Source organism: Halomonas ventosae (assembly GCF_004363555.1).
In the GTDB taxonomy this organism is placed as follows: domain Bacteria; phylum Pseudomonadota; class Gammaproteobacteria; order Pseudomonadales; family Halomonadaceae; genus Halomonas; species Halomonas ventosae.
In genome coordinates this window covers 54354-105989 of the sequence record NZ_SNZJ01000015.1, presented here as the reverse complement: position 1 = coordinate 105989, position 51636 = coordinate 54354, and the positions used below count along the sequence as shown (strand labels likewise).

Annotated in this window: 55 protein-coding genes and 1 pseudogene (1 of these 56 cut by a window edge); 35 read left to right on the top strand and 21 right to left on the bottom strand. The window is 69.3% G+C overall.

Annotation, left to right across the window (positions count from 1 at the left end):
• Positions 1 to 621, top strand: a pseudogene (pgi, locus tag DFP85_RS13245) (glucose-6-phosphate isomerase); the annotation flags it as partial.
• A 6-nt stretch (positions 622 to 627) separates the two neighbouring features.
• Here the strand turns inward: pgi and DFP85_RS13240 are convergent.
• Positions 628 to 1020, bottom strand: coding sequence for a fluoride efflux transporter FluC (locus tag DFP85_RS13240; protein ID WP_133636810.1), 393 nt, complete (start codon positions 1018 to 1020; stop codon positions 628 to 630).
• Entirely contained in the window at positions 1017 to 1406 is a 390-nt protein-coding gene (locus tag DFP85_RS13235; RefSeq protein WP_133636808.1) for a fluoride efflux transporter FluC, read from the bottom strand. Before DFP85_RS13235 ends, DFP85_RS13240 begins: the two co-directional genes overlap by 4 nt.
• A gap of 296 nt (positions 1407 to 1702) precedes the next feature.
• Between DFP85_RS13235 and ybiO the strand changes: the two genes are divergently transcribed.
• A complete protein-coding gene (gene ybiO, locus DFP85_RS13230; protein WP_133636806.1) occupies positions 1703 to 4027 on the top strand; it encodes a mechanosensitive channel protein in 2325 nt (774 codons plus the stop codon).
• A gap of 86 nt (positions 4028 to 4113) precedes the next feature.
• On the opposite strand, the gene DFP85_RS13225 is transcribed toward ybiO, so the two are convergent.
• From DFP85_RS13225 to hemC, 5 genes are all read right to left on the bottom strand, one after another.
• Positions 4114 to 5469: an NCS2 family permease gene (locus DFP85_RS13225; RefSeq protein ID WP_133636804.1), complete on the bottom strand. Its 1356-nt coding sequence runs from the start codon at positions 5467 to 5469 to the stop codon at positions 4114 to 4116.
• 208 nt (positions 5470 to 5677) lie between these two features.
• Complete coding sequence (locus tag DFP85_RS13220; protein ID WP_133636802.1) at positions 5678 to 6925, bottom strand: heme biosynthesis HemY N-terminal domain-containing protein; 1248 nt, start codon at positions 6923 to 6925, stop codon at positions 5678 to 5680.
• The gene (locus tag DFP85_RS13215; RefSeq protein ID WP_133636800.1) at positions 6922 to 8505 is read right to left on the bottom strand and encodes a uroporphyrinogen-III C-methyltransferase; all 1584 of its coding nucleotides are present in this window, start codon (positions 8503 to 8505) and stop codon (positions 6922 to 6924) included. The genes DFP85_RS13220 and DFP85_RS13215 overlap by 4 nt, the downstream gene beginning before the upstream one ends.
• A 6-nt stretch (positions 8506 to 8511) precedes the next feature.
• Positions 8512 to 9306, bottom strand: a complete 795-nt coding sequence (locus tag DFP85_RS13210) for a uroporphyrinogen-III synthase (RefSeq protein WP_133636799.1) — start codon at positions 9304 to 9306, stop codon at positions 8512 to 8514.
• Positions 9306 to 10247 carry a hydroxymethylbilane synthase gene (gene hemC / locus DFP85_RS13205; protein ID WP_133636798.1) on the bottom strand — a complete coding sequence of 314 codons (942 nt, stop codon included), beginning with the start codon at positions 10245 to 10247 and terminating at the stop codon, positions 9306 to 9308. Before hemC ends, DFP85_RS13210 begins: the two co-directional genes overlap by 1 nt.
• A 262-nt stretch (positions 10248 to 10509) precedes the next feature.
• On the opposite strand from hemC, the gene argH reads away from it, so the two are divergent.
• From argH to DFP85_RS13170, 7 genes are all read left to right on the top strand, one after another.
• Positions 10510 to 11928, top strand: coding sequence for an argininosuccinate lyase (gene argH, locus DFP85_RS13200; RefSeq protein ID WP_133636796.1), 1419 nt, complete (start codon positions 10510 to 10512; stop codon positions 11926 to 11928).
• Positions 11925 to 12122 (top strand): LPS translocon maturation chaperone LptM, encoded by a 198-nt coding sequence (lptM, locus tag DFP85_RS13195; RefSeq protein WP_133636794.1) that lies wholly within the window; start codon positions 11925 to 11927, stop codon positions 12120 to 12122. The genes argH and lptM overlap by 4 nt, the downstream gene beginning before the upstream one ends.
• 148 nt (positions 12123 to 12270) lie before the next feature.
• Positions 12271 to 13551 (top strand): diaminopimelate decarboxylase, encoded by a 1281-nt coding sequence (gene lysA, locus DFP85_RS13190; RefSeq protein ID WP_133636792.1) that lies wholly within the window; start codon positions 12271 to 12273, stop codon positions 13549 to 13551.
• On the top strand, positions 13551 to 14384 hold the full coding sequence (gene dapF, locus DFP85_RS13185) for a diaminopimelate epimerase (RefSeq protein WP_133636790.1): 834 nt from the start codon (positions 13551 to 13553) through the stop codon (positions 14382 to 14384). The genes lysA and dapF overlap by 1 nt, the downstream gene beginning before the upstream one ends.
• A 28-nt stretch (positions 14385 to 14412) precedes the next feature.
• Entirely contained in the window at positions 14413 to 15129 is a 717-nt protein-coding gene (locus DFP85_RS13180; protein WP_133636788.1) for a DUF484 family protein, read from the top strand.
• Complete coding sequence (locus tag DFP85_RS13175; protein WP_243737301.1) at positions 15126 to 16043, top strand: tyrosine recombinase XerC; 918 nt, start codon at positions 15126 to 15128, stop codon at positions 16041 to 16043. Before DFP85_RS13180 ends, DFP85_RS13175 begins: the two co-directional genes overlap by 4 nt.
• Positions 16040 to 16783, top strand: a complete 744-nt coding sequence (locus DFP85_RS13170; RefSeq protein ID WP_133636787.1) for an HAD family hydrolase — start codon at positions 16040 to 16042, stop codon at positions 16781 to 16783. Before DFP85_RS13175 ends, DFP85_RS13170 begins: the two co-directional genes overlap by 4 nt.
• 128 nt (positions 16784 to 16911) lie before the next feature.
• Here the strand turns inward: DFP85_RS13170 and yihA are convergent, their stop codons facing one another.
• Positions 16912 to 17529 (bottom strand): ribosome biogenesis GTP-binding protein YihA/YsxC, encoded by a 618-nt coding sequence (gene yihA / locus DFP85_RS13165; protein WP_133636785.1) that lies wholly within the window; start codon positions 17527 to 17529, stop codon positions 16912 to 16914.
• Positions 17530 to 17772: 243 nt separating this feature from the next.
• On the opposite strand from yihA, the gene DFP85_RS13160 reads away from it, so the two are divergent.
• The 6 genes from DFP85_RS13160 to DFP85_RS13135 all read left to right on the top strand — a co-directional run bounded on the left by DFP85_RS13160 (position 17773) and on the right by DFP85_RS13135 (position 23374).
• Entirely contained in the window at positions 17773 to 18393 is a 621-nt protein-coding gene (locus DFP85_RS13160) for a c-type cytochrome (protein WP_133636783.1), read from the top strand.
• A gap of 151 nt (positions 18394 to 18544) precedes the next feature.
• Entirely contained in the window at positions 18545 to 19177 is a 633-nt protein-coding gene (locus tag DFP85_RS13155; RefSeq protein ID WP_133636781.1) for a thiol:disulfide interchange protein DsbA/DsbL, read from the top strand.
• Position 19178: 1 nt separating this feature from the next.
• The gene (locus DFP85_RS13150; protein ID WP_133636779.1) at positions 19179 to 20015 is read left to right on the top strand and encodes an endonuclease/exonuclease/phosphatase family protein; all 837 of its coding nucleotides are present in this window, start codon (positions 19179 to 19181) and stop codon (positions 20013 to 20015) included.
• Positions 20016 to 20133: 118 nt separating this feature from the next.
• The gene (locus DFP85_RS13145) at positions 20134 to 20694 is read left to right on the top strand and encodes a TRAP transporter small permease subunit (RefSeq protein ID WP_133636777.1); all 561 of its coding nucleotides are present in this window, start codon (positions 20134 to 20136) and stop codon (positions 20692 to 20694) included.
• A complete protein-coding gene (locus DFP85_RS13140) occupies positions 20694 to 22097 on the top strand; it encodes a TRAP transporter large permease (protein ID WP_133636775.1) in 1404 nt (467 codons plus the stop codon). The genes DFP85_RS13145 and DFP85_RS13140 overlap by 1 nt, the downstream gene beginning before the upstream one ends.
• A 170-nt stretch (positions 22098 to 22267) precedes the next feature.
• A complete protein-coding gene (locus DFP85_RS13135) occupies positions 22268 to 23374 on the top strand; it encodes a TRAP transporter substrate-binding protein (protein ID WP_133636773.1) in 1107 nt (368 codons plus the stop codon).
• Between the two features lie 83 nt (positions 23375 to 23457).
• On the opposite strand, the gene DFP85_RS13130 is transcribed toward DFP85_RS13135, so the two are convergent.
• Positions 23458 to 23889, bottom strand: a complete 432-nt coding sequence (locus DFP85_RS13130; RefSeq protein ID WP_133636771.1) for a YqaA family protein — start codon at positions 23887 to 23889, stop codon at positions 23458 to 23460.
• Positions 23890 to 23952: 63 nt separating this feature from the next.
• Here DFP85_RS13130 and thiD point away from each other — a divergent pair, with 63 nt between their 5' ends.
• The 4 genes from thiD (at position 23953) to dtd (ending at position 26833) form a co-directional block, all read left to right on the top strand.
• Positions 23953 to 24765, top strand: a complete 813-nt coding sequence (thiD, locus tag DFP85_RS13125; RefSeq protein ID WP_133636769.1) for a bifunctional hydroxymethylpyrimidine kinase/phosphomethylpyrimidine kinase — start codon at positions 23953 to 23955, stop codon at positions 24763 to 24765.
• A gap of 83 nt (positions 24766 to 24848) precedes the next feature.
• Positions 24849 to 25694, top strand: a complete 846-nt coding sequence (locus DFP85_RS13120; RefSeq protein ID WP_133636767.1) for a universal stress protein — start codon at positions 24849 to 24851, stop codon at positions 25692 to 25694.
• Between the two features lie 81 nt (positions 25695 to 25775).
• On the top strand, positions 25776 to 26339 hold the full coding sequence (locus DFP85_RS13115; protein WP_133636765.1) for a chalcone isomerase family protein: 564 nt from the start codon (positions 25776 to 25778) through the stop codon (positions 26337 to 26339).
• A 56-nt stretch (positions 26340 to 26395) separates the two neighbouring features.
• On the top strand, positions 26396 to 26833 hold the full coding sequence (dtd, locus tag DFP85_RS13110; protein ID WP_133636763.1) for a D-aminoacyl-tRNA deacylase: 438 nt from the start codon (positions 26396 to 26398) through the stop codon (positions 26831 to 26833).
• Here the strand turns inward: dtd and DFP85_RS13105 are convergent.
• Entirely contained in the window at positions 26830 to 28773 is a 1944-nt protein-coding gene (locus DFP85_RS13105; RefSeq protein ID WP_133636760.1) for an ATP-binding cassette domain-containing protein, read from the bottom strand. The two genes, dtd and DFP85_RS13105, sit on opposite strands and share 4 nt — an antisense overlap.
• Before the next feature lie 56 nt (positions 28774 to 28829).
• On the opposite strand from DFP85_RS13105, the gene DFP85_RS13100 reads away from it, so the two are divergent.
• From DFP85_RS13100 to DFP85_RS13070, 7 genes are all read left to right on the top strand, one after another.
• Entirely contained in the window at positions 28830 to 29345 is a 516-nt protein-coding gene (locus DFP85_RS13100; RefSeq protein ID WP_133636758.1) for a TIGR02444 family protein, read from the top strand.
• Positions 29346 to 29449: 104 nt separating this feature from the next.
• Complete coding sequence (locus DFP85_RS13095; RefSeq protein ID WP_133636756.1) at positions 29450 to 30472, top strand: TRAP transporter substrate-binding protein; 1023 nt, start codon at positions 29450 to 29452, stop codon at positions 30470 to 30472.
• A 225-nt stretch (positions 30473 to 30697) separates the two neighbouring features.
• Entirely contained in the window at positions 30698 to 31276 is a 579-nt protein-coding gene (locus tag DFP85_RS13090; protein WP_133636754.1) for a TRAP transporter small permease, read from the top strand.
• A 30-nt stretch (positions 31277 to 31306) separates the two neighbouring features.
• Positions 31307 to 32590 (top strand): TRAP transporter large permease, encoded by a 1284-nt coding sequence (locus DFP85_RS13085; RefSeq protein ID WP_133636752.1) that lies wholly within the window; start codon positions 31307 to 31309, stop codon positions 32588 to 32590.
• A gap of 17 nt (positions 32591 to 32607) precedes the next feature.
• The gene (locus DFP85_RS13080) at positions 32608 to 33051 is read left to right on the top strand and encodes a universal stress protein (RefSeq protein ID WP_133636749.1); all 444 of its coding nucleotides are present in this window, start codon (positions 32608 to 32610) and stop codon (positions 33049 to 33051) included.
• Positions 33052 to 33196: 145 nt separating this feature from the next.
• Positions 33197 to 33886: a BamJ family beta-barrel-assembly machinery protein gene (bamJ, locus tag DFP85_RS13075; RefSeq protein ID WP_133636747.1), complete on the top strand. Its 690-nt coding sequence runs from the start codon at positions 33197 to 33199 to the stop codon at positions 33884 to 33886.
• Positions 33887 to 33896: 10 nt separating this feature from the next.
• Complete coding sequence (locus tag DFP85_RS13070; RefSeq protein ID WP_133636745.1) at positions 33897 to 34946, top strand: prolyl oligopeptidase family serine peptidase; 1050 nt, start codon at positions 33897 to 33899, stop codon at positions 34944 to 34946.
• 12 nt (positions 34947 to 34958) lie between these two features.
• On the opposite strand, the gene DFP85_RS13065 is transcribed toward DFP85_RS13070, so the two are convergent.
• Together DFP85_RS13065 and DFP85_RS13060 are read right to left on the bottom strand one after the other, a co-directional pair.
• A complete protein-coding gene (locus DFP85_RS13065; RefSeq protein WP_133636743.1) occupies positions 34959 to 35555 on the bottom strand; it encodes an SCO family protein in 597 nt (198 codons plus the stop codon).
• Positions 35556 to 35557: 2 nt separating this feature from the next.
• Positions 35558 to 36067 carry a hypothetical protein gene (locus DFP85_RS13060; RefSeq protein ID WP_133636741.1) on the bottom strand — a complete coding sequence of 170 codons (510 nt, stop codon included), beginning with the start codon at positions 36065 to 36067 and terminating at the stop codon, positions 35558 to 35560.
• Positions 36068 to 36177: 110 nt separating this feature from the next.
• On the opposite strand from DFP85_RS13060, the gene DFP85_RS13055 reads away from it, so the two are divergent.
• A complete protein-coding gene (locus DFP85_RS13055) occupies positions 36178 to 37092 on the top strand; it encodes an AEC family transporter (protein ID WP_133636739.1) in 915 nt (304 codons plus the stop codon).
• 288 nt (positions 37093 to 37380) lie between these two features.
• Here DFP85_RS13055 and trmB read toward each other — a convergent pair whose 3' ends face one another.
• Complete coding sequence (gene trmB, locus DFP85_RS13050) at positions 37381 to 38121, bottom strand: tRNA (guanosine(46)-N7)-methyltransferase TrmB (RefSeq protein ID WP_133636737.1); 741 nt, start codon at positions 38119 to 38121, stop codon at positions 37381 to 37383.
• A gap of 111 nt (positions 38122 to 38232) precedes the next feature.
• Between trmB and DFP85_RS13045 the strand changes: the two genes are divergently transcribed.
• The gene (locus DFP85_RS13045) at positions 38233 to 38637 is read left to right on the top strand and encodes a DUF423 domain-containing protein (RefSeq protein ID WP_133636736.1); all 405 of its coding nucleotides are present in this window, start codon (positions 38233 to 38235) and stop codon (positions 38635 to 38637) included.
• Here the strand turns inward: DFP85_RS13045 and DFP85_RS13040 are convergent.
• Together DFP85_RS13040 and DFP85_RS13035 are read right to left on the bottom strand one after the other, a co-directional pair.
• Positions 38613 to 39026, bottom strand: a complete 414-nt coding sequence (locus DFP85_RS13040) for a PaaI family thioesterase (RefSeq protein ID WP_040183775.1) — start codon at positions 39024 to 39026, stop codon at positions 38613 to 38615. The two genes, DFP85_RS13045 and DFP85_RS13040, sit on opposite strands and share 25 nt — an antisense overlap.
• Positions 39027 to 39214: 188 nt before the next feature.
• Entirely contained in the window at positions 39215 to 41389 is a 2175-nt protein-coding gene (locus DFP85_RS13035) for a malate synthase G (protein WP_133636735.1), read from the bottom strand.
• A 232-nt stretch (positions 41390 to 41621) separates the two neighbouring features.
• Here DFP85_RS13035 and DFP85_RS13030 point away from each other — a divergent pair, with 232 nt between their 5' ends.
• A complete protein-coding gene (locus DFP85_RS13030) occupies positions 41622 to 42596 on the top strand; it encodes an alpha/beta hydrolase (RefSeq protein WP_133636733.1) in 975 nt (324 codons plus the stop codon).
• Complete coding sequence (locus DFP85_RS13025) at positions 42593 to 43075, top strand: hypothetical protein (protein ID WP_133636731.1); 483 nt, start codon at positions 42593 to 42595, stop codon at positions 43073 to 43075. The genes DFP85_RS13030 and DFP85_RS13025 overlap by 4 nt, the downstream gene beginning before the upstream one ends.
• 12 nt (positions 43076 to 43087) lie before the next feature.
• Here the strand turns inward: DFP85_RS13025 and DFP85_RS13020 are convergent, their stop codons facing one another.
• Together DFP85_RS13020 and DFP85_RS13015 are read right to left on the bottom strand one after the other, a co-directional pair.
• Positions 43088 to 44590: a YifB family Mg chelatase-like AAA ATPase gene (locus tag DFP85_RS13020; protein ID WP_133636729.1), complete on the bottom strand. Its 1503-nt coding sequence runs from the start codon at positions 44588 to 44590 to the stop codon at positions 43088 to 43090.
• A 74-nt stretch (positions 44591 to 44664) separates the two neighbouring features.
• Complete coding sequence (locus DFP85_RS13015; RefSeq protein ID WP_133636727.1) at positions 44665 to 45006, bottom strand: accessory factor UbiK family protein; 342 nt, start codon at positions 45004 to 45006, stop codon at positions 44665 to 44667.
• 291 nt (positions 45007 to 45297) lie between these two features.
• Here DFP85_RS13015 and DFP85_RS13010 point away from each other — a divergent pair, with 291 nt between their 5' ends.
• From DFP85_RS13010 to glnK, 3 genes are all read left to right on the top strand, one after another.
• A complete protein-coding gene (locus DFP85_RS13010; protein WP_106231078.1) occupies positions 45298 to 45636 on the top strand; it encodes a P-II family nitrogen regulator in 339 nt (112 codons plus the stop codon).
• A gap of 40 nt (positions 45637 to 45676) precedes the next feature.
• Positions 45677 to 46927: an ammonium transporter gene (locus tag DFP85_RS13005; RefSeq protein WP_133636725.1), complete on the top strand. Its 1251-nt coding sequence runs from the start codon at positions 45677 to 45679 to the stop codon at positions 46925 to 46927.
• A gap of 152 nt (positions 46928 to 47079) precedes the next feature.
• Positions 47080 to 47418: a P-II family nitrogen regulator gene (glnK, locus tag DFP85_RS13000; protein WP_106231080.1), complete on the top strand. Its 339-nt coding sequence runs from the start codon at positions 47080 to 47082 to the stop codon at positions 47416 to 47418.
• Between the two features lie 181 nt (positions 47419 to 47599).
• Here glnK and DFP85_RS12995 read toward each other — a convergent pair whose 3' ends face one another.
• On the bottom strand, positions 47600 to 48376 hold the full coding sequence (locus DFP85_RS12995; protein WP_133636723.1) for a ferredoxin--NADP reductase: 777 nt from the start codon (positions 48374 to 48376) through the stop codon (positions 47600 to 47602).
• 157 nt (positions 48377 to 48533) lie between these two features.
• Between DFP85_RS12995 and DFP85_RS12990 the strand changes: the two genes are divergently transcribed.
• Positions 48534 to 49460 (top strand): LysR family transcriptional regulator, encoded by a 927-nt coding sequence (locus DFP85_RS12990; RefSeq protein ID WP_106231082.1) that lies wholly within the window; start codon positions 48534 to 48536, stop codon positions 49458 to 49460.
• A gap of 53 nt (positions 49461 to 49513) precedes the next feature.
• Here the strand turns inward: DFP85_RS12990 and DFP85_RS12985 are convergent, their stop codons facing one another.
• Complete coding sequence (locus DFP85_RS12985) at positions 49514 to 50107, bottom strand: host attachment protein (protein WP_166644643.1); 594 nt, start codon at positions 50105 to 50107, stop codon at positions 49514 to 49516.
• A gap of 51 nt (positions 50108 to 50158) precedes the next feature.
• Between DFP85_RS12985 and DFP85_RS12980 the strand changes: the two genes are divergently transcribed.
• On the top strand, positions 50159 to 50662 hold the full coding sequence (locus DFP85_RS12980; protein WP_133636719.1) for a hypothetical protein: 504 nt from the start codon (positions 50159 to 50161) through the stop codon (positions 50660 to 50662).
• On the opposite strand, the gene DFP85_RS12975 is transcribed toward DFP85_RS12980, so the two are convergent.
• On the bottom strand, positions 50659 to 51066 hold the full coding sequence (locus tag DFP85_RS12975; RefSeq protein WP_133636717.1) for a VanZ family protein: 408 nt from the start codon (positions 51064 to 51066) through the stop codon (positions 50659 to 50661). The two genes, DFP85_RS12980 and DFP85_RS12975, sit on opposite strands and share 4 nt — an antisense overlap.
• On the bottom strand, positions 51059 to 51636 hold the 3' portion of the coding sequence (gene hemE, locus DFP85_RS12970) for a uroporphyrinogen decarboxylase (protein ID WP_133636715.1). 499 nt of this gene lie beyond the right edge of the window; 578 of the gene's 1077 nt are visible here — the last part of the coding sequence; the start codon falls outside the window, past its right edge; it ends in the stop codon at positions 51059 to 51061. The genes DFP85_RS12975 and hemE overlap by 8 nt, the downstream gene beginning before the upstream one ends.

Here is a 51636-nt window from a genome sequence, read left to right as displayed (position 1 = left end):
CATCAGCTGCCGGCCTTCCTGCAGCAGCTCGACATGGAGTCCAACGGCAAGTCGGTGGACATCTTCGGCCACCCGGTGGACTACAAGACCGGGCCGATCGTCTGGGGCCAGACCGGCTCCAACGGCCAGCACGCCTTCTTCCAGCTGTTGCACCAGGGCACCCGCTACGTGCCCATCGACTTCATCGCCTCGCTCAAGCCCGAGCCGGGCATGGAAGAGCACCACTTCGCGCTGCTCACCAACATGCTGGCCCAGGCCAACGCCTTCATGGAGGGTAGTCAGACCGGCAGCCGGCTCGACCCCTATAGCTGCCCGGGCAACCGCCCTTCCAGCGTGCTGCTGCTCGACGAGCTGACGCCCCGCAACCTCGGCGCGCTGATCGCGCTCTACGAGCACAAGGTGTTCGTCCAGGGAGTGATCTGGAACATCAACTCCTTCGACCAGTGGGGGGTACAGCTGGGCAAGCGCATCGCCGGCGAGATCAGCGAGCGCATCGACGCCCACAGCCAGGACTTCGATGCCTCCACCCAGGGCCTGCTGGCGCTGGTGCGCGGGCACTTCCCCCGCGGCGGCGGCGAACCGGCGCCCAAGGGCGGCAGGAAGGGCAAGGCAAGGGGCTGAGGGGCCTCACCTCCGGGCGAGCGCCAGCCGCTGCCCAGTGCGGTGCCCCGCCCAGGCGGCGCCCAGCCATACCACGAGGCTCACCGCCACATAGCTCAGGGCCGCCACCTGGCGGCCCTGATGCATCAGGTGCAGGGTCTCCAGGCCAAATAGCGAGAAGGTGGTGAAGCCACCGCAGAAGCCGCCCACCAGGAAGGGCTGCCAGCGCGCGACCCGGCCGCGGGTGCGGCGGGCGGCATAGGCGGCGAAGCCGACGATCAGCCAGGAACCGAGGCCGTTCACCGCCAGGGTGGCCCAGGGAAAGGCCGGTCCCGCCAGCGCCGACGAGACGAGATAGCGCAGCGTGGACCCCAGGGCACTGCCCAGCCCCACCGCCCCATAGGCACGCCAGGCGATCATGACAGGCCTCCCGCCAGCCAGGCCCCGGCCGGCAGCGCGGCGACCCCCGCCCCCAGGGTCAGGGCGACATAGCCCAGGGCCGCGGCCTTGCGCCGCTGCTGCCAGAGCGTCAGGGTCTGCAGGCTGAAGGAGGAGACAGTGGTGTAGCCCCCCAGCAGGCCGATGGCCAGCAGCGGCCAGGCCGGCCCCGGCTCGGGGCCGGACAGGCCCAGCCCCCCGGTCACGAGGCCCATCAGCAGGGCGCCACTCAGGTTGACCACCAGGGTCCCCCAGGGAAGACCGGCCCCGAGATAACGGGCCATGAGATTGCCCACCGCCAGGCGTGCCATGCCGCCCAGCCCCCCGCCACCGGCCACGGCCAGCAGCACCAGCGGGTCGATGCTCATCCACTCTCCAGGGTTGCGAGAAAGGTCCCGGGAGGATGGCGACAAGCGCCAAAAAAAGGCCACCCGGTAAGAGTGGCCAAGAGTATCGCATGCTTGCCTTGCAGGGGGCAGTGACCCTCGGGTCGCTGCTGGGAACAACTTTGGCACAAGTTTGCCGTGATGTACAATTCATGTACATGAAAATGTGATGACAGCGTCCGGGTCGTGACCCCGAGACAAAGTCCGTATCATGCTGATAAACGATCGCAACCCTGACACCACACATCGCCAACACGCCACGAGACGGAGGTCACAGCGTGAACCCAATGCGAGCCCTTCCTGCCATCCTCGGCTGGCTGCTGATTGCCCTGGTGGCATTCGCCGCCCCGGCCCAGGCCCAGCAGGCCGATGCCGGCAGCGAGCCGCCGGCCTACTCCACCCTGGCCGACCTGCTCGAGAACGAGCAGTCGCGCCAGCAGCTGATCGACCAGCTGCGCGGCATGGCGGGGGACGTCGCCGCCTCCGAGACCGCCACCGAGGAGAGCGCCGCCGGCGCCGAGCCCTCGCTGCCCAGGCAGCTGGCCGAGGCCACCAGCCGCATCGTCGGTGAGGTCGGTAGCCAGTTCACCAGCCTGGTGGAGGTGCTCGGCGGGCTGTTCACCGGCAGTGCCGACGCGACCAGCAGCTTCGACACGGCCGCCTTCACCAGCGCCGCCATCAACCTGGGCCTGGTGATACTCGCGACCTTCGTGCTGTTCGTGGTCATCCGCCGGCTGGCGCGGCCGCTGTTCACGCGCATCAGCCAGTGGTCGCTCAACGGCCAGGGGCTGACCCCGGTGCTGCGCCTGGTCCTCTGCGTGGCCCTGGCGGCGGTGATCGACGTGGCGGTGGTGGCCCTGGCATACGTGGGGGGCAACCTGGTCGCCACCTTCGCGGTAGGCGAGACCGGCGAACTCTCCACCCGTGCCTCGCTGTTCCTCAACGCCTTCCTGGTGATCGAGCTGCTCAAGGCGGCCGTGCGCATGCTCTTCTCGTCGCGCTACGAAGGGCTGCGCCTGCTGCCGGTGGGGGCCGAGGACGCCTCCTACTGGAATGGCTGGATCGCCCGCCTGATCGGGCTGGTGGGCTATGGCCTGATGGTGGTGGTGCCGCTGGTCAACGTCTACCTGTCGCCGACCCTGGGCCAGAGCATCGGCACCCTGATCATGATCGGCGCCTTCGTCTATGCGGTCGCCGTGGTGCTGCGCAACCGGGTTCGCCTGCGCGACGCCCTCAACCACAAGGCCGACAACGCCACCATGGCGGCCAGCCGGGTCTCGCTGCAGCTGTTCGCCCGCACCTGGCACCTGTTCGCCCTGGCCTACTTCGTGATGGTGCTGGTGCTGGTGCTGACCCGGCCGGCAGACGCCCTGCCCTTCGTGCTCTTCGCCACCCTCAAGACCATCGCCGCGGTGGTGGTGGGCCTGCTGGTCTCGAGCCTGTTGACCCAGACCATCGGCCGGCGCATCCGCTTGAGCGATGACCTGCGCCGCAAGCTGCCGCTGCTCGAGCCGCGGCTCAACAGCTACGTGCCCAATGCCCTGCGCGTGATCCGCACGCTGATCCTGATCACGGTGGTCCTGGTGGTGCTGAACGCCTGGGGCGCCTTCGACCTGGCGGCCTGGTACGCCTCCGAGGCCGGCCGCGGCCTGGTCGGCAAGGTGGTCAGCGTATCGGTGATCCTGGTGATGGCCGTGGCCGTCTGGCTGGGGCTGGCCAGCCTGATCGAGCACAAGCTCAACCCGGAGACCGGCGGCGGCGTGCCCTCGGCCCGCGCCCAGACCCTGCTGGCCCTGTTCCGCAACGCCCTGGCCATTGCCCTGATCACCATGACCGCGATGATCGTGCTGGCCGAGATCGGCATCAACATCGGCCCGCTGATCGCCGGTGCCGGTGTGCTGGGCCTGGCCATCGGCTTCGGCGCCCAGAAGCTGGTGCAGGACATCATCACCGGCATCTTCATCCAGGTGGAGAACGCCATGAACACCGGCGACGTGGTCACGGTGGGCGGCATCACCGGTACCGCCGAGAAGCTCAGCATCCGCTCGGTGGGCATCCGTGACCTCTCCGGCACCTACCACATCGTGCCCTTCTCCAGCGTGGACACCGTCTCCAACTACATGCGCGAGTTCGGCAACCATGTCGGCGAGTACGGCATCGCCTACCGCGAGAGCATCGATGAGGCCATCGAGCAGCTCAAGCTGGCCTTCGAGGACCTCCAGGCCAGCGAGGAGCACGGCCACAAGCTTCTGGAGCCGCTCACCGTGGCCGGCGTCGTGGCCCTGGCCGACAGCTCGGTGAACATCCGGGTGGTGATCAAGACCACGCCCGGCGACCAGTGGGCGGTGGGCCGCGCCTACAACCGCCTGGTCAAGCTGCGCTTCGACGAGGCCGGCATCGAGATCCCCTTCCCGCACACCACGCTCTACTTCGGCGAGGACAAGGCGGGCCGTTCACCGGCCGCCAACGTGCGGGTGCTGGAGTCCACGGCACGCCGGCGCAGCGGGGCCGCGCCGCACCACGAGGATGCCGAGCGGGGCATCCAGGAGATCGCCGATCCGGACCACCGCAACCCCTCGGGAGACGACGTCGAGGAGCCGTGACGCCCAGGCGTTTCTCCCACCCCAATGCACAGCGGGGCTGCCTTCCGGCAGCCCCGCTGGCGTTTGGGGAGACAGAAGCGATGGCTTCAGTGGGTGGTCACCAGCATCAGCACGCTGAGCGCCGCCGAGACCCACATGGCCGGGCGGATCGCCTCCAGGCGCCCGGTGAAGAGCTTGATCAGCACGAAGGAGAGGAAGCCGAAGGCGATCCCCAGGGTGATCGAGTAGGTCAGCGGCATCAGGATGATCGCCAGGAAGGCCGGGAAGGCCTCCTCGGCACGCGCCCAGTCGATCTTCGCCACCGGCGCCAGCATGAACAGCCCCACCAGCACCAGGGCCGGGGCCGTGGCGATGCCCGGCACCAGCGAGAGCAGCGGCGAGAGGAACAGGAAGGGCAGGAAGAGCAGCGCGATGGTCACCGCCACCAGGCCGGTACGCCCGCCCTGGGCGACCCCGGCGCCGGACTCGATGAAGGTCTGGGCCGCGCTGGTGCCGAGCGGCGCGGCGATCATCGAGGCGAAGGCATCCACGGTCATGGAGCGCTTGAGGTTGCGCGGGTTGCCGTCCTTGTCCTTGAGGTCCGCCGACTCGGAGAGCGCCATGAAGCAGGAGAGGGCATCGAAGAAGTTGGTGAACAGCATCACGAAGATGAACGGCAGGTAGGCCACCTTCAGCGCCCCCCAGATATCCACCTGCATCACCGCGCTGAAGTCGGGCCAGGCGGCCAGTCCGCTCCACTCCACCATGACTTCCTCGCCCCACAGGCGGCCCATGGGGGCGGAGAGCAGGGTGGTCAGGGCGATGCCGAGGATCAGCGCGCCGTTGAAGCGCAGCACCACCATGATGGCGGTGGCCATCAGCCCGATGAAGAAGGTCACCAGGCTCGCGTCGAAGCTGCCCAGGGTCACCAGGGTGGCCTCGCTGCCGACGATGAAGCCGGCGTTCTTCAGGCCGATGAAGGTGATGAAGAGCCCGATGCCGCAGGTGATGGCGTAGCGCAGCGAGGCCGGGATCGCCTCGATGATCGCCTGGCGGACGTTGAACATCGCCAGCACCGCGAACAGCACGCCGGACCAGAAGACGCAGCCCAGGGCCACCTCCCAGGAGAGGCCGGCACCCAGCACCAGGGTGTAGGTGAAGAGCGCGTTCATGCCCATGCCGGGAGCCACCAGGATGGGATTGCGCGCATAGAGCCCCATGGCCAGGCTGCTCATGAAACTGATCAGCACGGTGGCGGAGAGGGCCGCGGAGAAGGGGATGCCGGCATCCGAGAGGATCGCCGGATTGACGACGATGATGTACATCGAGGCCAGGAAGGTGGCGATCCCCGCGAGCACCTCGGTGCGCAGCGAGGAGCCACGGTCGCGTACACGAAAGTAGCGCTCGATCCAGTGCCCTTCCGGGGCGGCGGCAGGCGAGGCGGCGGTCGAAGTCTGTTCCATGGCGGGGTCCCGTTGTTGTTGTGGGTCGTGGTGGAAGGTCTGTCGTCGACTAGGGTAGGCAATTCCTGACCGATTGGACAACACCCGGGGCGCCATCAGGGTATACAAAAAGGTCTAATACCTGGATACCGGATGGCCAGGCAGCAGAAGGGGCGCCCGAAGGCGCCCCCTGGAGAGTGGATCACTGGCCGGCCCGGCAGCCGACCGTTCAGGCCGTCTTGCTCTTCTTCTCCTCGTGCGGCTCCTCGCTCGGCTGGGGCAGCGAGGGCAGCGACTTGTCGAGCAGTTCGACGCTCTGCCGGTAGAAGAGCTGGCTCTTCTGGTGCTCGCCCAGGTTGGCATAGAGCCGCGCCAGCTCGGCACAGGCCACCCCGCTGGGCCGCTGGCGCTGACTCGCCTCGAAGTACTCCTGGGCCTTGCCCCAGTAGGCGTTGCGCAGCGACAGGCGTCCCAGGGTCAGCAGCAGGTCCGGGTCGTTGGGTCGCTCCTGCAGCCACTTCTCGGCCACCACCAGCTGCCGGGGCGCATCCACGTCGAGCAGGCCATAGCGCAGCACCAGACGGCTGTCCCAGTGCTCCTTGAGCGAGTGGCGCAGCAGCCGTTCGGCGATGCCCTCCTCCTTGCCCCGCACCAGCGCCTCGGCATAGAGCACGATCAGGTCGGTGTTGCTGCGCAGGTGGTCGGGCATGTCGGCCCAGAGGTTGCGCACCCGCTCGATGTCGCCGGGATTGCGCGCCTCCTGGCCGATCAGCTCGCGATAGGCGCGCAGCTCGAGCTGCTCGCGCTCCTCGCGGGAGATCAGCTGCTGGGCCCCCAGCCGGGGCATCAGGCGGCGCAGGCCATCCCAGTCGCTGACGCTGAGGTAGGCCTGCTTGAGCTGCTTGAGCACCTGGGGGTGGTTGGGCAGGTGGCGGTCCAGGCGGGTGAGGATCGCCAGCGCCTCCTCGTACTGCTGGCGGTCCAGCATCAGCTGGGCCTGCATCATGCCCACCGCGGTGTCGGCCCCCTCGGTGCTCAGGTGGGCCCGCTTGAGCAGGGTATCGGCCTGCTCGTAGCGCCCCTGGTAGTGGGCCGCCAGCGCCGCCGAGAGGTAGTTGACCAGCGGCGTGCTGGAGTCGTCGGCCGCCTTGACCAGCGACTTCTCGGCACGCTTCCAGCGGCCTTCGGCCAGCGCCACCAGGCCGCGCACGGTGCGCTTCATGGCGGTGCGGTTGCGGGCACGGCTGTTCCACACCTTGAAGCGGGAGACCGGCCGCGTCAGGCGCAACAACAGCCGCAGGGCGAAGTGCAGCACGATGAAGGCGGCCAGCAGCAGGACCAGGCCGAACCAGAAGGAGGTCTGGAGGGAGGTGTCGCCCACCCGCACCAGCCAGTAGCCCGGCACCGACATCATCAGCTGGCCGAACAGCGCCCCGAGCGCCAGGCCCAGGACCACGATCAGGATCAGCTTTCTCATGCGTCATCTCCCTGGCCGTCGTCACGACCCTCGAAGCGCCGCTCGATGAAGGTCGCCAGCGCCTGCTGGGAGCCGCTGATATCGGGAAGTTCCGGGCGGATGCTGCGCTGCTTGAGCTCCTCGAGGCGCGAGATCACCGACTGCACGCCCTCGGCGTCGGTATCGTAGTAGCCGCGGATCAGGGTCAGGGCCTTGTCGAGGCTGGCCTCAAAGAGCGCCTGCTCCTCCTTGAGCAGCGCCAGCTGGGACTGCTCGAGCACCAGGCGCACGCTCTGGCGCAGGTAGGACTCCTGCTCCGGCGAGATCAGCGCCTCCAGGGCCTGGTCGTGCTGGCGCACGGTGACCAGCTCCTTGAGCTCGCCGCCGAAGCGTGCCAGCTGCTCCTGCCAGCCCCCCGTGGGGGCCTCCTCGAGGGCGGCGGCGTCGGCGGTGATCTCCTCGATCTCCTGGGCCAGCGGCTGGCCGGCGAGCTGCTCCTGCTGGGCGTTGAGCGCCAGGTAGAGCCCGGTGCGGTCGACCCGCGGCACTGAGTCCAGTGCAGCCAGCTCGGAGGCGATCTCGCGGCGCACTGGCACCAGGGCCGGATTGTCGGCCTCGCGCAGCCGCTCGTCGGCAGTGCGCAGCAGGGCGGCGGCGCCTTCGACATCGCGCTCCAGCTGCAGGCGCTGGTTGGCCAGGCGCAGCAGGTAGGCGGCCTCGGCGTGCAGCCAGTCGCGCTCGTCGGTGTCCTGCTCGCGGGAGAGCTCGTCGAGCACCTTGTCCAGGGTCTCGTCGACGCTGCTGCGATAGTCGGCGAACTCGCCGCGCAGGTCGGAGAGGGCCGAGTCGAGGGCGGCGTCACGCTCGCTCTCCGCGCTCTCCAGCCGCCCCTGCAGGTCGCCCAGGTCCGAATGGCTGGCCACGTCGCCGGGCAGCGCGGCCAGGCGCTGCTGCTGGGCATCGAGCTTCTGCCAGGCCTGCCAGCCGAACAGCGCCACGCCGACGGCGAGCAGGATCACCAGCACCAGGGCGAGGATCCCGGCCTTGCCGCCGCCCTTGCCGCCATCACCAGCGGAGCGCCCGGGCGTGGCAGCGGCCGCACCACCCCCCGCCGGGGCGGCCGAACCGCCGCTACCGGCGGCCTTGCCGGATTTGGCCGACTTATCGGCACTGGCCGACTTATCGGCACTGGCCGACTTATCGGCATTGGCCGGCTGGGCGGGCTTGTCGGCACCGCCGCTGGGGGCAGCGGGCTTGGCGCTGGCCGCCTGCGCCTGGCTCGCGGCTGGCTTGTCTGCCGCCGGTTTTTCCGCGGTGCTCTTGTCACCGCCGCTTGCCGGCTTCTCGCCCTGCGCCGGACGGCTGGCGGAGGCGTCAGAAGACGCCTTGCCGGCGCCGGCCTCACCGCCGCCTGCAGGCGCCTGCGCGGCATCCGACTTGCCCTGCGCCGCGCCGGCGGCCTGCTTGCCACCGGCCTTGTCATAGCGACGCGACCGACGCCTGCCGGAAGCGGCCGACTTGCCGGCCTCGCCCCCCGAGCTCGCCGATTCCGCGCCGGAGGGCGCCTGCTGTTCGTCCTGATCGTGTGGTTGCTTGCTCATCTGTCGCTAGCCCTTTTCGAGATCATCATGATCGACATCGGCCTCCTCCGGGGCGCTGCTCCTGGCGACCGCGACCGCCAGGGCGGCAGGCGTGGCACCCGACGCCACGACGGGGAAACGAAACCCCAGCCTGCCGGCCAGTGTAGCCAACCGGGCACTGGAAACGATTAGCGGTTGGTTCAAGGCGGCGTCTGTGCACCATCTTGCCAGATGTTCGAGGATTTCTCCGCTGCTGACCACCAGCGCACGGTAATCGCCGGCGGCGAGCCGCGCCTGCATGGCGGGCTCGGGGTCGAGGAGGCGACGGCGATAGACCGCCAGGCGGGTCACCCGGGCGCCGCGTGCCGCCAGGGTATCGGCAATCAACCGACGCCCCCCCTCGCCGGCCACCAGCAGCACGCGCCGCTCGTCCAGGGACTGCAGCGAGGCGAGCCGCAGCAGCGCCTCGCTGGTGTCCTCGCCGGCCGAGGGCGAGGGCACGTGGACCCGCACCCCCAGGCGCCGGTGCAGCAGGGCGGCGGTGGAGGCCCCCACGGCATAGTAGTCGATGCCCACCGGCAGCTGGGGCCAGTAGCGCTCCAGCGCCTCGGCCAGGCACTCGGCCGCGAAGGGACTCACCACCACCACCTTGTGGAAGTGGTCGATGTCCAGCCAGGCGGTCCGCGTCGCCGGTGCCTCCGGCAAGGCCTCGAGGTGCATGACGTCCAGGCGCGAGACGGTAAGACCCCGGGCCTCGATGGCCGCGGCCAGCGGGCCGGCCCGCTCGCCCGGCCGGGAGATCAGTACCGGCAGCTCCGCCATCAGCCGGCGCCGTAGACCTCGGCGAGGATCTCGCCGGCGCCCTGGTCGAGCAGTTCCTCGGCCACGCGAATCCCCAGGGCCTCCGGCTCATGCATGGAGCCTCGTCCCTCGGCACGCAGCACCCGGGTCCCTTCCGGATTGCCCACCAGGGCACGCAGCCACAGGGTCTGGCCATCATCCTCGAACACCGCATGGCCGCCGATGGGCACCTGGCAGCCTCCCTCCAGGCGGGTGTTCATGGCACGCTCGGCGCGCACCCGGGTCGCGGTGGCCGCATGGTCCAGGGGCGTGAGCAGTGACAGCAGCTCGGGGTCATGCAGGCGACACTCGATGCCCAGCGCGCCCTGACCACAGGCCGGCAGGCAGACCTCGGGAGGCAGCTCCATGGTGATGCGGTCGTCGAGTCCCAGCCGCCGGAGGCCGGAGGTGGCCAGCAGGATGGCGTCGAACTCGCCGGCGTCCAGCTTGCCCAGGCGGGTCTGGACGTTGCCGCGCAGGCTCAGCACCTCGAGGTCGGGGCGTGCCTCGCGCATCTGCAGGCCGCGGCGCAGGCTCGAGGTGCCGATGCGCGCGCCCTCGGGCAGCTCGTCCAGGGAAGCGTAGTGGTTGGAGATGAAGGCATCGGTGGGCTCGGCACCCTCGAGGATCACCGAGAGCCCCAGGCTCTCGGGAAAGTGCATGGGCACGTCCTTCATGGAGTGCACGGCGATGTCGGCGCGGCCGTCGAGCATCGCCTCCTCCAGCTCCTTGACGAAGAGCCCCTTGCCGCCGACCTTGGCCAGCGGCGTGTCGAGGATCTTGTCGCCGCGGGTGGACATGGCCACCAGTTCCACCTTCAGGCCGGGATGGGCGGCCATCAGTCGGTCGCGGACATGCTCGGCCTGCCACATGGCCAGTTGACTCTTGCGGGTGGCGATACGCAGGGTATTGATGGCTTGCACGTGGTTCTCCCGTACCGGGTTGCCTGCCGTTGGCGCGCGTCGTGCCGGCGCCCGGTGATGACATGGATATCCCTCATCATAAAGCACCGCGCGGGGCAGGAAAAATCGCGTCGCCCCGCGGCGCCCTTCCGCTGCTGCCCCTCGCCAGCCGCACGGACTCTGGTACACTTTCCGCCATGTCAAGACAGCACCGCCCCGGCGGCGCTGCGGCCGGCCCACCGGCCGTCACCCACCGCAATCGTCTAGCAGGATGTCCAGCCCGATGAGCCCTAGTTCACCGAACCCCGGCACCAACCAGTCCTGGGGCGGCCGCTTCAGCGAGCCCACCGACGCCTTCGTCGAACGCTTCACCGCCTCGGTCGACTTCGACCAGCGCCTCGCCCTCCACGACATCCAGGGGTCCATCGCCCATGCCACCATGCTGGCCCGGGTCGGGGTGCTGACCGACGAGGAGCGCGACGCCATCATCGAGGGCCTCGGCGAGATCCGCGGCGAGATCGCGTCTGGCACCTTCGAGTGGTCCGTGGCCCTCGAGGACGTGCATATGAACATCGAGGCGCGGCTCACCGACAAGATCGGCATCACCGGCAAGAAGCTGCACACCGGCCGCTCGCGCAACGACCAGGTGGCCACCGACATCCGCCTCTTCCTGCGCGACGAGATCGACGTGGTCGGCGCCGAGCTGGCCCGCCTGCGCGACGGGCTGATCACGCTGGCCGACCGCAAGGCCGACACCATCATGCCCGGCTTCACCCACCTGCAGACCGCCCAGCCGGTCACCTTCGGCCACCACCTGCTGGCCTGGCAGGAGATGCTCGCCCGCGACCACGAGCGCCTGCTCGACTGCCGCCGGCGGGTCAACGTGATGCCGCTGGGGGCGGCGGCACTGGCCGGCACCACCTACCCCATCGACCGTCACGTCACCGCCGAGCTGCTGGGCTTCGAGCGCCCCGCCGAGAACAGCCTCGATGCGGTCAGCGATCGCGACTTCGCCATCGAGTTCACGGCCTTCGCCAGCATCCTGCTGATGCACCTGTCGCGCATGAGCGAGGAGCTGGTGCTGTGGACCAGCGCCCAGTTCGACTTCATCGACCTGCCCGACCGCTTCTGCACCGGCTCCTCGATCATGCCGCAGAAGAAGAACCCGGACGTGCCGGAACTGGTGCGCGGCAAGACGGGCCGGGTGTATGGCCACCTGATGGGCCTGCTGACCCTGATGAAGTCCCAGCCGCTGGCCTACAACAAGGACAACCAGGAGGACAAGGAGCCGCTGTTCGACAGCCTGGATACCGTCAAGGGCTGCCTGCGCGCCTTCGCCGACATGGTACCGGCCATCGAGCCGAAGAAGGCCAGCATGGCCGAGGCCGCCCGCCGCGGTTTCTCCACCGCCACCGACCTCGCCGACTACCTGGTGCGCAAGGGCGTGGCCTTCCGCGACGCCCACGAGATCGTCGGCCAGTCCGTGGCCTTCGGACTGGCCGAGGGCAAGGACCTCTCCGAGATGTCCCTCGAGGAGCTCCAGCAGTTCTCCGACACCATCGAGGCGGACGTCTTCGAGGTGCTGACCCTGGAGGGCTCGGTGGCCGCCCGCAACCATATCGGCGGCACCGCCCCGGATCAGGTGCGCGCCGCGGCCCAGCGGGCCCGTGACGCCCTGGCGGCACTGACGGGCCAGGCATGATGCAGCGCCTCGCCCCCCTGATCCTGACCCTGGGCGTGGCCGCGGGCCTGGCCGGTTGCGGCCAGAAGGGCCCGCTCTACCTGCCCGGCGACGAGGCGGCCGCCGAGCGCTATGACCCCGCCGGCCAGCAGGAGGCGTCGGACGAGGACGCGGCCCGGCAGGACGACGACACCGATTCCCAAGAGAAGCGCTGATTTATGTCGCGAGCGAAAGATAGGCTGATCGCCGCCGGAGCACAGCAACCGGAGTTGACTGGCTGCTCAATGAGGATTGCGCGCACCGCCGGCGGCCAGGATATCGAGCGCAGCAATAAATCAACGTTTCTCCGAGGCGAGAGCTAGCATGGATCACTTCGAATACCGCGACGGCGTCCTCTACGGTGAGGACGTGCCGCTCACCCGCATCGCCGACGAGGTCGGCACGCCCTGCTACGTCTACTCCCGGGCGACCCTGGCGCGCCACTTCCGCGCCTACACCGAGGCGCTGGGCGGCCACCCGCACCTGATCTGCTACGCGGTGAAGGCCAACTCCAACCTGGCGGTGCTGGGGCTGCTGGCCCGCCTCGGCGCCGGCTTCGACATCGTCTCCGTGGGCGAGCTGGAACGGGTGCTGGCCGCCGGCGGCGACCCGGCCCGAGTGGTCTTCTCCGGCGTGGCCAAGCAGGAGGCCGAGATGGCCCGGGCGCTGGAGGTGGGCATCAAGTGCTTCAACGTCGAGTCGCGCCCGGAGCTCGAGCGCCTCGACGCCGTGGCCGGGCGGCTCGGCAAGGTGGCCCCGGTGTCGCTGCGGGTCAACCCGGACGTCGACGCCGGCACCCACCCCTACATCTCCACCGGGCTCAAGGACAACAAGTTCGGCATCCCGGTGGACGAGGCGCTGGCCGTCTACGAGCTGGCCGCCACGCTGCCCAACGTGCGCGTCACTGGCCTGGACTGCCATATCGGCTCCCAGCTCACCGAGCTCTCGCCCTTCCTCGATGCCCTGGACCGGCTGCTGCTGCTGCTCGAGCGTCTGCGCGAGCGCGGCATCGAGGTGGAGCACCTGGACCTGGGCGGTGGCCTCGGCGTGCCCTACCGGGATGAGCACCCGCCGGCGCCCTTCGACTACGCCACCGCCCTCCTCGAGCGGCTGTCGAAATGGCCGGGCAGCGAGCGCCTGACCCTGCTCTTCGAACCGGGTCGCTCCATCGCCGCCAATGCCGGGGTGCTGCTGACCCGGGTGGAGTTCCTCAAGCCCGGCGAGACCAAGAACTTCGCCATCGTCGACGCGGCCATGAATGACCTCATCCGCCCCGCCCTCTACCAGGCCTGGCAGGCGATCCTTCCGGTCGACACCCGCCACCCGCGGGAGAGCGCCGTCTATGACGTGGTCGGCCCGGTCTGCGAGACCGGCGACTTCCTGGGCAAGGATCGCGCCCTCGCCATCGCCGCCGGCGACCTGCTGGCGGTACGCTCCGCCGGTGCCTATGGCTTCGTGATGGCCTCCAACTACAACAGCCGCCCGCGCCCCCCCGAGGTGATGGTCGACGGCGAGACCGCCCACCTGGTGCGCCGCCGCGAACGCCTGGCAGACCTCTGGGCAGGCGAGTCGCTGCTGCCCGATGATGCGGGGGAGGCGCGCTGATGCTGCTGCACTTCACCAAGATGCAGGGGCTGGGCAACGACTTCATGGTGGTCGACCTGGTCACCCAGCGGGCACGCCTGGCCGACGACCAGATCCGCCAGCTGGCCGACCGCCGCTTCGGCATCGGCTTCGACCAGCTGCTGGTCGTGGAGCCGCCGCGGGACCCGGAGATGGACTTTCGCTACCGGATCTACAACGCCGACGGCAGCGAGGTGGAGAACTGCGGCAATGGTGCCCGCTGCTTCGCCCGCTTCGTGCGCGACCAGCGCCTGACCCACAAGCGCGAGATCCATGTCGAGACCGCCGGCGGCCCGCTGACCCTGCTGGTCGAGGACGACGGTCGGGTCCGCGTCGACATGGGCGCGCCACGCTTCGCCCCCGGGGCGCTGCCCTTCGACGCCGCCGAGGACCGCCCGCTGCATCCACTGGAGGTGGACGGCGAGCACCTCGAGGTCGGCGTGGTCTCGATGGGCAATCCCCATGCGGTGCTGCGCGTCGACGACGTCGACACGGCCCCCGTCGAGCGCCTGGGACCGGCCCTCGAGGCCCATCCGCGCTTCCCGCGGCGGGTCAACGTGGGCTTCATGCAGGTCATCTCCGCCCATGAGATACGCTTGAGGGTGTACGAACGCGGCAGCGGCGAGACCCTGGCCTGCGGCACCGGCGCCTGCGCCGCGGTGGCCAGCGGTATCCGCCAGGGGCTGCTGAAGAGCCCGGTCACCGTGCACCTGCGCGGCGGCGACCTGGACATCGAGTGGGCCGGCGGCGACGCCTCCCTGATCATGACCGGTCCCGCCGAGCGCGTCTTCGACGGCCGCGTCGTCCTGAACTGAGCCGCCCCGCCACCAGAGGAGAAGCTGCATGACCCGAGCCGCCCCCGACCCGCGCAAGACCCTCGACCCCGACCGGGTGGCCCAGTGGCTGGCCTGTCACCCGGACTTCTTCGTCGGTCGCGAGGGCCTGCTGCAGCAGCTCAAGGTGCCGCACCCCGAGGCCCGCGGCGCCACCTCGCTGCTCGAGCGTCTGGTCCACGACCTGCGCTCACGCGCCGAGCAGGCCGAATGGCGCCTGGAGCAGCTGCTGGAGTCGGCTCGCCATAACGAGGGCCAGTATCGCCGCACCCGCGAGCTGGTGCTGGCACTGCTCGAGGCCGAGGACAACGACGCCCTGGGGCAGGCGCTGGCCACCCAGCTCGCCGAGCGCTTCCATACCCCGGCGGTGGCGCTGTGGTGCCCGGCCAGCCTCACCGATGCCGAGCCCCGGCCGCCCCAGGCCCCACGCCAGGTCCTCGACGACCATGCCGGCCAGCGCCTGGCCGCCCTGCTCGACGGCCGCACCAGCCGCTGCACGCGCCTGACGCCGACCGACTGGAAGCGCCTGCTGCCCCATGTGCCGGCACCCGACAAGGCCGGCTCCTGCGCCCTGTCACGGCTGACCCTGGGCGAGCCGCTGGGCTACCTGGTGCTGGCGAGCCCCGACCCGGACCACTTCCGCGCCAGCATGGATACCCTGTTCACCGAATACGTGGGCGAGGTGGTGGCACGACTGCTGGTGCGCCTGGCCCCGGCCTCGCCGTGACCGACCGCCTGCTGGACCACGAGGTCGACGCCTTCCTGGCCGGGCTGGCTCGCACCGCCAGCCCGGCCACGGTGGGCGCCTACCGACGTGACCTGGCGGCCCTGGTGGCCTTCCTCGAGGCCGAGGCCATCGCCGACTGGTCAGCGCTGGATGCCGCCCTGCTGCGCCGCTTCCTGGGCAGCGAGCGCATGCGGGGCCAGGCCCCACGCAGCCTGGCCCGGCGGCGCGCGGCCATCTCGGGCTTCGCCCGGCACCTGGTGCAGGCCGGCAGGCTGCGCCACAACCCGGTCCCCCTGGTGCGCACGCCGCGCCAGCCCCGGCACCTGCCGCATCCCCTGGACGTGGACCAGCTGGCCCGCTTTCTCGACACGCCCCACGACGACTCGCCCCTGGCCCGGCGCGACCAGGCGATGCTGGAGCTCTTCTACTCGAGCGGCCTGCGCCTGGCCGAGCTGGCGGCGCTGGACCTCGGCGACCTCCAGCCGCAGCGGGTGCGGGTGCTGGGCAAGGGCGGCAAGCCCCGCCAGGTACCGGTGGGTCGGCGGGCGCGCCAGGCCCTGGACGCCTGGCAGGCGGTGCGCGGCCAGCTGGCCGACCGCGACACGCCGGCGCTGTTCGTCGGTGTCCGCGGGGCCCGGCTGGGCCATCGCGCCATCCAGAAGCGGCTGGCCGAGCTGGCCAGGGCCAGGGGGCTGGCCGAGCACCTCCATCCGCACCGGCTGCGCCACTCCTTCGCCAGTCACCTGCTGGAGTCGAGTCAGGATCTGCGGGCCGTGCAGGAGCTGCTGGGGCATGCGGACCTCGCCACCACCCAGGTCTATACCCGGCTCGACTGGCAGCATCTGGCGGCGAGCTACGACGCGGCCCACCCCCGGGCACGCCGCCGCCCCGACGATGGCGGGGAGCCGTCATGACCCTGCAGGCGATCACCTTCGACCTCGACGACACCCTGTGGGACAACCGCGGCGTGATGGCGCGCACCGAGACCGGCCACTACGCCTGGCTCGACGAGCGCCTGGCCGCCTGGCTGGCCCACCGCGGCGAGACGCATCTCGGCCGCTTCGCCGAGCGCTTCCCCCTGGAAGCCTACCAGGCCGGTCGCCGCGAGCTCGCCGAGCGATACCCGCTGCGTCGCGGCGACTTCAGCTGGCTGCGCGAGCGCGCCCTCGTTGCGCTGCTGGAGGAATTCGGGCTGCCGCGCAGCGCCGCCTGGCTATGGGCCGCCGCGACCATGGCACGCTTCCATGAACTGCGCCTCGCGGTCTCGCCCCACCCCGAGGTGGAGCCGCTGCTCACCGAGCTCGGTGGCCGCTACCGGCTGGGGGCCATCACCAACGGCAACCTGGCGGTGCACCGCCTGGCGCTGCACCGCCACTTCCGGGTGGCCATCGCCGCCGGCGAGATCCAGGCGCCCAAGCCGGACGCCCGCCCCTTCCTCGCCGCCCTGGCACGGCTCGCCACGCCGCCCTCCCGGGCGCTGCATGTGGGGGATTCCTGGCAGGAGGATGTGCTGCCGGCCCTGCGCCTGGGCATGCGCGCGGCCTGGATCGCCCCCGACACGCCCCATGCCGGCGAGCTCCCCGCGGGGGCATACCGCCTGCGCCACGTGCGAGAGCTGCCGGCATTGATCGCCAAACTGGAAGAGGAGCCCTGACACTGGTCAGGAGCGCCGTGGGCAAGCCGGAGAGGAGGTCCTACGCCAGGGATGGCGTCGGTAGCGCCCACGGAAGGGTTCACAGCGCCTCCTCGGAGGCTTGTCCGCGGAGTAGCTCCGACCGACCTTTATCTTTCCTTAGGCTCCAGCAGCCACTGGTCGAGGCGCTCGTGCACCTCCTCGATGCCCTGCTTCTTGAGGGCGGAGAAGAGCTGGATGCTTACCAGGTCCTCCCACTCGCGCAGCCGCGAGCGCACCTGCTGCAGGGCGCTCTTGGCCGCGCCGCTCTTGAGCTTGTCGGCCTTGGTCAGCAGGATGTGCACCGGCATGTTCGCCTCGTCGGCCCAGCCGAGCAGGGTCTGGTCGAACTCTGTCAGCGGGTGGCGCACGTCCATCACCAGCACCAGCCCGCGCAGCGAGCCGCGGCGGCGCAGGTAGTCGGAGAGGTGGCGCTGCCACTCCAGCTTGACCTGCTCGGGCACCTTGGCGTAGCCGTAGCCGGGCAGGTCGACCAGCCGGTGGCCGCTGTCCTCGCCCAGCGTGAAGAAGTTGATCAGCTGGGTGCGCCCCGGGGTCTTGGAGGTGCGGGCCAGCGCCTTCTGCCGCGTCAAGGCATTGATGGCGCTGGACTTTCCGGCATTGGAGCGACCGGCGAAGGCCACCTCGGCCCCGTCGTCGGGCGGGCACTTGGCCAGGGTCGGGGCACTGGTGAGGAAACGGGAGGCCTGGTAGTTGAGTCGCGACATGGCGGGAAAATCCTGACGTTGATCAAGGGCACCACGGCTTGCATTCCCGCGGCTCGGGTGTTCCGTTATAATGCAGTGTCTTTGTCTGCGACCCGGGGCGCGCCAGTATACCACCGTGCTCCGGCCGTCAGCGACCGACCTCAGGGCGTCGGCGACGACCGGCCAGAGGGCACCCGGCCTCGAGGATCGGGCGGCACCCGGGGTACGTACCGGCCAACAACGTAACGGGATAGTGGAACAGCGATGAGAAAGCTACTGGCAAGCCTGGCAATCACCGTGGGCGCCGTCGGCGTGGCCCATGCAGACCTTCAAGCGGATGCCGATGCCGCGGCGGGCAAGGAGAAGGCACAGGCCTGTGCCGCCTGCCATGGCCAGCAGGGCATCAGCCCGTCCGGCGCCTTCCCCAACCTGGCCGGCCAGCAGGCCTCCTACCTGGCCAAGCAGATCATGGACATCCGTGACGGCAACCGCGAGGTCGCCCAGATGGCCGGCCAGGTGGACAACTTCTCCGACCAGGATGCCTGGGACGTCGCCGTCTACTACGCCGACATGGAGCCCGCGCTGGGCCAGGTGGAGGCCGACGAGGCGCTGATCGAACTTGGCCGCGAGCTCTATCGCGCCGGCGACATGGCCAAGGGTGTTCCCGCCTGTGCCGCCTGCCACACGCCCACCGGCGAGGGCATCGGCAGCGCCGTCTATCCGGCACTCTCCGGCCAGCACCCCGAGTACACCCTGAGCACCCTGCAGGCCTTCGCCTCCGGCGCGCGGAACAACGACCCGGCCAACATCATGGGCGACATCGCCTCCAAGATGAGCGATCGCGATATGGAAGCCGTGGCCAACTACGTGCTCGGCCTGCACTGAGGCCGGCCCGGCGCACGTTGCGCTGACACTCCGAGGGCGGCCATTGGCCGCCCTCGTCGTCTGCGGTGGAACCCCACCCCTGCTCGGGACTCAAAGCCAGCGTCATGCCACCCCTCGGCACCTGGATCACGATTCATTCAAGGAGACCCCCATGCTCAAGCCCCTGATGCTCGTCCTCGCCGGCCTCGCCCTGCCGGGCCTGGCCACCGCCCAGTCCCTCGTCGAGGGGGAGCACTACGAGGTGCTCGACAACCCGGTGGAGACCCAGGTCGAGGACGGGCGCATCGAGGTGACCGAGGCCTTCTGGTACGGCTGCCCGCACTGCTACAACCTGGAGGAGCCGCTCAACGCCTGGGTCGCCGAGCAGCCCGAGGAGGTCGCCTTCCAGCGCATGCCGGCCACCATGGGCGGCGACTGGAACACCCATGCCTTCGCCTTCTATGCGGCCCAGGAGCTGGAGATCCTCGACGACCTGCATGACGACTTCTTCCATGCCATCCATGAGGAGGGGCGCAGCCTGACCGAGCCCGACGCCATCGCCGAGTTCTTCAGCGACTACGGCGTCAGCGAGGAGGAGGCCAAGAAGGCGCTGGGCTCCTTCGCCGTCAAGGGCAAGGTGAACCAGGCCCATGCCCGCATGCGCCAGATGCAGCTGATGGGCGTGCCGGCGCTGATCGTCGATGGCCGCTACCTGGTCTCGCCGAGCTCGGCCGGCAGCCTCGACAACATGCCGCAGGTCGCCGGTGCCCTGGTCGAGCGGGTCCGCGAGGAGCGGGCAGACTGAGATGTCGCACCTGGCCGAGGCAAGGACGCCGCTCCTCGAGGGCGGCCACCTCAAGCTGCTCACCTTCAACCTGCAGGTGGGCATCCAGACCTCGGCCTACCACCACTACCTGACGCGCAGCTGGCAGCACCTGCTGCCACACCCGAACCGGCTGCGGCGCCTCGACATGATCGGCGAGGTGCTCGGCCGCTTCGACATCGTCGGCCTCCAGGAGGCCGACGGGGGGAGCTTCCGCTCGAGCCAGGTCAACCAGGTGGAGTACCTGGCCAGCCACGCCGGCTTTCCCCATCACTTCCAGCAGCTCAACCGCAACCTGGGCCGCATCGCCCAGCACAGCAACGGGCTGCTCTCGCGACTGCCCCCGGCCCGCATCGAGGAGTACCGCCTGCCCGGCACCCTGCCCGGGCGCGGCGCCATCCATGCCCGCTACGGCGAGGGGCCCGATGCCCTGCACCTGTTCGTCGCCCATCTGGCGCTGAGCCACCGTGGCCGGGTACGCCAGCTCGACTACCTCAGCGAGATCATCCAGCCGCTGCGTCACGTGGTGGTGATGGGGGATCTCAACTGCACCCCCGAACAGCTCCACGGTCACGCGCGCTTCTGTGCCTCGCTGCCGCTGCACCCGGTGCGCCCGCCGCTGAGCTATCCCTCCTGGCAGCCCCGCCGGGCGCTGGACCACATCCTGCTGTCGGAGTCCCTTCAGGCCGACGAGGTGCGGGTCCTCGACCACCTCTTCTCGGACCACCTGCCCATCGCGGTGGACGTGCGGCTACCCGAGGCCTGCCTGGAAGCCTGCCTGGCCACCACCCGAGGCGAGGCCCGGCGGCGGCGGCGCTGACGGCCGCCGCGCGGGCACCGTATAGTCAACGTTGGACCGAATGGCTGCTGCCGTGGCGCCGGTGTGCGACCATGGTGGCCTGACCCGACGCGACGACCGAACAGCGAGACCCACACCCATGGCCCAATCCCGTGAGCTGCCAGGCGTCCTTGCCTGGCTCGACCGTGCCTCGGAATGGCTCGGCAGGAGCCTCTCCTGGCTTGTCCTGGCGATGATGCTCATCCAGTTCCTGATCGTGGTGCTGCGCTACGCCTTCAGCTTCAACAGCATTCCCATGCAGGAATCGGTGATGTACATGCACGCCGTGGTGTTCATGCTGGCCGCGGCCTGGACCCTCAAGCACGACGGCCATGTCCGCGTGGACATCTTCTATCGCGCCATGACGCCCAAGCGCAAGGCGCTGGTCGACCTCTGCGGCACCCTCTTCCTGCTGCTGCCGGTGATGGTCTTCGTGATCTTGTCGAGCACGGGCTATGTGAGCAAGTCGTGGCGCATCCTCGAGGGCTCGCCCGATTCCGGCGGCATCCCCGGGGTCTTCCTGCTCAAGACGCTGATCCCGCTATTCGCCGGGCTGATGGTCCTCCAGGCGCTGGTCGAGGCGAGCCGCCACTTCCTGGTTCTCACCGGACGCATGGATCCCCCCGCCGATGACCCCGACCATGCCGAGGAGCGCCTGTGATGCTGGAGTTCATGCCCCTGGTGCTCTTCCTCGTGATCTGCCTGGTGCTGATGGCCGGCTATCCCGTCGCCCTGTCGCTGGCCGGCACCGCGCTGGCCTTCGCCGGCCTCGGCCTGGGCCTCGAGTCGCTGGGCATCGATGCCCACTTCGATGCCGGCTACCTGGGCGCCTTCCCCAACCGCCTCTACGGCATCATGACCAACCAGACCCTGCTGGCGGTGCCGCTGTTCGTGCTGATGGGCGTGCTGCTGGAGAAGTCCAAGGTCGCCGAGACCCTGCTCGATGCCATGGCCATGCTGTTCGGCTCGCTGCGCGGGGGCCTGGGCATCTCGGTGACCCTGGTGGGCATGCTGCTGGCGGCGTCCACCGGCATCGTCGGCGCCACCGTGGTCACCATGGGCCTGATGTCGCTGCCGACCATGCTCAAGCGCGGCTACAGCATGCCGCTGGCCACCGGCACCATCTGCGCCACCGGCACCCTGGGCCAGATCATCCCGCCCTCCATCGCCCTGGTGCTGCTGGGCGACGTGCTCTCTTCCGCCTACCAGCAGGCCCAGCTCTCCATGGGCATCTTCAGCCCCAAGACGGTCTCGGTGGGCGACCTGTTCATGGGCGCCCTGGTGCCAGGGCTGATCCTGGTGGTGCTCTACATCGCCTATGTCTCCGTGGTTGCCTGGCTCAGGCCGCAATCCGCCCCCGCCGCCGACCGCCAGGAGCTGATGGCCGAGCTCGGCCACGAGGGCGGCCTGGGGTGGCTGCTGATCAAGGGGCTGGTGCCGCCCATCGTGCTGATCGTGGCCGTGCTGGGCTCGATCCTCGGCGGCTTCGCCACGCCCACCGAGGCCTCGGCCGTGGGGGCCTTCGGGGCGATGATCCTGGCCCTGGCCTATCGCCGACTGGACCTGCAGACCCTCAAGGAGGTGCTGCGCTCGACCACCCATGTCACCACCATGGTGTTCATGATCCTGATCGGTGCCGCGCTCTTCTCGCTGGTGTTCCGCGCCTATGGCGGCGAGGAGCTGGTCACCGACCTGTTCGAGAACATGCCCGGCGGCGTGATTGGCGCGACGCTCATCGTGATGCTGGTGATCTTCCTGCTCGGGTTCATCCTCGACTTCATCGAGATCACCTTCGTGGTGGTGCCCATCGTCGGGCCGATCCTGCTGGCGATGGGGCTCGACCCCATCTGGCTGGGCATCATGATCGCCATCAACCTGCAGACCTCCTTCCTGACGCCGCCCTTCGGCTTCGCGCTCTTCTACCTGCGCGGCGTGGCCCCGGACACGGTGCCCACCTCGGCGATCTACAAGGGCGTGATCCCGTTCATCGGGCTGCAGCTCTGCATGCTGCTGGCCCTGGCCTGGTTCCCGGAGCTGGCCACCTGGCTACCGGATCAGTTCTGACCTGCCGACAGGTCAAGCGGAGGCACGACCCGCCAGCAGGCGCCTCGGCACATAGCGCTTCGCGGTACCGCTCGCGGTGCCGCCCGGATGGCCCCGGTGGCCGCCGGACACACGCCAGCCCTCGCGAGGGCTTTCCACGACAATACCCACAATACCCAGAGGGAAAGCACATGAAACTCAGATCACTCGCCGTCGCCGTGGCCATGAGCGGTGCCGTCTCCGGCCTGATGCTGGTCTCCAGCGTCGACAACACCGCCCAGGCCCAGGAAACCTTCGAGTGGAAGATGGTCACCTCCTGGCCGAAGAACTTCCCGGGGGTCGGCCAGGGGCCAGAGCGTCTGGCAGAAATCGTCGAGGAGATGTCCGACGGCCGCCTGACCATCGAGGTCTTCGGCGCCGGCCAGCTGGTGCCGGGCTTCGAGGTGTTCGATGCCGTTTCCGAGGGCACCGCGGAGCTCGGCCATTCCGCCTCCTACTACTGGAAGGGCAAGGCCCCGGCCGCCCAGTTCTTCGCCGCCGTGCCCTTCGGCATGAATGCCCAGGAGATGAACGCCTGGCTGCACTACGGCGGCGGCCTCGAGCTGTGGAACGAGCTCTACGACGACTTCGGCGTCGACGTGCTGGTCGCCGGCGCCTCCGGCGTGCAGATGGGCGGCTGGTACAACAAGGAGATCAACTCCGTCGACGACCTGGACGGCCTGAAGATGCGCATGCCGGGCCTGGGCGGCGAGGTCATGGAGCGCATGGGCGTGGCCATCGTCAACATGCCCGGCGGCGAGATCTTCACCTCGCTGCAGTCCGGCGCCATCGACGCCACCGAGTGGATCGGCCCCTATAACGACCTGGCCTTCGGCCTGCATCAGGCTGCCGACTATTACTACTACCCGGGCTGGCACGAGCCGACCGTGATGTTCGAGGCGATCATCAACGAGGAGGCGTACGCCTCGCTGCCCGCCGACCTGCAGGCGATCCTGCGCACCGCGGTGCGCGACATCAATGCCGATGTGCTGGACGAGTACACCGCCCGCAACAACGACGCCCTGGAGACCCTGGTCAACGAGCACGGGGTGGAGCTGCGCCGCCTGCCGGACGACGTCCTCGCCCAGGCCAAGGAGCACTCCGCCGACGTGGTCGCCCAGCTCGCCGAGGACAGCGAGATGGCCCAGAAGATCCACGACTCCTACCGGGCCTTCCAGGACAAGGTGGTCAACTACCACACCATCTCCGAGCAGGCCTACTACAACGCCCGCAACCCGGACGAGAGCACCGGCAACTGAGGCCGTTGCCTAGCCGGCACAAGGGGGCCGCCTTCGGGCGGCCCCCTTGCGTTGAGTGGGGGCGGATAGCGAGGCCCTGGCGATCAGCGGCACAGCGGCGCCAGCCAGGCCTCGGCGAGCCACAACACCAGGGCATAGCGCGCCGCCTTGGCCAGGGTGATCAGCAGGATGGCGCGCCACCACGGCAGGCGCAGGACGCCGGCCAGCACGGTGAGCGGGTCGCCGACCACCGGCGCCCAGGAGGCCAGCAGGCTCCACTCCCCGAAGCGCAGGTACCAGCGCTCGGCCCGCGCCAACCCCTGCCGGGACACCGGGAACCAGCGGCGGTCCTGGAAGTGCCGCGCGTAGCGCCCCAGCCCGACATTGACCAGGCTGCCCAGGGTATTGCCGGCGCTGGCCACTGCCCACAGCAGCAGAGCCGGCTCGCCGCTGCACCATAGCCGGGCCAGCCACACCTCGGAGCCACCGGGGAGCAGGGTGGCGCTGGCCAGCGCCACCAGGAACAGGGTCAGCATGGCACCGCCCCCTCTCCCTGCAGTAGGCTGGTGCCCCCCTTCGATCGCAATGACGTGACGCCGATGGCCGCCTCCCGCTCCCTACCCAACACCCTGACCATTGCCGGCTCCGACCCCAGTGGCGGTGCCGGCATCCAGGCCGACCTCAAGACCCTCTCGGCCCTGGGCACCTATGCTACCAGCGTGATCACCGCCCTGACCGCCCAGAACACCCGCGGCGTCACCGGGGTTCACCCGGTGCCGGCAGCGTTCATCGCCGCCCAGCTCGAGACGCTGCTCGATGACATCGCCATCGACGCCGTGAAGATCGGGATGGTGGCCAGCCGCGAGGTGGCCGAGGTGATCCGTGAGGCCCTGGCCCTCCGGCGGCCGGGCTGGATCGTGCTCGACCCGGTGATGGTGGCCAAGAGCGGCGACATCCTGGTCGACGATGCCGGCATCGCGGCGGTGCGCGAGTGCCTGGTGCCCCTGGCCGACCTGATCACCCCCAACCTGCCGGAGGCCGCCGTGCTGCTGGACTGTCCGGTACCGCAGGACCGCGCCGGCATGGAGGCGCTGGCCCCCGGCCTGCGCGCCCTGGGCGCCGGCGCCGTCCTGCTCAAGGGCGGCCATCTGCGAGGTGAAGGCTGCCCCGACCTGCTGATCGACGGCGACGCCCTGCACTGGCTGGAAGGGACACGCATCGCCACCGGCAACCTGCACGGCACCGGCTGTACCCTCTCCTCGGCGATCACCGCCCGCCTGGCCCTCGGCGACGCGCCTCGCGAGGCGGTGGCCGCCGCCAAGGCGTGGCTGTCACGGGCGCTCGAGGAGAGCCACCGGCTTGACGTGGGCCAGGGCCACGGGCCGGTGCACCACTTCCACGCTGCGTGGTAGCCCGCCAGGCTTGCGCGCTCCCCCCCTGCCGCCCATGCTGAAGGCTGTGCCGTGGGGATCAACCTTCCCGGGAGGGAGCCATCATGAGCCAGACCCTGCTGTTCGCCAGCGACCTCTCCGCCGAGAACCGCGCCGCCTTCGCCCGCGCCATACGTCTGGCGGTGGAGAGCGGTGCCCGGCTCGATGTCATCCATGTGCTCGACCCCTACCTGCCGCGGCGGGTCCTGCATGACCTGGAAGAGGCCGTGGTGGAGGACATCCGCGCCACCCTCGTCGACATCCGCGAAGACTATGCCCTGCCCGAGCCCCAGTGCCTGATCCAGACCATGGCCGGCGCCCCCTATGCCGAGATCATCCGCGAGGCCCATGAGCGCGACGCGGACATGATCATCCTCGGCGCCCATCGCAAGCGCGGCCAGCCCGACCTGGTCGCCGGCACCACCCTCGCCCGGGTGCTGCGCAGCGCCCCCTGCCCGGTGCTCTCGGTCAGCCACCTGGCCACCCAGGAGTGGCAGGACATCCTGGTCCCGGTGGACTTCTCGCTGACCTCGCGCCACACCCTGCGCGAGACCCTCAAGCGCTTCCCCGGCGCCCGGCTGACCCTGCTCCATGCCTGGGACATCCCCGGCGAGCGGGAACTGGGCTCCGACAGCGACTACGCCCGCTGGCGCGACCGCGAGGTGGAGCGCCTGCGTACCCAGCTCGAACGCGAGACCGAGCAGCTGATGAGCGAGCTCGACGACGTCCCGGAGCTCGAGCTGGTGCTGGAGCAGGGTGAGCCCCTCGAGGTCCTGATGACCCGCCTGCGCCGCCAGCCGCCGGACCTGCTCGCCCTGGGCAGCCGCGGGCAGCTGGGCCGCCACAGCCAGATCACCGAGCGACTGCTCTCCGAGCCCCACTGCGACATCATGCTCTGCCGCGCCTGGTAGGGAACGCTCGATAGCTATACAGAACCTTTACGAAAAGATATTGTCCGTACAGGACAATCCCCCCGTCGTGAGAGGTTCACCATGTCCCTGCCCTGCACCCGAAGCGCGCTCCTGCTGGCGACCCTGGCTCTTGCCACCACGGCGACGGCCGAGACGGTGGAGATCAAGGGCGCTCGCTTCCCGGCCGCCCTGGAGACCGAGGAGCGCCGCTACGAGCGGATCGGTCACGGCCTCTTCCGCTACATGATCTGGGATGCCTATGCCGGGGCCTACTACCAGGCCCAAGGCTTCCCGCGCCCGGCCCCGCAGTCTGATGTGCCTCGCCGCCTCGAGCTCGAGTACTTCCACGCCATCGAGGCCGAGGAGTTCGCCGAGGCGACGCTGAAGAGCGTGCGCCAGGCCCTCGACGAGGCCCGCTATGCCGAGCTGGCGTCGCCGCTGGCGGCCTTCAATGAGCGCTATCGCGACGTCGCCCCCGGCGACCGCTACGCGCTGGGCTGGAATGGCGACCGGCTGACCCTGGCCCTCAACGGGGAGACCCTCTACGAGGGCGACGACCCGGCGCTGGCCAATGCCCTGTTCGGTATCTGGCTGGGGGAGGAGCCCCTGGGCGAGGACTTCCGCGACGACCTGCTGGGGCGCTGAGGCGGCACCATGCTAGGCTTGGCGGTCCGTGACGGCAGCCAAGGAGACCCCGCCCGATGAAGGCCCTGATCCAGCGCGTGAAGCGCGCCAGCGTGGAGGTAGACAATCGCGAAGTGGGCGCCATCGGCACGGGCCTGCTGGCCCTGGTGGGCGTCGAGAAGGGCGATGACGAGGCGGCGGCCGACCGGCTGCTGCACAGGCTGCTGCACTATCGGGTCTTCCCCGACGAGGCGGGCAAGATGAACCGCAACCTGCAGCAGGCCGAGGGCGGCCTGCTGCTGGTCTCCCAGTTCACCCTGGCCGCCGACACCCGCAAGGGGCTGAGGCCGAGCTTCTCCAGCGCCGCGCCGCCCGCCGAGGGAGACCGCCTCTTCCACTACCTGCTGGAGCGCGCCCATGACGCCTGGCCGAGGGTCGCCAGCGGCGAGTTCGCCGCCGACATGCAGGTCTCGCTGGTCAACGACGGGCCAGTGACCTTCCTGCTGGAGAGCTAGGCGCCGAGCTCTGCCTCCATGGCCTCCAGCGCTTCCTCGGCCTCCAGCCAGGCCTGCTCCAGCTCTTCCAGACGGGACTTGAGCTCGCCCTGGCGCCCGAGTCGTTCGGTGAGCTCCGTCTTGCGCGAGGGGTCGGTATAGAGCTCGGCGTCCCCCAGTGTCTCCTCCACCGCGGCGAGTTCCACCTGGACCCTCTCCATGGCCTGCTCGGCGCGGTCGCGCTGCTTCTTCAGCGGCCGCAGCCTCTCGCGCAGCTCGGCGGCGGCGCGACGGGCGGTCTTGCGATCCTCCCTGGGCACGTCAGCCTCGGCCTGGCGGTCGGCCTTGTCGGCCCGGGCCTCGCGGCGCTCGCCCTCCAAGCGCGCCTTGAGCCAGGCCCGGTAGTCCTCCAGGTCGCCGTCGAACGGCTCGACGCGATGGTCGGCCACCCGCCAGAACTCGTCCACGGTGGCGCGCAGCAGGTGGCGGTCGTGGGAGACGATGATCACCGTGCCCTCGAAACTCGCCAACGCCTCGGTGAGCGCCTCACGCATCTCCAGGTCGAGGTGGTTGGTGGGCTCGTCGAGCAGCAGCAGGTTGGGCTTCTGCCAGGCGACTAGCGCCAGGGCCAGGCGCGCCTTCTCGCCGCCGGAGAAGCGCCCCACCTCGGCGAAGACGTCATCGCCGTGGAAACCGAAGCCGCCCAGGAACTTGCGGATGTCCAGGTCGGCGGCCGTGGGCGAGAGGCGCTGGACGTGCATGAAGGGGGTGGCGGCCAGGTCCAGCCCCTCCAACTGGTGCTGGGCGAAGTAGCCGATCGCCAGGTGCTCGCCGGTCACCCGCCGGCCGGACAGCAGCGGCAGGTCGCCGGTCAGCGACTTGATCAGCGTCGACTTGCCGGCCCCGTTGGGGCCCAGCAGGCCGATGCGCTGGCCGGGCAGCAGGGTCAGCTTGACGCCGTCGAGCTGCACCGTCTCCCGGCCGGCATCGTCGCGGTAGCCCAGGCGCGCCTCGTCGAGCACCAGCAGCGGATGCGAGACCTTGTCGGCGGCGGGAATCGTGAAGTGGAAGGGCGAGTCGGCATGGGCCACGGCGATGTCTCCCATGCGCTCGAGGGTCTTGAGCCGGCTCTGGGCGGCGCGGGCCTTGGTCGCCTTGTAGCGGAAACGCGCCACGAAGCGCTCGATCTCCTCGCGGCGTGCCTGCTGCTTGGCGGCCTCGGCCTGCTGCAGGGCCAGCTTCTCGGCGCGGGTCCGCTCGAAGGTGGAGTAGTTGCCGCGATAAAGCACCAGGCTGCGGCGATCGAAGTGCACGATGTGGTCGCACACCGCGTCGAGGAAGTCACGGTCGTGGGAGATCAGCAGCAGGGTGCCGGGGTAGCGGGTGAGCCACTGCTCGAGCCACAGCAGGGCATCCAGGTCCAGGTGGTTGGTGGGCTCGTCCAGCAGCAGCAGGTCAGAGGGCTTGAACAGCGTGCGCGCCAGGTTGACGCGCATCCGCCAGCCACCGGAGAACGCGGCCAGCGGCCGCTCCAGGTCGGCCTGGACGAAGCCCAGCCCCACCAGCAGCTGTGCCGCCCGGGCCGGGGCGCTGTAGCCGTCCAGCGCCTCGATGGCGCCATGCAGCTCCGCCTCGCGATGGGCGTCGCCCCGGTCGCGGGCGGACTCGAGGGCCGCCTCGGTCTGGCGCAGTTCGCGGTCGCCGTCCACCACGTAGTCGACGATGGAGCGCTCCAGCGCTTCCACCTCCTGGTCCATGTGGGCGATGCGCTGGCCACCGCTCATCTCCACCTCCCCCCTGTCCGGGGAGAGCTCGCCGAGCAGCAGCTTGAACAGGCTCGACTTGCCCGCCCCGTTGGGCCCGACGATGCCCGCCTTGTGGCCGGCGTGCAGGGTCAGGTCGGCCCCCTCGAGCAGGGTCTGGGTGCCACGTTGCAGCGAAACTTGGCGCAGTGCGATCATGCAGGCTCCACTCGGCAGTCCGTGAGGCTGCCGCCCACCGGGACGACAGCCGTGTCATGACTCGCGATTCTACCCAATTGCCGTCCGCTCTGCGGGCTCGGCTGCGCGATACCCCGCTGTGGGAGTTCGCCCTCGCCCTCTACGGGCGCGACGGCGTCGAGGCGGCCTGCCTGATCCTCCAGGACGAGGCCGGCATCGATGTCTGCGAGCTGCTCTGGCACTGCTGGCTGCATCATCACGGCCTGGCGTGCGATGCGAGCCTCGAGCCGGCCCACCGCTGGCAGCGCCGTGTCACGGTCCCCCTTCGCCGGCTGCGCCGGGACCTGAAGCCACAGGCCCAGCAGAGCGAGTCCGTGGCCGCGCTGCGCCGGACGCTCCAGCAGGCCGAGCTCCAGGCGGAGCGCGAGACACTGTCGTGCCTGGAGCGGCTGGCACTGGAGAGCGACCGGCTGACTGTCCTGTCGAGCCCTGCTCCCCGCCTGGCAGAACGTCTCGCCACGCGCCTGCAAGTGCAGAAAAAACCTCATCTTAGCGCCCTTCGAACCCTGGAAAGCCAGCTTGACCCCCCATGACGGCCACGCTAGCCTGAAATCAGCCGAGTGAATGTCACGTTCACCTGAACCTGCTGATGGCCGCATCCTCCATCACGGGACAAACCTGCAGAGGGACCACAAGAATGAAGTCACACAAGCTGTTGACCGGTGCCGGTATCGGCGCGCTGATGTTCGGCATGTCCACCGCTGCGTTCGCCGACAACTGGCGCTATGCCCATGAAGAGTACGAAGGTGACGTCCAGGACGTCTTCGCCCAGGAGTTCAAGCGCTACGTCGAGGAAAACTCCGACCACAGCGTCCAGGTCTATCGCTTCGGTGAGCTCGGCGAATCCGACGACATCATGGAGCAGACCCGCAGTGGCATCCTGCAGTTCGTCAACCAGTCCCCCGGCTTCACCGGCTCCCTGATCCCGTCGGCGCAGATCTTCTTCATCCCCTACCTGCTGCCCACCGACATGGACCAGGTGCTCACCTTCTTCGACGAGAGCAAGGCCATCAACGAGATGTTCCCGGAGATCTATGCGGAGCACGGGCTCGAGCTGCTCAAGATGTATCCGGAAGGCGAGATGGTGGTCACCGCCGACGAGCCGATCACCTCGCCGGAGGACTTCAACAACAAGAAGATCCGCACCATGACCAACCCGCTGCTGGCGGAGACCTACAACGCCTTCGGCGCGACCCCCACGCCGCTGCCCTGGGGCGAGGTCTATGGCGGCCTGCAGACCGGCATCATCGACGGTCAGGAGAACCCGATCTTCTGGATCGAGTCCGGCGGCCTCTACGAGGTCTCCCCGCACCTGACCTTCACCAGCCACGGCTGGTTCACCACCGCCATGATGGCCAACCAGGACTTCTTCGAGGGCCTCTCCGACGAGGACAAGGAGCTGGTGCGTGAGGCGTCGAATGCGGCCTACGATCACACCATCGAGCACATCCAGGGGCTGGCCGGCGAATCCCTCGACAAGATCCAGGAAGCCTGCGACGAGTGCACCGTGACTCGCCTGAACGACGAACAGATCCAGGCCTTCAAGGAGCGCGCACCCCAGGTCGAGGAAGAGTTCCTCAGCATGACCGGCGAGACCGGCGAGGAACTGCTGAACCAGTTCAAGGCCGACCTCGAGGCCGTCACCGAAGACGCGGAGTAATCCCCCGCCGGCTTCGACCTTGAGGGGGGTGGCCTGCCCGGGCCACCCCCCCGTTGTTTCTGGACATGAGGTTTCCGGAGACGGGGTTTCCGGGCATCGGGCTTCCGGACATGGCAGCGTGCACCCAGCGTTGATGTCGGCGGCCACGGGGCCAGGCATCCACGCGTATGCTGGCCATAAGGGAATCCTGATTTTCCCGCATTGCAGCCGAAGGGGAGTACGGACATGAGCGACGAAGAGTCCGAAAAGCACTATCGCTCGGGCCTGCCCGGTCCGCTGGGGGTCATCGACACCCTGTTAAGCAAGCTGGAAGCGGTATTGCTGGCCATGGGCGTGCTGCTAATGGCCTTCAACACCATCGCCAACGTCATCGCCCGCTTCGTGTTCGGCGACAGCATCTTCTTCTCCGGCGAGATCAACCGCATCCTGATCATCATGATCACCTTCGCCGGCATCGGCTATGCCGCCCGCCACGGTCGCCACATCCGCATGTCGGCGATCTATGACGCCCTGCCGGTGGGAGGGCGCCGGGCGCTGATGATCATCATCTCACTGTTCACCTCGCTGGTGATGTTCTTCCTCTGCTACTACGCGGTCATCTACATCCTGGAGCAGCAGGCCAGCGGACGCGTCCTGCCGGCCCTGGGCTTCCCGATCTGGGTCATCTACGTCTGGGCGCCGCTGGGTTTCCTGATCACCGGGATCCAGTACCTGCTCACCGCGATCAAGAACCTGACGTCGAAAGACGTCTACCTGTCGACCGGCGTGCTCGACGGCTACAAGGACACGGAAACGGAAGTCTGACGCAGGGCAGAACGCCCGGGGGAACGCACGATGACGACAATAATGGTTACCACCATGATCGCCCTGCTGCTGCTGGGCTTTCCCATGATGATCCCGCTGCTGACTGCCGCGGTGATCGGTTTTTTCATGATGTTCAACGGGCTGGGGCAGATGGACACCCTGATCCAGCAGATGTTCGCTGGCATCCGGCCTGCCTCGCTGATCGCGGTGCCAATGTTCATCCTTGCCGCCGACATCATGACGCGGGGCCAGTCGGCGGACCGCCTGATTGCCATGGTGATGTCCTTCATCGGCCACATGAAGGGTGGCCTGGCGGTCTCCACCGCCGCCTCCTGCACCCTGTTCGGTGCGGTCTCGGGCTCCACCCAGGCCACGGTGGTGGCCGTCGGCTCCCCCCTGCGCCCCAAGATGCTCAAGGCCGGCTACTCGGACTCCTTCACCCTGGCACTGATCATCAACGCCAGTGACATCGCCTTCCTGATCCCACCCAGCATCGGCATGATCATCTACGGGGTCATCTCCGAGACCTCCATCGCCGAGCTGTTCATCGCCGGCATCGGGCCGGGCCTGATGATCCTGCTGATGTTCTCCGTCTACTGCATCGCCTATGCCGTGATACGCGACGTGCCCACCGAGGCCAGGGCGAACTGGCGTGAACGCTTGATCGCGGTACGCCAGGCACTGTGGCCGCTGGGCTTCCCGGTGATCATCGTCGGTGGCATCTATGGGGGGGTGTTCAGCCCTACCGAGGCGGCCGCGGCCTGCGTGCTCTACGCCATCTTCCTGGAGTTCCTGGTCTTCCGCTCGCTGAAGCTGGCGGATATCTATGCCATCGCCAAGTCCACCGGCCTGATCACCGCCGTGGTGTTCATCCTGGTGGCGGCCGGCAACGGCTTCTCCTGGATCATCTCCTTCGCCCAGATTCCCCAGGCGATCCTGGAGGCCGTGGGCATCAACGAGGCCGGCCCCACTGGCGTGCTGATCGCCATCTGCATCGCCTTCTTCGTGGCCTGCATGTTCGTCGACCCCATCGTGGTGATCCTGGTGCTGACGCCGATCTTCGCCCCGGCCGTGGCGTCCACGGGGCTCGACCCGGTGCTGGTGGGTATCCTGATCACCCTGCAGGTGGCCATCGGCTCGGCGACGCCACCCTTCGGGTGTGACATCTTCACCGCCATCGCCATCTTCAAGCGCCCCTACTGGGACGTGATCAAGGGCACGCCGCCCTTCGTCTTCATGCTGATCCTGGCCGCGGCCCTGCTGATCATGTTCCCGCAGATCGCCCTGTTCCTGCGTGACCTGGCGTTCCGCTGATCCAAGGAGTAACGACCATGTTCAATCGGATACTGGTCCCGGTAGATGGTTCCAAGGGCGCCCTCAAGGCGCTCGAGAAAGGCGCCGGCTTGCAGCTGCTGACCGGGGCCGAGCTCTACATCCTGTGCGTCTTCAAGCACCACAGCCTGCTCGAGGCCTCGCTCTCCATGGTGCGCCCCGACCGTCTCGACCTGCCCGATGACGCCCTCAAGGAGTACGCCACCGAGATCGCGGTCCACGCCAAGTCCCATGCCGTGGAGCTCGGGGTGCCGGCCGAGCGGGTACGCGCCTTCGTCAAGGGTGGGCGGCCGTCGCGCACCATCGTGCGCTTCGCCCGCAAGCGCGAGTGCGACCTGATCGTGATCGGCTCCCAGGGCACCAACGGCGACAAGAGCCTGCTGCTGGGCAGCGTTGCCCAGCGGGTGGCCGGCTCGGCCCACTGCCCGACCCTGATCGTCTGACCCTCACGAACCCCCTCACCGGGCCGGTTTCCCCCGCATGCCATGCGGGTGCGGAACCGGCCCGGCCCTGTTAGAGTCCCATTGATTCCGTACATTCCCTTATATCCACCCGAGGCGCCCGTGCGCCAATGTACAAGGTTCCTTCATGAAGACACTGCTGACCTCCGCTTCCCTGGCGGCCCTGCTGGCCGCCGCTCCCCTGGCACTGGCCGCCGCCCCTGAGACCGACGACGAGAAGCTGGGCTACAGCCTCGGCGTGACCCTGGGCCAGAGCATCCAGCAGGACGTCGAGGACCTGGACATCGATGCCTTCACCCAGGCCATCCGTGACGTCTTCGACGGCGGCGAGCTGGAGATGAGCGACGAGGAGATGGCCGAGGCCCTGACGACGTTCCAGCAGGAGGCCATGGCCGCCCGCGAGGCCGAGGCCGAACAGCGCTCCGCGGCCAACCGCGCCGAGGGCGAGGCCTACCTGGAAGAGAACGCCGAACAGGACGGGGTGACGGTCACCGACTCCGGCCTGCAGTATCGCGAGCTGGAGTCCGGCGACGGCGCGACCCCCGGCGCCGACGACACGGTCGAGGTCCACTACGAGGGCACCCTGATCGACGGCACCGTCTTCGACAGCTCCTACGAGCGTGGCGAGCCGGTGAGCTTCCAGGTCGGCCAGGTGATCGAGGGCTGGCAGGAGGCCCTCCAGCTGATGAGCGTGGGCGACACCTGGGAGGTGGTGATTCCCTCCGACCTCGCCTACGGCGCCCAGGGACAGGGTCCGATCGGCCCCCACGAGACGCTGATCTTCAAGGTCGAGCTGCTCGATGTGGCCGGTGAATGATCCGGCCCCGATGAACGCCCTCCGCCACCTGGCCGTCGCCGGCCTCTGCCTGGGGCTGGCCGCTCCGCTGGCCGCCCAGGAGCCGCCGGCAGCGCTGCCAAGCCTGGGGGCTGACCGGGACGAGGTCAGCGTGCTCGGCGTCTCCTCGGGGGGCTACATGGCCACCCAGCTGGCGGTGGCCTGGCCCGAGCGCTTCGCCGGGCTGGGGGTCGCGGGCGCCGGCCCCTGGGCCTGCGCCCGGGGCTCCCTGGGCCTGGCCCTGGGCCAGTGCATGACGACCCAGCGAGGTATGCCGGACCTGGTGGAGCTTAAGGACCGCTACCAGGGGTACCGCCGGCGCGAGCTCGTCGGCGACCCCGAGGCCCTGGCCGAGCTGCGGGTCTTCATCTGGCATGGGGCCAAGGACGAGACCGTGGTCCCGCCACTGGGCCATGCGCTTGCCGAGCAGTTTCGCGACTGGCTGGCCTCCCCCGCTGACCAGCTGAGGTTCATGGAGAGCGAGGAGGCCGGCCATGGCTGGCCGCTGGCGGCGCCACCGGGCACGCCAGTGGACACGCTGGCGGACTGCCGCGCGGGAGGCGGTACCCACCTGCTGGCCTGCGATCTGGACATCGCCGGAGAGATGCTGGGCTGGCTGCACGACGGCCTGGCGATCCCCGAGCCGGGCGAGCCCCGGGGCGAGCTGGTGCGCTTCGACCAGTCGGATTTCGACGCCCGCGGACTGGGTGACACCGGCTATCTGTTCATTCCGGCGGACTGCGAGGAGGGCGGCTGTGAGCTGACCGTGGCGCTGCATGGCTGTGCCATGGACGTCGAGCAGATCGACGAGGCCTTTGTTCGACATAGCGGCCTCAACGAGTGGGCCGCTGCCAATCGACGGCTGGTGCTCTACCCCCAGGCGGAAACCAGCCTGCCCAATCCCCAGGGCTGCTGGGACTGGTGGGGCTTCGCCGAGAGCACCTGGCAGCTCGACCCCCTGCATGACAGCCGCCAGGGGTCCCAGACGGGCGCGTTGATGGCCATGATCGAGCGCCTGCAGCAGGCACCCGACGGAAGCTGAGCCGGCCGGGCATCACCCCTCGGCCAGCGCCTTTTCCAGGGCAGCCTGCAGCGGCCCGGAGGTAGGAGAGTGCAGCACCCGGCGGCGAATCTCGCCGTCGCGGTCGACCAGGAACAGCGAGGCGCTGTGGTCGATGGTGTAGGCCATGGCAGAGTCCGGCGTCTCCACCTTGCGCCAGATCACGCCATAGCGCCCGGCCAGTTCCTCGAGGGCCTCCTGGCTGCCGGTGGCGCCGATGAACTCCTCCCCGAAGAAGGCCAGGTACTCCTCCAGCCGTGCCAGGGTGTCGCGCTCAGGGTCCACCGAGACCATCAGCGGGACCACCCGCCGCCGCTGCTCGGGGTCGAGGCGCCCCATCACCTGACGCACCACGGCAAGGCTCATCGGGCAGACATCCGGGCACCAGGTGTAGCCGAAGAAGACCACCGCCAGCTGGTCATCGTCGAGCTGGCTCAACGAGAACTCGCCCTCGGTCGAGGGCAGCTCGATTGGTCCCCCCTGGGGTTCACCGTTCGCCTGATCCCTCAGCTGCTGCTGGTAGAGGCCGAGGCCGACCGCCACCACCACCAGTATCGCGCCCAGTCCCAGCCAGATGCCTCGCCGCTTCATGGTCACCGCCTCGCCACGTCAAAGTCGAACCAGCTTCCCAGACGCCCCTGCGGGGTGTCCACCACCACCTTCGCGCGCCAGGGCATGACCGCCTCGGTGCAGATCGCCACCTGCCCCTCCCCGCGGAAGACGCCGCCACCCACGGACTCGAGGGGAAAGCGGTGCAGCCCCATGTCCATGTCGCGGCCGACGAAGTCGACGCGGGCGGACTCGGCGTCGATACCCGACAGGCGCACCTCCAGCGGCAGACGCTCCAGGGCCCGGATGGGACCCTCGGACTCGACCGCCAGGCGCAGCGTGATGCCCTGCCCCAGGCGCGCCGTGCAGGGGGCCACATGCAGGTCGCAAGGGGCCTCCACCGGCGGAGACCACTGCACGCCGGCCTCGTCGCGCAGGCTGTAGCGGGTCAGGTACCAGAGCGCCACGGCGAGGGTCAGCAGGGTGAGGATGATCAGCAGGCGCAGCAGCGGGGGGCGGGCCGCGCCGGTCGACGACAGGATGCGCTGTGGCATGGCGGAGAACGGGGCCTCCATCGGTGGCAGGATGGAGGTAAGCTTATCAGCATTTGCCTGCGGCGAAGTGCGCAAGGATGTCGCAGGGGGAGCATCGTGAGGGAGGTGTCATGGAAGGCGTGGGCAATGCACTGGGGCCGCTGTTCCTGCTGATCCTGCTGGGCGCCGGGCTCGGCTGGTGGCGTCAGCCGGGCGGCGACTTCTGGCCCCGCATGGAACGGCTGATCTACTTCCTGCTGTTTCCCGCCATGCTGGTCTCGACCCTGGCCACCGCGGACGTCGCCCAGGTGCCGGTGGCCCGCCTGGCCCTTGCCCTGCTCGGCGCCATGGGCCTGTTCGGCCTGCTGCTGTGGGGGCTTCGGGCTCGGCTGCGACTCGACGCGCCCGCCTTCACCTCGGCCTTCCAGGGCTCGCTGCGCTTCAACACCTATGTCGGCGTAGCCGGGGCCGCCGCCCTGCATGGCGGCGCCGGGGCCACGGCGGCCGCGGTCGCGGTGGCGCTGATGGTGCCCGTCGTCAACGTGCTCTGCGTGGCGAGCTTCATCGCGGCCGGCACCCTGGGCTCGGCGAGCCTGGGCAAGAGCCTCGCCGCCCTGACCCGCAACCCGCTGATCCTGGCCTGCGTGGCCGGCATCGTCCTCAACCTCAGCGGCATCGGGCTGCCCGGCTGGAGCCAGCCCGGCCTGGAGCTGCTGGGGCGTGCCGCCCTGCCGCTGGGCCTGGTGGCCGTGGGCGTGGCGCTGCGTCCCGCCGCCCTGCTGAGGCTGGACCGCGGGGTCTGGGCCGCCAACCTGGTCAAGCTGGGCCTGATGCCAGCCCTGGTGCTCGCCCTGGCCCTGCTGCTGGGCCTGGACCCGGTGACCCGCGACGTGGCGCTGCTCTTCGCCGCCCTGCCCACCGCCACCTCGGCCTATATCCTGGCTCGCCAGCTGGGCGGCGACGCCGAGCTGATGGCGGCCCTGATCACCGGCCAGACGCTGCTGGCCATGGTGACCCTGCCGCTCTGGCTGCGTCTCGCCAGTTGAGGGCATGCCGATAACGAAAAGCGTTCGCATTTGCATTGACAGCGCAAACAGGAATGGTTACGCTTGGATCGTGGCGTTGATGAGGCGCCACGCCGGGCAGGGACCCGCCAGTTTCCTGCCCCGGTTTCTCCCTCTCATTGCTAGTCACGGTCCCTTTGCCGCCCCGCCCGGGGCGGCTTTCTTTTGCTTCATCGCATTACCCGGACAACGACCCTTTCCCCCGTACGACGGCGCCCCCGGCACCTGTGGGATGCCGGGGGCGCGGACAGGGACAGGCCCTGGCGGGTGTCAGTCGACCCGTTTGAAGATCAGGTCCCAGACGCCGTGCCCCAGCTTCTCCCCGCGCGCCTCGAACTTGGTCAACGGGCGAAACTCGGGGCGCGGCACATAGGGGGCCGTCTCGGGGCCGGCGGTGTTGGCAAAGCCCGGAGCGGCGTCCATCACCTCGGCCATCCACTCGGCATAGGCCTCCCAGTCGGTGGCCATGTGCAGGGTGCCACCGGGCTTGAGGCGGGTGCGCACCAGTTCGACGAAGGCCGGCTGCACGATTCGCCGCTTGTGGTGCTTCTTCTTCGGCCAGGGATCGGGGAAGAACAGCTGCAGGGTGTCGAGGCTTGCCTCGGGCAGGCACTGCTCGAGCACCGCCAGGGCGTCCTCACGGTAGACGCGCAGGTTGGTCAGGCCGCGCTTGTCGGCCTCGTCGAGCAGCTTGCCGACGCCGGGCGCATGCACCTCGATGCCGATGAAGTCGGTATCCGGATGGCGCTCGGCCTGCTCGACCAGGGAGGCCCCCATGCCGAAGCCCACCTCCAGCACCCGGGGCGCCTCACGCCCGAACAGGGCGTCGAGGTCCTGGCGGCCATCGGCCAGCGTCAACCCCAGTCGCGGCCAGACCTCCTCGAGCCCCCGGGTCTGGGCCTGGGTCATGCGGCCGGCACGCAGCACATAGCTCTTGATGCCGCGGCGGTGCAGCGGAGCGTCCGGGCCCTCGGGGCCGGTGGTCTTGTCGTCGTGTCGCGGGTCGGTCATGGCGCAGGGCAACTCTTCTTGGCGTGAATCAACCGGGGGCGCGTATTGTAGCGGCTAAGACCCGCCCGGGGTACGGTGGCGACCGATTCCCGCAGACAGAAGGAGATCGATATGCAGGACAGGGGATGGTGGCTGGTCGCGGCGCTCTCCGGCGCCCTGGTGGTGATGGCCGGCGCCTTCGGCGCCCATGCGCTGGAGGGGCAGCTGGCCCCGCGGCTGGCGGCGGCCTTCGAGACCGGGGTGCGCTACCAGGCGTGGCATACCCTGGCGCTGCTGGCGGTGCTGGTCTGGCGCGCCGGAACATCGCTCGCCGGCCAGCGGCTGGCCATGGGGCTCTGGGCGGCCGGCATGGCGCTCTTCTCGGGCTCGCTCTACGCCATAGCGCTCACCGGCGCGACCAGCCTGGGAATGATCACGCCCATCGGCGGGGTGCTGTTGATCGGCGGCTGGCTGGCCCTGGCGGTGGCGGTGCTGCGCGCCCGGCCTCCGGGTCAGTCGCCGTCCGGCAGCGCATAGGTGGCGGTGACCAGGGCCACCGGCCGCTCGTCGCCGTCGGAGAAGAGCTGCACCTCGCCCACCGCCAGGCGGCGCCCCAGCTTGAGGATCCGGGCATTGGCGATGATATCGCGATCGCCCCGGGGCCGGCGCAGGAAGCGGCAATGCAGGTCGCTGGTCACGGCCATGGGCTCGGGGCCGATCTGGGCCAGTATCGCCACGTAGAGGCAGACGTCGGCCAGCCCCATCAGGGTGGGGCCGGAGACGCTGGCCCCGGGCCGCAGGTGCTCGTCCTCGATGGCCAGGCTCATGGTCGCGCGCATCTCGTCGACGCCCTCGATGGTCCCCGTCCGCTGGGGGAAGATCTCGTCGAGAAAGTCCTCGATGGCGGCGGCGGTCATGACGGTCATCGGCAGGCTCCTTGCGGTGGTGGTGATGGCGAGGCAGGCCCCACGATAGCCGAGCCGGCCCCTGGCCGACAGTCGCCGAACGTCGAGCGCTTCAACGACGGCCCCCTCATGAAAACGCCCCCGCGGCCGATGCCGCGGGGGCGTGCTGTCTGAGGCCCGGCTCAGGCCGGCCCCCTCCGACGATGGCCTTACTTGGCCTTGTGCACGGCGCGCCAGTGGTGCAGCAGCGGCTCGGTGTAGCCGGCGGGCTGCTCGCGGCCCTTGAAGATCAGGTCGCTGGCGGCCTGGAAGGCGGTCGAGACGGCGAAGTCGGCACTCATCGGCGTGTACTCCGGGTCGCCGGCGTTCTGCTGGTCGACCACCTTGGCCATGCGCTCCAGGGTCTCGCGGACCCGGGCGGCATCGACCACGCCATGATGCAGCCAGTTGGCGATGTGCTGGCTGGAGATCCGCAGGGTGGCGCGGTCCTCCATCAGCCCCACGTCATGGATGTCCGGCACCTTGGAGCAACCCACGCCGTGCTCGACCCAGCGCACCACATAGCCGAGGATGCCCTGGCAGTTGTTGTCCAGCTCCTGCTGGAGCTCCTCGTCGCTCCACTGCGGCGACTCGGCCACCGGCACGGTGAGCAGGTCATTCAGGAAGTCCACATCGCCCTGGCCTTCCATCTCGCGCTGCAGGGCCGCCACGTCCACCTGGTGGTAGTGCAGGGCGTGCAGGGTGGCGGCGGTGGGCGACGGCACCCAGGCGGTGTTGGCGCCGGCCTTGGGATGGCCGATCTTCTGCTCGAGCATGGCGGCCATCAGGTCCGGCATGGCCCACATGCCCTTGCCGATCTGGGCGCGGCCGCGCAGGCCGCAGGCCAGGCCAACCTGGACGTTGTTCTTCTCGTAGGCCTGGATCCAGGCAGAGCCCTTCATGTCGCCCTTGCGGATCATCGGGCCCGCTTCCATGGCGGTGTGCATCTCGTCGCCGGTGCGGTCGAGGAAGCCGGTGTTGATGAACACCACCCTGGAGCTCGCCTCCGCGATGCAGGCCTTGAGGTTGACCGAGGTGCGACGCTCCTCGTCCATGATGCCCATCTTCAGGGTATCGCGGGCCATGCCGAGGATGTCCTCGATGCGCCCGAACAGCGCATTGGAGAAGGCGACCTCCTTGGGGCCGTGCATCTTCGGCTTGACGATGTACATGGAGCCGGTGCGCGAGTTGCGCGGCTCGCCCTCGCCCTTCTTGAGGTCGTGCAGGGCGACCAGGCCGGTGACGATGCCGTCGAGGATGCCCTCGGGCAGCTCGTTGCCTTCGGCATCCAGCACCGCCGGGGTGGTCATCAGGTGGCCCACGTTGCGCACGAACATCAGCGAGCGGCCCGGCAGGGTCACGCTGCCGCCGTCGGTATTCTGCCAGGTGCGGTCGGCATTGAGGCGGCGGGTGATGGTCTTGCCGCCCTTCTCGACCTGCTCCTCCAGGTCGCCCTTCATCAGGCCCAGCCAGCTGGCATAGACCCCGACCTTGTCCTCGGCATCCACCGCGGCCACGGAGTCCTCGCAGTCCATGATGGTGGTCAGCGCCGCCTCGACCACCACGTCCTTGACGCCGGCCGGGTCAGTCTTGCCGATCGGGTGGCTCGGGTCGATCTGGATCTCCAGGTGCAGGCCGTGGTTGACGAGCAGCACGGACTCCGGGCTCTCGGCCGGGCCGTTGAAGCCCACCAGCTTGCCCGGGTCCTTGAGGCCGGTCTCGCGACCGCCGTCCAGCGAGACCACCAGGTGACCATCACGCAGCGCGTACTTGACGGCATCATGGTGGGAGCCGGTGGCCAGCGGGGCGGCGCGATCGAGCACGCCGCGGGCATAGCCGATGACCTTCTCGCCGCGCTTGGGGTTGAAGCTCGTGCCCTTCTCGGCCCCGCCCTCCTCGGAGATGGCGTCGGTGCCGTAGAGGGCGTCGTAGAGGCTGCCCCAGCGGGCGTTGCCAGCGTTCAGCGCATAGCGCGGGTTGTTGACCGGCACCACCAGCTGCGGGCCGGCCTGGACGGCGATCTCGCGATCGACGTTGGCGGTGGTCACGCTGACGCTGGCCGGTGCCTCGACCAGGTAGCCGATCTCCTCGAGGAAGGCACGGTAGGCGGCCATGTCGCGGATCGGGCCGGGGTGCTCGCGATGCCAGGCATCGAGCTGCTCCTGCAGGCGATCGCGCTCGGCGAGCAGTTCGCGGTTCTGCGGGGTCAGATCATGGAAGAGGGCGTCGACGCCGGCCCAGAAGGCCTCGGGGTCGACACCGGTGCCCGGCAGGGCCTGTTCGTTGATGAAACGGTCCAGCTCGGCGGCCACCTGAAGGCGATGGCGAGTGATGCGTTGGGTCATGGGTCGTGCTCCTCATGCTTGGCTGCTCGGTGCCCCCTGGCACCGACCGGCCGGACAGGGAATGGTGACTGCGTATCACCAATTTTGTGGAAAATACTTCCACATGTAAACCCGTTGCGGGCGTCTGCTGCCCGTCGCTAGACCAAATGATGAGGCCGGGGCCGGCCACCGAGGCATTGCTGGCCGGGCCGGCGGCTTGGCGCTAGCATGAACGGGCATTGCGGAGGAACCGATGAGCGATTTCACCCCCCTGCAGGCCCTGGGGCCCCTGGCCCCGGCAGACCTGTCCGGCCAGGACCTCGAGCGCTACCTGGGCCACTACGGCCTGGCTCCCCTGCTGGCCGAACACGTGGGCCTCTACGTGGGGTACCTGGAGGCCGGAGACTTCCGCCTCTGGACCCAGGTCTGGAGTCCCGCGGCGCCCATCGGCACGGCCTTCGTGGTCCACGGCTACTTCGACCACCTCGGCCTCTACCGCCACCTGCTGGAGTGCCTGCTCGCGCGGGGCTGGCGGGTCGTGCTATGGGACCTGCCCGGCCACGGACTCTCCAGCGGCCGCCGCGCCTCCATCGACGACTTCAGTGACTATGGCAGCTGCCTGCACCACCTGCAGCAACATCTCGAGGAGGAGGGGCTGGCCCCGCGGCCCTGGCTGGGCGTAGGCCAGAGTACCGGGGCGGCGATTCTCGCCACCGACGCCCTGACCCGCGGCGACGACGGCGCCTGGTCGGGCCTGGCATTGCTGGCCCCACTGGTGCGCCCCTGGGGCTGGAATCAGTCGAGCTGGCTGCACCGCCTGGTGGGCCCCTTCGTCGAGTCGATCCCGCGCAAGTTCCGCGCCAACTCCACGGATGCCGACTTCGCCGACTTCCTGCGCGAGGGTGACCCCCTCCAGGCCGACCGCCTGGCGATGGACTGGGTGGGGGCCATGCGACGCTGGATGCCGCAGCTGCTGGCACTGCCGCCGAGCCCGGTTCCCACCCTGATCCTGCAGGGCGAGCAGGACCTGACCGTGGACTGGGAGTGGAACCTCGAGGTGCTGGCGCGCAAGTTCCCCGCCGCCGAGATCCATCGCCACCCCGAGGCCCGTCACCACCTGGTCAACGAGGCCGAGCCGATTCGCCGCGAGCTGTTCACCGTCCTCGACCGCTTCATTGCCGGACTGGAACCGGCCGATACCCCGCCCCGGGAGGCGACCTCACCATGAAGCCCCACCTGCCACTGCTGCTGGCGACCCTGCTGCTCGCCGGCTGTGCCGCTGCGCCGGAGCAGCCGACCACGCTGCGCCAGGCGCTGTTCGGGCTGGGCGAGCGCGCCGCCGAGCGGCTCACGGCGACGCCGCCCCTGCCCAGCCCGGCGGTCGATCAGGTCCTGCTGCTGGCCAGGCCGGAGGTCGACCCGCGCCTGGGGCTCGGCGACGAGCGCGTGCTCGAGAGCCTGACCCGCGCCCTGCTGGCGGTCAGCGACGGCCCCCAGGTACTGGAATGGCGGGACGCCATGGCCGAGGGGGGCGGCGACAACCAGTGGCGCCTGGACAGCCGACTCGAGGCCGACGGCCCGCGGCTGCAGCTCTCGGACCGCGAGCTGCTGCCCTATCGCCTGAGCCTGGAGCTGCGGCGCGCAGGGAACGGCGAGCCGGAGTGGCGCAGCGAGATCAGCGGGGCCCTGGACGCCACCGCCCTCTGAGCGGTCAGGTCCTCAGCCCTTGAGCAGGCGATCGAGCTGCCGGTAGCCGATCGCCTCGATCAGCTGGTCACGCCCGGGACGCGCCTCACCGGCCAGGTCGGCGAGGGTCAGGGCCACCCGCAGGACCCGGTGGTAGGCCCGGGCCGAGAGCTTGAGACGCTCCAGCACGCTGGCCAGCCAGGCACGATCCGCCGCCTGCAGGGCGCAAGCCTCCTCCAGGGCCCGCCCGGCCAGCCGCGCGTTCAGCGCGCCCCGGGCCGCCTGCCTCGCGCGCGCCGCCAGCACCCGCTCGCGCACCACCGCCGAGGACTCCCCCGGTTCGCGGGAAGTGAGTTGCTCCGGCGCCAGCGCCGGCACCTCCACCTGCAGGTCGATGCGGTCGAGCAATGGTCCCGAGAGGCGCGCCTGGTAGCGCTGGATCTGGGCCGCCGTGCAATGGCAGGCCTGGCGCGGGTCGCCCAGGTGGCCGCAGGGGCAGGGATTCATGGCCGCCACCAGCTGGAACCCCGCAGGGTAGCGCCGCTCGTGGCTGGCCCGGGCGATATGGATCTGCCCCGACTCCATGGGCTCGCGCATCACCTCCAGCACGTGTCGCGAGAACTCCGGCAGCTCGTCGAGGAACAGCACCCCGCGGTGGGCCAGGGAGATCTCGCCGGGCCGCGGCCGGGAGCCGCCACCCACCAGGGCCACGGCACTGGCGGTATGGTGCGGGGCACGGAAGGGGCGCACGCCCCACTCCTCCGCATGCGAAAGCCCGCTGACCGAGCGGATGGCCGCCACCTCGAGAGCCTCCTCCTCGGAGAGCGGCGGCAGGATGCCCGGCAGGCGGCTGGCCAGCATGGTCTTGCCGGTCCCGGGCGGGCCGGCGAACAGCAGGTTATGCCCGCCGGCGGCGGCCACTTCCAGGGCGCGACGGGCCTGGTGCTGGCCACGCACCTCCGCCAGGTCAGGGCCCGCCTCGGGGGCCAGGACGGCTGTCGGGGCGCGGTGGGGCGAGATGGGCGACTGGCCCAGCAGGTGGGCCACCACCTCCAGCAGGTGATCCGCCGGCAGTACCTCGAGGTCGCCGGCCAGGGCCGCCTCGTCGGCGTTGGCCCGCGGCACGATCAGGCGCCGGCCGGCGCGGTGTGTCGCCATGGCCAGCGGCAGGACGCCGGACACCGGGCGCAGGCGGCCATCCAGGGCCAGCTCGCCCGCGCACTCGACGCCCGCCAGCGCTTCGGGCGGCACCTGGCCGGAGGCCACCAGCAGGCCCAGGGCGATGGGCAGGTCGAAGCGGCCCCCCTCCTTAGGCAGGTCGGCGGGCGCCAGGTTGAGGGTTATCCGCCGCAACGGGAAGTCGAATCCGGCGTTCACCAGGGCACTGCGCACCCGCTCGCGGCTCTCCTTGACGGCGGCCTCCGGCAGACCCACCAGGGTCATGCCGGGCAGGCCGTTGGCCAGGTGTACCTCCACCAGCACCTCGGGCGCCTCGAGTCCGAGGCCGGCCCGGGTGTGGATGATTGCCAGCGTCATCGGCGATCCCTCGCAGCCCGTCTGCCCTCAGGCTAGCCCAGCCCGACGGGATGCGCCCGGCACCGGCCGGGGGGTCAGCGGTCGGTCTCGCCGGCGCCGGCATCCTCCTCGGGGCTCGGCGCCTCCGGCAGCGCGGCGGGCGGCTCGCTCGGCGTCGCCTCCCGCGAGGCGTTGTCGTCCAGCGCCGCCTCGAGGGCCGCCACCTGCGTCTCCAGCGCCTCGACCCGCGCCCGGGTGCGCTGCAAGACGTCCATCAGGATGTCGAAATCCTCCCGCGAGACCAACTCCAGGCGATCGAAGGCGCCCTTCACCACCTGCTGGATGCCCTTCTGTACCTCCTCCGGGGCCTGGGAGGCGCCCTGCAGGCGGTCGCCGATCTGCTGGGCCAGGCGGCTGATGCGATCATGGCTCACCATGGTGTCTCTCCTGAATCGTGATGGGATGCCTGCCCACAGGATACGCAAGGCCCTCGTCCGACGCATTCTTCGCCGCCGCCCCCTTGTGGAGCATGCGCACCACGGCCGCGCACCACAACAGGGCAGCCGCGGCGACACCGCGCCTCCCCCTGCCGGAAACCTGCCCCGACATCCACTTCATCACGCTGATATCAAAGCCATATTCACTGAGTTGGCACGCTTTGCGCTTGGGCAGAACAGCCACTCATCGCGCGGCATCACGCCGCCGACATCCAGCAGGGGAGATCCGGGATGAAGCTGATCACTGCCATCATCAAGCCGTTCAAGCTCGACGACGTGCGCGAGGCACTCGCCGACAACGGCGTCCAGGGCATCACTGTCACCGAGGTCAAGGGCTTCGGGCGCCAGAAGGGCCACACCGAGCTCTATCGCGGTGCAGAGTACGTCGTCGACTTCCTGCCCAAGGTGAAGGTCGAGGTCGCGGTGGACGACTCGCGGCTGGAGACGGTGCTCGATGCCATCTGCAGCGCGGCCAACAGCGGCAAGATCGGCGACGGCAAGGTCTTCGTCACGCCGCTGGAGGACGTCATCCGCATCCGCACCGGTGAGCGCGGCGCCGATGCCGTCTGACCGACGCCCCACTTCCCATTCCTGACGTGGAGAGACCCTCATGGTCGAATTACCGGAGCTGAGCTACGCGCTCGATACCTTCTACTTCCTGATCTGCGGCGTCCTGGTGATGTGGATGGCGGCCGGCTTCTCGATGCTCGAGGCGGGCCTGGTGCGCTCCAAGAACACCGCCGAGATCCTGACCAAGAACATCGCCCTGTTCGCCATCGCCTGCACCATGTACCTGCTGGTGGGCTACTACCTGATGTACTCCAGCGGCGCGGGCGGCGTCCTGCCGAGCCTGGGCGCACTGATCGGCAGCGAGAACGGTGTCGACGCGGTACTGGCCGGCGGTGACGACGCCCCCTACTACTCGATGCGCTCGGACTTCTTCTTCCAGGTGGTGTTCGTGGCCACCGCCATGTCCATCGTCTCGGGTGCCGTGGCCGAGCGCATGAAGCTGTGGGCCTTCCTGGCCTTCGCGGTGGTCATGACCGGCTTCATCTACCCGGTGTCGGGCTACTGGACCTGGGGTGGCGGCTGGCTGGCCGAGGTCGGCTACTCCGACTATGCCGGTTCCGGCATCGTGCACCTCGCTGGTGCCGCCGCGGCCCTGGCCGGCGTGCTGGTGCTCGGTCCGCGCAAGGGCAAGTACGGCAAGGACGGCAGCATCTACGCCATTCCCGGCGCCAACCTGCCGCTGGCCACCCTGGGTACCTTCATCTTGTGGATGGGCTGGTTCGGCTTCAACGGCGGCTCCGAGCTGAAGATGTCCGACGTCGCCTCCGCCAACAACGTGGCCCAGGTGTTCGTCAACACCAACGCGGCCGCCGCCGGGGGCGTGATCGCCGCCCTGGTCCTGGCCAAGCTGTGGTTCCGCAAGGCCGACCTGACCATGGCCCTGAACGGTGCCATCGCCGGCCTGGTGGCCATCACCGCCGACCCGCTGTCGCCCAGCGCCCTGGGGGCCGTGCTGATCGGTGCCGTGGGTGGCCTGCTGGTCGTCACCTCCATCGTGGTGCTCGACAAGCTCAAGCTCGATGACCCGGTAGGCGCCATCTCCGCCCACGGCGTGGTGGGCATCTGGGGCGTGCTGGCGGTCCCCTTCACCAACGCCGAGGCCGGCTTTGGCCCCCAGATCATCGGCATCCTCGGCATCTTCGTCTGGGTGTTCGTGGCCAGCCTGGTCGTCTGGCTGATCCTCAAGGCCGTGATGGGCATCCGGGTCACCGAGGAAGAAGAGTACGAAGGCGTCGACCTGACCGAGTGCGGGCTGGAAGCCTACCCCGAGTTCAGCGCCTCGAAGAAGTGAGCCTGGCCCCGGAATGCACGAGCACGCTCAACCGGGCCCCCTTCGGGGGGCCTTTTTTATTCCTCCCGCACCGGGTGTATGCTCTGGCACAATGAACCCAAAAGGGGGTGGCCCAGCGCCACCGACCAACGGACAGGACGAGGATCAAGACCATGAAACTGGTGACCGCCATCATCAAGCCGTTCAAGCTCGACGACGTACGGGAGTCGCTCTCCGAGATCGGTGTCCAGGGCATCACCGTCACCGAGGTCAAGGGCTTCGGGCGCCAGAAGGGCCACACCGAGCTCTATCGCGGCGCCGAGTACGTGGTCGACTTCCTGCCCAAGGTGAAGCTCGAGGTGGCCGTAGACGACGAGATGGCCGAGAAGGTGATCGACGCCATCACCCAGGTCGCGAATACCGGCAAGATCGGCGACGGCAAGATCTTCGTCACCGCCCTGGAACAGGTGATCCGCATCCGTACCGGCGAGACCGGAAAAGATGCTGTCTAAGCGCCAAGCGGCCAAGCGGCCAAGCGGCCAAGCGGCCAAGCGGCCAAGCGGAGTCTAGGTCCAGGTAACAATTAACAAGAAACCCCACTGGAGGTCGGCCTGGTGGGGTTTCGCGTTTCTGCCTTGCTACCTGCTGCCCGTCACCGAACAGCTTGGCGGCTCGGCGCTTGAAGCTCGGCGCCTATTTCTCGACGAAGGCCCGCTCGATGACATAGTCGCCGGGCTCGCCCATGCGCGGCGAGATGGTGAACCCGAGCTCGTCCAGCAGGTGGCTGGTGTCATCGAGCATCGCCGGGCTGCCGCAGATCATGGCGCGATCCTGCTTGGGGTCGATGGCCGGCAGGCCGGTGTCCTCGGCCAGCTTGCCGCTGCGGATATGGTCGGTGAGGCGCCCCATGGTATGGAAGGTCTCGCGGGTCACGGTGGGGTAGTAGACCAGCTTGTCGCTGATCTCCTCGCCGAGGTACTCGTGGGCCGGCAGGTCCTTCTGGATGAAGTCGGCGTAGGCCAGCTCGCTGACGTTGCGCACGCCGTGCACCAGCACCACCTTCTCGAAACGCTCGTAGACCTCCGGGTCCTGGATCAGGCTCATGAACGGGGCCAGGCCAGTGCCGGTGGAGAGCAGGTAGAGGTTGCGCCCCGGCAGCAGGTCGTCGGTGACCAGGGTGCCGGTGGGCTTGCGGCTGACCATGATCTGGTCGCCCACCTTGAGGTGCTGCAGCCTCGAGGTCAGGGGGCCGTCAGGCACCTTGATGCTGAAGAACTCGAGGTGGTCCTCGTAGTTAGGGCTGGCGATGGAGTAGGCCCGCATCAGCGGCTTGCCGTTCACCTCGAGGCCGATCATCACGAACTGGCCGTTCTTGAAGCGCAGGCTGCGCTCACGGGTGGTCCGGAAACTGAACAGGGTATCGTTCCAGTGGTGCACACTCAGAACGTCCTCAAGCGCAAACTTGCTCATGCCGACTCCTTGATATTCCAGAATAGAATAGACCGGACAGCCAATCTTTGATTGCAATTCTAAGAGTCGGGGCAATATCTGTTAAATGGATTGTATGGATAACACTTATCTATACTGTGGATATCAGCTCTAGGTATCACACCCGCCGAGGAACGTCATGCGTTACACCCTGCGCCAGCTGGAAGTCTTCGTCGCCGTGGCCCAGCACGAGAGCGTCTCCCGGGCGGCCCGCGCCCTGGCGCTCTCGCAGTCGGCGACCAGTACCGCGCTGGCCGAGCTGGAGCGGCAGTTCGACTGCCGGCTGCTCGACCGCATAGGCAAGCGCCTCAAGCTCAATGCCCTGGGCTTCCAGCTGCTGCCCAAGGCGGTGGCCCTGCTCGACCGGGCCGAGGAAGTGGAGGAGCTGCTGCGTGGCCAGCAGGGCATCGGCACCCTGGACGTGGGCGCCACCCTGACCATCGGCAACTACCTGGCGACCCTGCTGATCAGCGACTTCATGCAGCGCCATCCGGGCAGCCGGGTTCGCCTCTCGGTGCGCAACACCCGGACCATCATCGACAGCGTTCGCCAGCACGGGCTCGACCTGGGGCTGATCGAGGGGCAGTGCGAGGAGGAGGACGTGATCACCCAGCCCTGGGTGGAGGACGAGCTGGCGGTGTTCTGCTCGCCCCGCCACCCGCTCGCCACGGCCGGCCCGGTGGAGCTGGACCGCCTGCTGCGCGAGGCCTGGATCATGCGCGAGCAGGGCTCCGGCACCCGGCTGACCCTGGAGCAGGCGGCCCGTCACCGCCGCGGGCGCTTCAACATCCTGCTGGAGCTGGAACATACCGAGGGCATCAAGCGGGCGGTGGAATCGGGGCTCGGCATCGGCTGCGTCTCGAAGCTGGCGCTGCGCGACGCCTTCCGCCGCGGCAGCCTGGTGCCCATCGCCACCCCGGAGCTGGACCTGAGCCGCCAGTTCACCTTCATCTGGCACCGCCACAAGTACCTGGCCACCGGCATGCGCGAGTTCCTCAAGCTGTGCCGGCAGATGACCGAGGGCATCCGCCGCAGCGACCAGATCGATCTGCCCCAGGTGCCCTGACGCAGCGCGGCCCGGCGAAAGGGCCGGGCCGCGGGGAGAGGACCAGCGCGTGGCTAGCGCAGGTCGCTGACCGCCTCCTGGATATCGGCGAGGGAGGCCTTGGTGAGATCCTTGGCCAGGGTGTGGATCACCAGCTTGGCGGTCGGGCCATCGACCTTGTCCCGCAGCTGGCCGAGGAAGCGCGGCGGTGCCACCAGGATCAGCTTCTCCATGGTGTTGTCGACGCGGGCGCGATAGAGCCGCTCGGCGACCTCGCGGGCGAAGATCTCCTCGTGGTGCTGGGTCGCGACATTCTCCCCGCCGGCGCTGCGCGCCGTCGTCGAGGTCGACTCGTGGACGTCGCCACCGCGGTCCGTCACCAGGTCCCCCTCGTGCATGCGCCCCTCGGCATGGACGAGGCTGTCCTGCTCGCTGACCTTGAGTCCATTGCGGGTGAACAGCCGAGCCCGCGCCGCATCAGCCACCACGATATAGGTTGTCATAGCCGCTCCTTGATGCTGGGTGAGTTGACGGAAGTCCTCCCGACGGGACACCCCACTTCCGCCTCTCGTTCCACATTGGCAAGCCCACCCCCGTTGGTCAACATGGCGATACGCGAAGACTGCAGGGCGACGGGATCTGGGGTAGCATCCTGCCCTGGCCGGCATGGACGTCGGCCCGACTCATCACCACGATGTGCATCCCCCGGGAGGACCCCGATGCGACAGTTCCTGTTTCCCCGTCGACCGCTGGCCCGCACCACCCTGCTGACCTGCCATCTGCTGCTGCAGCTCGGCCTGCTGGCCGGCGCTGCCCTGTGGCTGGCCCCACGCACGCCCTGGCTCGCCCCCGTCGACTGGGCCTCCGCCTGGCCGGCGCTGGCCCTGGCCGGGGGCGGCTGGCTGCTGGCCGCCGTGGCGCTGCGCCTGCTCGCCGAGCTCTGGCTGCTGCCCCACCACCTGGCCGCCCAGCGCCCCGGCTTCGCCCCCGGCGCCGTGGTCACTCGCTCCTGGGAGCGGCGGCCGGCGGTGCATGACCGCGAGGCCGCCTGGACCAGCGCGGCGAGCAGCGTCGCGCCCGAGGAAGAGAGCGTGCTGGGCAACGCCCGGGTGCTGCGCCCCGCCGAGCGCCACCGCCCTGAGCGCAGCGCCAGCGAACCGACCCTGGACCTTGCGACCGGCGGCCAGGCAGAGCCCGACGCCAGCGCCGAGCCGCGCCCCTAGGAGCGCGACACGCGGCGTGGCAGACGCCCCAGGCAGACCCGACGGAAACCATGCAGCCCCAGTGCCGCCGAGGCGGCACCCAGGCCGTTGGCCAGGATATCGGCCCAGTCGCCACCGAGGCGGCCGGGCACGGGGAGCTGGGCAACCTCGATGACGATGCCCAGCAGCAACGCGGCCAGGAAGGCCAGCGACAGGCGGACCCCGGCGAGCCCGAGCAGGCCCGCCAGGCCGGCATAGCCGATGAAGTGACTGGCCTTGTCCCAGGGCAGCGTCTCGGGCAGCTCGCTGCCGGGCGTCAGGCTGCCCCAGGCGATCACCAGGGCGGCCAGGCCGGCCAGCACCGCCCAGCGGCGGCGCCACTGCCGGTCCTCTCCGGCCGCCACCCGGTAGAGCCAGTCAGCCATGGGCGATGTTGCGGTGGTAGGCGGGGCTGAGGTCGTGGAGGGCCTCCATGAAGGCCGTGACATGGTCGGGGTCGGTGAACTGGTTGATGCCGTGCCCCAGGTTGAAGACATGGCCGGGCCCGTGACCGAAGCTGTCGAGGGTACGCGCCACCTCGGCACGGATTGCCGAGGGGCGGGCAAACAGCACGTGGGGGTCGAGGTTGCCCTGCAGGGCGACGCGATGGCCGACCCGCGCCCGGGCAACGGAGAGCTCGGTGGTCCAGTCCAGGCCAACGGCATCGGAGCCGGCCGCCGCGATGTCCTCGAGCCACTGGCCGCCATTCTTGGTGAACAGGATCACCGGCACCCGGCGCCCCTCGTGCTCACGGATCAGGCCGGCGACGATCTGCTCCATGTAGCGCAGCGAGAACTCCAGGTAGGCCGGCGTGGAGAGCGCGCCGCCCCAGGTATCGAAGATCTGTACCGCCTGGGCGCCGGCGCGGATCTGGGCGTTGAGGTAGTCGGTGACCGCATGGGCCAGGGTATCGAGCAGCCGATGCATGGTGTCCGGTGCGTCATAGAGCATCGTCT

Coding starts and splice junctions, on each gene's coding strand:
- DFP85_RS13170 (WP_133636787.1), top strand. CDS start 16,040: ATGACCCTGCAGGCGATCACCTTCGACCTCGACGACACCCTGTGGGAC.
- DFP85_RS13160 (WP_133636783.1), top strand. CDS start 17,773: ATGAGAAAGCTACTGGCAAGCCTGGCAATCACCGTGGGCGCCGTCGGC.
- DFP85_RS13100 (WP_133636758.1), top strand. CDS start 28,830: ATGACTCGCGATTCTACCCAATTGCCGTCCGCTCTGCGGGCTCGGCTG.
- DFP85_RS13015 (WP_133636727.1), bottom strand. CDS start 45,006: ATGGTGAGCCATGATCGCATCAGCCGCCTGGCCCAGCAGATCGGCGAC.
- DFP85_RS12990 (WP_106231082.1), top strand. CDS start 48,534: ATGCGTTACACCCTGCGCCAGCTGGAAGTCTTCGTCGCCGTGGCCCAG.
- DFP85_RS13235 (WP_133636808.1), bottom strand. CDS start 1,406: ATGAGCATCGACCCGCTGGTGCTGCTGGCCGTGGCCGGTGGCGGGGGG.
- DFP85_RS13210 (WP_133636799.1), bottom strand. CDS start 9,306: ATGGCGGAGCTGCCGGTACTGATCTCCCGGCCGGGCGAGCGGGCCGGC.
- lptM (WP_133636794.1), top strand. CDS start 11,925: ATGATGCAGCGCCTCGCCCCCCTGATCCTGACCCTGGGCGTGGCCGCG.
- DFP85_RS13225 (WP_133636804.1), bottom strand. CDS start 5,469: ATGGAACAGACTTCGACCGCCGCCTCGCCTGCCGCCGCCCCGGAAGGG.
- dtd (WP_133636763.1), top strand. CDS start 26,396: ATGAAGGCCCTGATCCAGCGCGTGAAGCGCGCCAGCGTGGAGGTAGAC.
- DFP85_RS13130 (WP_133636771.1), bottom strand. CDS start 23,889: ATGCTGACCCTGTTCCTGGTGGCGCTGGCCAGCGCCACCCTGCTCCCC.
- DFP85_RS13060 (WP_133636741.1), bottom strand. CDS start 36,067: ATGCCACAGCGCATCCTGTCGTCGACCGGCGCGGCCCGCCCCCCGCTG.
- DFP85_RS13140 (WP_133636775.1), top strand. CDS start 20,694: ATGCTGGAGTTCATGCCCCTGGTGCTCTTCCTCGTGATCTGCCTGGTG.
- DFP85_RS13080 (WP_133636749.1), top strand. CDS start 32,608: ATGTTCAATCGGATACTGGTCCCGGTAGATGGTTCCAAGGGCGCCCTC.
- dapF (WP_133636790.1), top strand. CDS start 13,551: ATGCTGCTGCACTTCACCAAGATGCAGGGGCTGGGCAACGACTTCATG.
- DFP85_RS12995 (WP_133636723.1), bottom strand. CDS start 48,376: ATGAGCAAGTTTGCGCTTGAGGACGTTCTGAGTGTGCACCACTGGAAC.
- DFP85_RS13035 (WP_133636735.1), bottom strand. CDS start 41,389: ATGACCCAACGCATCACTCGCCATCGCCTTCAGGTGGCCGCCGAGCTG.
- DFP85_RS13045 (WP_133636736.1), top strand. CDS start 38,233: ATGCAGGACAGGGGATGGTGGCTGGTCGCGGCGCTCTCCGGCGCCCTG.
- DFP85_RS13220 (WP_133636802.1), bottom strand. CDS start 6,925: ATGAGAAAGCTGATCCTGATCGTGGTCCTGGGCCTGGCGCTCGGGGCG.
- DFP85_RS13070 (WP_133636745.1), top strand. CDS start 33,897: ATGAACGCCCTCCGCCACCTGGCCGTCGCCGGCCTCTGCCTGGGGCTG.
- trmB (WP_133636737.1), bottom strand. CDS start 38,121: ATGACCGACCCGCGACACGACGACAAGACCACCGGCCCCGAGGGCCCG.
- yihA (WP_133636785.1), bottom strand. CDS start 17,529: ATGTCGCGACTCAACTACCAGGCCTCCCGTTTCCTCACCAGTGCCCCG.
- lysA (WP_133636792.1), top strand. CDS start 12,271: ATGGATCACTTCGAATACCGCGACGGCGTCCTCTACGGTGAGGACGTG.
- DFP85_RS13065 (WP_133636743.1), bottom strand. CDS start 35,555: ATGAAGCGGCGAGGCATCTGGCTGGGACTGGGCGCGATACTGGTGGTG.
- DFP85_RS13115 (WP_133636765.1), top strand. CDS start 25,776: ATGTCCCTGCCCTGCACCCGAAGCGCGCTCCTGCTGGCGACCCTGGCT.
- DFP85_RS13105 (WP_133636760.1), bottom strand. CDS start 28,773: ATGATCGCACTGCGCCAAGTTTCGCTGCAACGTGGCACCCAGACCCTG.
- DFP85_RS13085 (WP_133636752.1), top strand. CDS start 31,307: ATGACGACAATAATGGTTACCACCATGATCGCCCTGCTGCTGCTGGGC.
- DFP85_RS13095 (WP_133636756.1), top strand. CDS start 29,450: ATGAAGTCACACAAGCTGTTGACCGGTGCCGGTATCGGCGCGCTGATG.
- glnK (WP_106231080.1), top strand. CDS start 47,080: ATGAAACTGGTGACCGCCATCATCAAGCCGTTCAAGCTCGACGACGTA.
- DFP85_RS12975 (WP_133636717.1), bottom strand. CDS start 51,066: ATGGCTGACTGGCTCTACCGGGTGGCGGCCGGAGAGGACCGGCAGTGG.
- DFP85_RS13145 (WP_133636777.1), top strand. CDS start 20,134: ATGGCCCAATCCCGTGAGCTGCCAGGCGTCCTTGCCTGGCTCGACCGT.
- DFP85_RS13020 (WP_133636729.1), bottom strand. CDS start 44,590: ATGACGCTGGCAATCATCCACACCCGGGCCGGCCTCGGACTCGAGGCG.
- DFP85_RS13155 (WP_133636781.1), top strand. CDS start 18,545: ATGCTCAAGCCCCTGATGCTCGTCCTCGCCGGCCTCGCCCTGCCGGGC.
- DFP85_RS13090 (WP_133636754.1), top strand. CDS start 30,698: ATGAGCGACGAAGAGTCCGAAAAGCACTATCGCTCGGGCCTGCCCGGT.
- DFP85_RS13010 (WP_106231078.1), top strand. CDS start 45,298: ATGAAGCTGATCACTGCCATCATCAAGCCGTTCAAGCTCGACGACGTG.
- DFP85_RS13240 (WP_133636810.1), bottom strand. CDS start 1,020: ATGATCGCCTGGCGTGCCTATGGGGCGGTGGGGCTGGGCAGTGCCCTG.
- DFP85_RS13150 (WP_133636779.1), top strand. CDS start 19,179: ATGTCGCACCTGGCCGAGGCAAGGACGCCGCTCCTCGAGGGCGGCCAC.
- DFP85_RS13005 (WP_133636725.1), top strand. CDS start 45,677: ATGGTCGAATTACCGGAGCTGAGCTACGCGCTCGATACCTTCTACTTC.
- DFP85_RS13025 (WP_133636731.1), top strand. CDS start 42,593: ATGAAGCCCCACCTGCCACTGCTGCTGGCGACCCTGCTGCTCGCCGGC.
- bamJ (WP_133636747.1), top strand. CDS start 33,197: ATGAAGACACTGCTGACCTCCGCTTCCCTGGCGGCCCTGCTGGCCGCC.
- argH (WP_133636796.1), top strand. CDS start 10,510: ATGAGCCCTAGTTCACCGAACCCCGGCACCAACCAGTCCTGGGGCGGC.
- DFP85_RS13055 (WP_133636739.1), top strand. CDS start 36,178: ATGGAAGGCGTGGGCAATGCACTGGGGCCGCTGTTCCTGCTGATCCTG.
- DFP85_RS12985 (WP_166644643.1), bottom strand. CDS start 50,107: ATGCCGGCCAGGGCAGGATGCTACCCCAGATCCCGTCGCCCTGCAGTC.
- DFP85_RS13040 (WP_040183775.1), bottom strand. CDS start 39,026: ATGACCGTCATGACCGCCGCCGCCATCGAGGACTTTCTCGACGAGATC.
- DFP85_RS13180 (WP_133636788.1), top strand. CDS start 14,413: ATGACCCGAGCCGCCCCCGACCCGCGCAAGACCCTCGACCCCGACCGG.
- thiD (WP_133636769.1), top strand. CDS start 23,953: ATGGCCGCCTCCCGCTCCCTACCCAACACCCTGACCATTGCCGGCTCC.
- DFP85_RS13215 (WP_133636800.1), bottom strand. CDS start 8,505: ATGAGCAAGCAACCACACGATCAGGACGAACAGCAGGCGCCCTCCGGC.
- DFP85_RS12980 (WP_133636719.1), top strand. CDS start 50,159: ATGCGACAGTTCCTGTTTCCCCGTCGACCGCTGGCCCGCACCACCCTG.
- DFP85_RS13030 (WP_133636733.1), top strand. CDS start 41,622: ATGAGCGATTTCACCCCCCTGCAGGCCCTGGGGCCCCTGGCCCCGGCA.
- DFP85_RS13135 (WP_133636773.1), top strand. CDS start 22,268: ATGAAACTCAGATCACTCGCCGTCGCCGTGGCCATGAGCGGTGCCGTC.
- DFP85_RS13120 (WP_133636767.1), top strand. CDS start 24,849: ATGAGCCAGACCCTGCTGTTCGCCAGCGACCTCTCCGCCGAGAACCGC.